Annotated in this window: 40 protein-coding genes (2 of these 40 running past the window's edge); 19 read left to right on the plus strand and 21 right to left on the minus strand. The window is 69.5% G+C overall.

The features are described from left to right. The 5 genes from ACW5EG_RS06045 to ACW5EG_RS06065 form a co-directional block, all read left to right on the plus strand. Positions 1-335, plus strand: partial view of a sugar ABC transporter substrate-binding protein gene (locus ACW5EG_RS06045; RefSeq protein ID WP_457017846.1) — the end only. Its footprint begins 937 nt before the window's first position; the window shows 335 of its 1272 coding nt (coding positions 938-1272); its start codon lies off the left edge, out of view; it ends in the stop codon at positions 333-335. After that, positions 335-1222: a carbohydrate ABC transporter permease gene (locus ACW5EG_RS06050; protein WP_457017847.1), complete on the plus strand. Its 888-nt coding sequence runs from the start codon at positions 335-337 to the stop codon at positions 1220-1222. The genes ACW5EG_RS06045 and ACW5EG_RS06050 overlap by 1 nt, the downstream gene beginning before the upstream one ends. Next, positions 1219-2052 (plus strand): carbohydrate ABC transporter permease, encoded by an 834-nt coding sequence (locus ACW5EG_RS06055; RefSeq protein WP_457017849.1) that lies wholly within the window; start codon positions 1219-1221, stop codon positions 2050-2052. The genes ACW5EG_RS06050 and ACW5EG_RS06055 overlap by 4 nt, the downstream gene beginning before the upstream one ends. Before the next feature lie 83 nt (positions 2053-2135). Next, the gene (locus ACW5EG_RS06060) at positions 2136-5228 is read left to right on the plus strand and encodes a discoidin domain-containing protein (RefSeq protein WP_457021410.1); all 3093 of its coding nucleotides are present in this window, start codon (positions 2136-2138) and stop codon (positions 5226-5228) included. 261 nt (positions 5229-5489) lie between these two features. Further along, a complete protein-coding gene (locus tag ACW5EG_RS06065) occupies positions 5490-6155 on the plus strand; it encodes a hypothetical protein (RefSeq protein ID WP_457017850.1) in 666 nt (221 codons plus the stop codon). A 26-nt stretch (positions 6156-6181) separates the two neighbouring features. Here ACW5EG_RS06065 and ACW5EG_RS06070 read toward each other — a convergent pair whose 3' ends face one another. From ACW5EG_RS06070 to ACW5EG_RS06095, 6 genes are all read right to left on the minus strand, one after another. Continuing rightward, positions 6182-6838 carry a bifunctional 4-hydroxy-2-oxoglutarate aldolase/2-dehydro-3-deoxy-phosphogluconate aldolase gene (locus ACW5EG_RS06070; protein WP_457017851.1) on the minus strand — a complete coding sequence of 219 codons (657 nt, stop codon included), beginning with the start codon at positions 6836-6838 and terminating at the stop codon, positions 6182-6184. A gap of 189 nt (positions 6839-7027) precedes the next feature. Further along, positions 7028-8944: a phosphogluconate dehydratase gene (edd, locus tag ACW5EG_RS06075; protein WP_457017852.1), complete on the minus strand. Its 1917-nt coding sequence runs from the start codon at positions 8942-8944 to the stop codon at positions 7028-7030. Between the two features lie 42 nt (positions 8945-8986). Beyond that, the gene (gene pgl / locus ACW5EG_RS06080; protein ID WP_457021411.1) at positions 8987-9673 is read right to left on the minus strand and encodes a 6-phosphogluconolactonase; all 687 of its coding nucleotides are present in this window, start codon (positions 9671-9673) and stop codon (positions 8987-8989) included. Positions 9674-9729: 56 nt separating this feature from the next. After that, entirely contained in the window at positions 9730-10737 is a 1008-nt protein-coding gene (gene glk / locus ACW5EG_RS06085; protein ID WP_457017853.1) for a glucokinase, read from the minus strand. Further along, positions 10734-12149 carry a glucose-6-phosphate dehydrogenase gene (zwf, locus tag ACW5EG_RS06090; protein ID WP_457017854.1) on the minus strand — a complete coding sequence of 472 codons (1416 nt, stop codon included), beginning with the start codon at positions 12147-12149 and terminating at the stop codon, positions 10734-10736. Before zwf ends, glk begins: the two co-directional genes overlap by 4 nt. Before the next feature lie 17 nt (positions 12150-12166). Beyond that, entirely contained in the window at positions 12167-13540 is a 1374-nt protein-coding gene (locus ACW5EG_RS06095) for a GH1 family beta-glucosidase (protein ID WP_457017855.1), read from the minus strand. A gap of 174 nt (positions 13541-13714) precedes the next feature. Between ACW5EG_RS06095 and ACW5EG_RS06100 the strand changes: the two genes are divergently transcribed. The 10 genes from ACW5EG_RS06100 (at position 13715) to gyrA (ending at position 31417) form a co-directional block, all read left to right on the plus strand. Continuing rightward, positions 13715-14803, plus strand: a complete 1089-nt coding sequence (locus ACW5EG_RS06100) for an ABC transporter ATP-binding protein (protein WP_457017856.1) — start codon at positions 13715-13717, stop codon at positions 14801-14803. A 49-nt stretch (positions 14804-14852) separates the two neighbouring features. Next, positions 14853-15599 (plus strand): trehalose-phosphatase, encoded by a 747-nt coding sequence (gene otsB, locus ACW5EG_RS06105; protein WP_457021071.1) that lies wholly within the window; start codon positions 14853-14855, stop codon positions 15597-15599. A 14-nt stretch (positions 15600-15613) separates the two neighbouring features. After that, positions 15614-17392 carry a glycoside hydrolase family 15 protein gene (locus ACW5EG_RS06110; RefSeq protein WP_457021072.1) on the plus strand — a complete coding sequence of 593 codons (1779 nt, stop codon included), beginning with the start codon at positions 15614-15616 and terminating at the stop codon, positions 17390-17392. Continuing rightward, complete coding sequence (otsA, locus tag ACW5EG_RS06115) at positions 17389-18762, plus strand: alpha,alpha-trehalose-phosphate synthase (UDP-forming) (RefSeq protein WP_457017859.1); 1374 nt, start codon at positions 17389-17391, stop codon at positions 18760-18762. Before ACW5EG_RS06110 ends, otsA begins: the two co-directional genes overlap by 4 nt. Before the next feature lie 182 nt (positions 18763-18944). Next, positions 18945-22448: a chromosome segregation protein SMC gene (gene smc, locus ACW5EG_RS06120; RefSeq protein WP_457017860.1), complete on the plus strand. Its 3504-nt coding sequence runs from the start codon at positions 18945-18947 to the stop codon at positions 22446-22448. A gap of 28 nt (positions 22449-22476) precedes the next feature. Continuing rightward, complete coding sequence (gene zipA / locus ACW5EG_RS06125) at positions 22477-23220, plus strand: cell division protein ZipA (RefSeq protein ID WP_457017861.1); 744 nt, start codon at positions 22477-22479, stop codon at positions 23218-23220. Positions 23221-23846: 626 nt separating this feature from the next. Next, positions 23847-26354: an NAD-dependent DNA ligase LigA gene (gene ligA, locus ACW5EG_RS06130; protein WP_457021073.1), complete on the plus strand. Its 2508-nt coding sequence runs from the start codon at positions 23847-23849 to the stop codon at positions 26352-26354. Then, a complete protein-coding gene (gene epmA, locus ACW5EG_RS06135) occupies positions 26351-27322 on the plus strand; it encodes an EF-P lysine aminoacylase EpmA (RefSeq protein WP_457021074.1) in 972 nt (323 codons plus the stop codon). The genes ligA and epmA overlap by 4 nt, the downstream gene beginning before the upstream one ends. A gap of 24 nt (positions 27323-27346) precedes the next feature. Then, entirely contained in the window at positions 27347-28426 is a 1080-nt protein-coding gene (gene mtnA, locus ACW5EG_RS06140) for an S-methyl-5-thioribose-1-phosphate isomerase (protein ID WP_457017864.1), read from the plus strand. Between the two features lie 381 nt (positions 28427-28807). Further along, positions 28808-31417, plus strand: coding sequence for a DNA gyrase subunit A (gene gyrA, locus ACW5EG_RS06145; protein ID WP_457021075.1), 2610 nt, complete (start codon positions 28808-28810; stop codon positions 31415-31417). Positions 31418-31481: 64 nt separating this feature from the next. On the opposite strand, the gene ACW5EG_RS06150 is transcribed toward gyrA, so the two are convergent. Then, positions 31482-32165 (minus strand): HEAT repeat domain-containing protein, encoded by a 684-nt coding sequence (locus ACW5EG_RS06150; RefSeq protein WP_457021076.1) that lies wholly within the window; start codon positions 32163-32165, stop codon positions 31482-31484. A 185-nt stretch (positions 32166-32350) separates the two neighbouring features. Between ACW5EG_RS06150 and ACW5EG_RS06155 the strand changes: the two genes are divergently transcribed. Continuing rightward, entirely contained in the window at positions 32351-37276 is a 4926-nt protein-coding gene (locus ACW5EG_RS06155; RefSeq protein WP_457021077.1) for an alpha-2-macroglobulin family protein, read from the plus strand. A 269-nt stretch (positions 37277-37545) separates the two neighbouring features. Further along, positions 37546-39945, plus strand: a complete 2400-nt coding sequence (pbpC, locus tag ACW5EG_RS06160; protein ID WP_457021078.1) for a penicillin-binding protein 1C — start codon at positions 37546-37548, stop codon at positions 39943-39945. Between the two features lie 51 nt (positions 39946-39996). Here the strand turns inward: pbpC and ACW5EG_RS06165 are convergent, their stop codons facing one another. Beyond that, complete coding sequence (locus ACW5EG_RS06165; protein ID WP_457021079.1) at positions 39997-40479, minus strand: redoxin family protein; 483 nt, start codon at positions 40477-40479, stop codon at positions 39997-39999. 161 nt (positions 40480-40640) lie between these two features. Between ACW5EG_RS06165 and ACW5EG_RS06170 the strand changes: the two genes are divergently transcribed. Continuing rightward, positions 40641-41546, plus strand: coding sequence for a DnaJ C-terminal domain-containing protein (locus ACW5EG_RS06170; protein WP_457021080.1), 906 nt, complete (start codon positions 40641-40643; stop codon positions 41544-41546). A gap of 25 nt (positions 41547-41571) precedes the next feature. Here the strand turns inward: ACW5EG_RS06170 and pilH are convergent, their stop codons facing one another. From pilH to purB, 12 genes are all read right to left on the minus strand, one after another. Continuing rightward, positions 41572-41970 (minus strand): twitching motility response regulator PilH, encoded by a 399-nt coding sequence (pilH, locus tag ACW5EG_RS06175; RefSeq protein WP_457017871.1) that lies wholly within the window; start codon positions 41968-41970, stop codon positions 41572-41574. A gap of 61 nt (positions 41971-42031) precedes the next feature. Further along, positions 42032-43027, minus strand: a complete 996-nt coding sequence (locus ACW5EG_RS06180; protein WP_457021081.1) for a YhdH/YhfP family quinone oxidoreductase — start codon at positions 43025-43027, stop codon at positions 42032-42034. A 68-nt stretch (positions 43028-43095) separates the two neighbouring features. Further along, positions 43096-43392 carry a GIY-YIG nuclease family protein gene (locus ACW5EG_RS06185; protein WP_457021082.1) on the minus strand — a complete coding sequence of 99 codons (297 nt, stop codon included), beginning with the start codon at positions 43390-43392 and terminating at the stop codon, positions 43096-43098. Between the two features lie 565 nt (positions 43393-43957). Beyond that, a complete protein-coding gene (locus tag ACW5EG_RS06190; protein WP_457021083.1) occupies positions 43958-44551 on the minus strand; it encodes an LOG family protein in 594 nt (197 codons plus the stop codon). Positions 44552-44554: 3 nt separating this feature from the next. Next, the gene (locus ACW5EG_RS06195) at positions 44555-44956 is read right to left on the minus strand and encodes a hypothetical protein (RefSeq protein ID WP_457017874.1); all 402 of its coding nucleotides are present in this window, start codon (positions 44954-44956) and stop codon (positions 44555-44557) included. A 66-nt stretch (positions 44957-45022) separates the two neighbouring features. Further along, complete coding sequence (gene lpdA / locus ACW5EG_RS06200) at positions 45023-46459, minus strand: dihydrolipoyl dehydrogenase (RefSeq protein WP_457021084.1); 1437 nt, start codon at positions 46457-46459, stop codon at positions 45023-45025. Between the two features lie 124 nt (positions 46460-46583). Further along, positions 46584-47810 carry a dihydrolipoyllysine-residue succinyltransferase gene (gene sucB / locus ACW5EG_RS06205; RefSeq protein WP_457017876.1) on the minus strand — a complete coding sequence of 409 codons (1227 nt, stop codon included), beginning with the start codon at positions 47808-47810 and terminating at the stop codon, positions 46584-46586. A gap of 37 nt (positions 47811-47847) precedes the next feature. After that, a complete protein-coding gene (locus ACW5EG_RS06210) occupies positions 47848-50679 on the minus strand; it encodes a 2-oxoglutarate dehydrogenase E1 component (RefSeq protein ID WP_457021085.1) in 2832 nt (943 codons plus the stop codon). A 288-nt stretch (positions 50680-50967) separates the two neighbouring features. Beyond that, the gene (locus ACW5EG_RS06215) at positions 50968-51879 is read right to left on the minus strand and encodes a GNAT family N-acetyltransferase (protein ID WP_457021086.1); all 912 of its coding nucleotides are present in this window, start codon (positions 51877-51879) and stop codon (positions 50968-50970) included. Next, positions 51876-53018 (minus strand): JmjC domain-containing protein, encoded by a 1143-nt coding sequence (locus tag ACW5EG_RS06220; protein ID WP_457021412.1) that lies wholly within the window; start codon positions 53016-53018, stop codon positions 51876-51878. The genes ACW5EG_RS06215 and ACW5EG_RS06220 overlap by 4 nt, the downstream gene beginning before the upstream one ends. Positions 53019-53068: 50 nt before the next feature. Then, positions 53069-53995, minus strand: a complete 927-nt coding sequence (gene bla / locus ACW5EG_RS06225; RefSeq protein ID WP_457021087.1) for a subclass B3 metallo-beta-lactamase — start codon at positions 53993-53995, stop codon at positions 53069-53071. A 103-nt stretch (positions 53996-54098) separates the two neighbouring features. Further along, complete coding sequence (purB, locus tag ACW5EG_RS06230; protein ID WP_457017880.1) at positions 54099-55505, minus strand: adenylosuccinate lyase; 1407 nt, start codon at positions 55503-55505, stop codon at positions 54099-54101. Positions 55506-55812: 307 nt separating this feature from the next. Between purB and ACW5EG_RS06235 the strand changes: the two genes are divergently transcribed. Further along, positions 55813-57237 carry a class II fumarate hydratase gene (locus ACW5EG_RS06235; protein WP_457017881.1) on the plus strand — a complete coding sequence of 475 codons (1425 nt, stop codon included), beginning with the start codon at positions 55813-55815 and terminating at the stop codon, positions 57235-57237. 69 nt (positions 57238-57306) lie between these two features. Here the strand turns inward: ACW5EG_RS06235 and ACW5EG_RS06240 are convergent, their stop codons facing one another. Next, positions 57307-57671, minus strand: the 3' portion of a protein-coding gene (locus tag ACW5EG_RS06240; protein WP_457017882.1) for a hypothetical protein. The gene runs 313 nt beyond the window's last position; the window shows 365 of its 678 coding nt (coding positions 314-678); its start codon lies off the right edge, out of view — the gene reads right to left on this strand; it ends in the stop codon at positions 57307-57309.

A 57671-nucleotide genomic window follows, 5' to 3' on the forward strand; every position in this document is an offset into this window, starting at 1 on the left:
CCGCCTGGAAGCTGGTCGAGTTCCTGTCGCGCCCGGACATCCAGCAGCGCTTCCACGGCATGATCGGCGACCTGCCGCCGCGTCGCAGCACCTGGGAGCATCCGGCGCTGGCCGAGGACGAGTTGTCGCGTGCATTCCGCGAACAGCTCGAGCGGGTGCGCCCGACCCCGCAGGTGCTGGAGTGGGAGCGCATTGCGCAGGAGATGCGGCTGGCGACCGAGCGCGTGGTGCGCGGCGGACAGTCGCAGGACGCGGCGGTGACGGAACTAGATGCGCGTGTGGATGCGATCCTGGAGAAGCGGCGCTGGGTGCGCGACCAGGAGCGCATGGAATGATGTCCGGTCCGAACGCGCGGCTGGCGGCCTGGACGTTCGTGACGCCGGCGCTGATCGTGCTCGGCGTGTTCTTCGGACTGCCGGTGGTCGCCGCGCTGCTGCTCAGCCTCACCGACTTCGATCTCTATGCGCTGGCCGACCCGGCCAATCTGCGCTTCGTCGCGCTGGGCAACTATCTCGACCTGTTGCGCACGCCGATGTTCTGGAAGGCGCTGGGCAACACCACCTACTTCGTCGCGGTGGGCGTGCCGCTGTCGATCGCCGTCTCGCTGGGTGCGGCGCTGCTGCTCAACTCGCCGCTGGCGCGCATGCGCGCGCTGTTCCGCACCGCGCTGTTCGCGCCGGTGGTGACGACGCTGGTCGCGGTGGCGGTGATCTGGCGCTACCTGTTCCACACCGGCTACGGGCTGGTGAACTGGGCGCTGGGGCACGTCGGCATCGCGCCGGTCGACTGGCTGGGAGACCCGCGCTGGGCGATGCCGACGATCATGCTGTTCGCGGTGTGGAAGAACTTCGGCTACAACATGGTGATCTTCCTGGCCGGGTTGCAGGCGATCCCGCAGGACCTGTACGAGGCTGCGCGCATGGATGGTGCCTCGCGCTGGCGCCAGTTCCTGCACATCACCCTGCCGCAGCTGGGGCCGGTGCTGCTGGTGGTAGGCGTGATCACGGTCTCCGGCTACTTCCAGCTGTTTGCCGAGCCCTATGTCATGACCCGCGGCGATCCGCTGCAGAGCACGGTCAGCGTGCTGTACTACATGTTCGAGGAAGGCTTCAAATGGTGGAACCTGGGCCGCGCCTCGGCGGTGGCCTTCCTGCTCTTCCTGGTCATCCTGGGCGTGACCGCGCTGCTGCTGCGCGCCGGGCGCAAGCGAGGCCTGGTATGAGCCGGATCGGCCATTCCCGCTGGCGGGCGCTGCAGGTCAACGGCGCGCTGCTCGTGCTGGCCGTGCTCAGCCTGGCGCCGCTGCTGTGGATGCTGTCGGTTTCGTTCATGCCGCGCGGCGGGGCCAGCCATTTCCCGCCGCCGTTGCTGCCATCGGCAGCCACGCTCGACAGCTATCGCGCGCTGTTCGCGACGACCGGCATCGGCCGCAACTTCGCCAACAGCCTGCTGATCTCGGCCGCGATCACCGCGCTGTCTCTGCTGGTCAACACCATGGCCGGCTACGCCTTCGCCAAGCTGCGCTTCGCCGGCCGCGAGCGCATCTTCCAGCTGCTGCTGGCGGCGCTGGTGGTGCCGGCGCAGGTGGCGATGCTGCCGCTGTTCCTGCTGATGAAGCAGCTGGGGCTGGTCAACAGCTACTGGGGCGTCATCCTTCCCGGCATGGCGACGGTGTTCGGCATCTTCCTGGTGCGCCAGTACGCGCGCAGCATCCCCGACGCGCTGATCGAGGCCGCGCGCATCGATGGCGCCGGCGAGCTGCGCATCTTCTTCCAGATCGTGCTGCCGATGCTCAAGCCGGTGCTGGCGACGCTGGCGATCTTCACGTTCATGGCCGCGTGGAACGATTTCATGTGGCCGCTGATCGTGTTGACCGACCAGCAGCACTACACGCTCCCGGTCGCGCTCGCGTCGCTGTCGCGCGAACACATCATGGACGTGGAGATGATGATGGCCGGCGCAGTGGTGACCGTGCTGCCGGTGCTGCTGCTGTTCCTGCTGCTGCAGCGCTACTACATCCAGGGGTTGCTGCTGGGGAGTGTAAAAGGCTGATGAGAAGTCCCTGCAAGTGGAGCGCTGCCGGGGCGCTGGCGATGGTGCTGGCCTTGCCGATCTCCGCAGGCGCGCAGCCAGCCATGCACGTCGAGCCGTTCGCAGAACCCCCGCGCCTGCTCGACGGTTTCGAGGATGCCTCGGCCTGGCGCGTGGTGACCTCCGACCAGGTCAGCGGCAGCCTGCGCATGGTCGCGGGCGAGCAGGGCAGCGCGCTGTGCCTGGACTACGACTTCAACGGCGTGTCGGGCCACGCCGGCATCCAGCGCGACCTGGCGATGGAGTACCCGGGCAACTACCGCTATTCGTTCCAGCTGCGTGGGGATTCGCCGGACAACGACCTGCAGTTCAAGCTGGTCGACGCGAGCGGCGACAACGTCTGGTGGGTGAACCGGCCGCGCTACGACTTCCCGCGGCAGTGGACTCCCGTGCAGTACCGGCGCCGCCATATCGACAAGGCCTGGGGCCCCGGTCCCGACCCCGTCCTGCGCAGCAGCGCGAAGCTCGAGTTCACGATCTACAACAACGCCGGCGGGCGCGGCAGCGTGTGCTTCGACACGCTGACGTTCGAGGCGCTGGCGCCAGAGGACCACAGCCCGCTGGCGGCCACGGCAGTGGCGACGGCCGGTGACGCGGCGCTTGCCGTCGACGGCAGGATCGCCAGCGCATGGAGCGCCGATGTCTTGGCGTTGCCGCAGCGGCTGGTGCTTGACCTGGGTAGCGTGCGCGAGTTCGGCGGGCTGCGTTTGCGCTGGGACAGCGGCGCGCATGCATCGCGTTACCGGGTCGGGCTGTCGGATGACGGCCTGGCCTGGCGCGACGTGCGCCGCGTGGAGCAGGGTAATGGCGGCGATGACTGGATCGCGTTGCCGGAGTCGGAAGCGCGCTACATCGCGTTTGATTTCATCGACGGTCCCGGCCGCCGCTTCGCGCTGGCCGAGGTGACCGTCGAGCCGCTGGCGTTCGCGGCCACGCCCAACGACTTCATCGGCTCGATCGCCGCGCAGGCGCGCAAGGGGCTGTTTCCGCGCGGCTTCAGCGGCGAGCAGCCGTACTGGACCATTCTCGGCCTCGATGGCGGCACCCAGCAGGGCTTGATCGGCGAGGACGGCGCGATCGAGGTCGCGCGCGGTGGCTTCAGCATCGAGCCCTTCGTGCTCGTCGACGGCGCGTTGGCGACCTGGAACGACGTGCGCACGCGCCAGTCGCTGCAGGACGGCTACCTGCCGATCCCATCGGTGCACTGGGCGCGCGAGGATCTGCAGCTCGACATCACCGCGTTTGCGCACGGCGAACCCGCCGACTCGCGCCTGGTCGCGCGCTATCGCCTGACCAACCCGGGTGGCACCGCGCGCGATTACACGCTGGCGCTGGCGGTGCAGCCATTCCAGGTGAATCCGCCGAGCCAGTTCCTCAATACCCGCGGCGGCGTCAGCCCGATCCGCGCGCTGTCCGTCGACGGCGGCACGGTGTCGGTGGAGGGACGGCCCAGGGTGTTCGCCAAGCAGCTGCCCGGCGCCGCGTTCGTCTCCGGCTTCGACGCGGGCATGGCGGTCACGCACCTGGTCGCGCGCCGCGCGCCTGCGGCAAAGAGCGTCGTGGACGACACGGGACTGGCCAGCGGCGCGCTGCTGTACCGGATGCGGCTGGCGCCGTGGGAGACGCGCACCATCGACATCATGGTGCCGATGACCGGCACCGCGGCGCTCGCGCGCCGCTGGTGGGATGCGGGGCAACTGCAGGACGAGACCGCGGCGCTGTGGCGCGAGCGGCTCGATCGCGTGGTGCTGCAGGTACCGCCGCAGGGACAGGCGCTGGCCGATACGCTGCGCACCTCGCTGGCGCACATGCTGATCTCGCGCGTCGGCCCGCGCCTGCAGCCGGGGACGCGTTCGTATTCGCGCAGCTGGATCCGCGACGGCGCGATGATCTCCGAGGGCCTGTTGCGCATGGGCCGGCCCGAGGTGGTGCGCGAGTACGTCGAGTGGTACGCGCCGTTCCAGTTCGAGAGCGGCAAGGTGCCGTGTTGCGTCGACGACCGCGGCAGCGATCCGGTGCCGGAGAACGACAGCCACGGCCAGCTGATCTTCAATATTGCCGAATACTGGCGCTACAGCGGTGACCAGGTGTTCCTGGAGAAGATGTGGCCGCATGTCGAAGCCGCCTGGCGCTACATGGAGCAGCTGCGCCTGTCCGAGCGCACCGCCGCCAACCGCCGCCTCAACCGAGCCTTCTACGGGATGATGCCGGCCTCGATCAGCCACGAGGGCTACTCGGCCAAGCCGATGCATTCGTACTGGGACAATTTCTGGGCGCTGCGCGGGTACAAGGATGCGGTGCAGATCGCCGAAGCACTGGGCCGCGATGAGGACGCGCGACGGATGGCAGCCTCCCGCGACCAGTTCCATGGCGACCTGATGGATTCGCTGCGCGCCGCGGCCAGGCTCCACGACATCGACTTCCTGCCCGGCGCGGCCGAGCTGGGCGACTTCGACCCGACTTCGACCACGATCGCGCTGGCGCCCGGCGGCGAGCTGGACCGGCTGCCGCAGGACCTGCTGCACAACACCTTCGAGCAGTACTGGGAGCGCTTCGTGGCGCGGCGCGACGGGACGCTGAAGTGGAAGGACTACACCCCCTACGAATGGCGCAACGTCGGCGCGTTCGTGCGCCTGGGCTGGCGCGGGCGGGCGCAGGAGGCGGTTGACTGGTTCTTCGCCGACCGCGCGCCGCCGGCCTGGAACCAGTGGGGCGAGGTGGTCTCGCGCACGCCGCGCAAGCCGTTCTTCCTCGGCGACCTGCCGCATGCCTGGGTGGCCTCGGACTTCGTGCGCTCGGCGCTGGACATGTTCGCCTACGCCCGCGAGCGCGACGACAGCCTGGTACTCGCCGCTGGCGTGCCCGCCGAATGGCTCGATGGCGCTGGCGTGGGGATCTCCGGCCTGCGTACCGCGTCGGGCACGCTGGCCTATCGCCTGCGGCGCGACGGCGAGGGACTGTTGCTGGAAGTGGATGACACCGGCCTGCAGCTGCCGGCAGGCGGGCTGGTACTTCCCTGGCCGCTGGCGGGGGAACCGGCCGGGGTGACGGTCGAATCAGGCGAGGCCGGCCTCGATGGATCCGAGCTGAGGGTGAGGGCGCTGCCTGCGCGCGTGCGTGTCGAGGCACGGCGGTAGAGGGCTTGGCACCCGGACGCAGGAGGTATGCCTGTGCCCTGTGCGCGGCATGCGGCGGACTCGCTGCCGCTTCGAAAGATCCCTCGCTGCGCTCGGGATGACAGGCGCAACACTCGGAGTGTCAGGCGCAACACTCGGAGTGGCAGGACAGCGACCTCGCGGCGCCGACACGCTTGCCATCCCGAACGCAGTGAGGGATCTGACGGTCGCTTCGCGTCAAGGTGTGTAGCCTGCCGTGCGAAGCTTGCCCACCTCGAGCGCATGCCCACTTCACCCGCACAACCGTTTCCGATCTGGCCGCTGCCAGTCGCAATCGCGGTCCTGTTCACCGGCGCCGCGCACCTGGGTCTGTGGCTGTCGATCCGTGACGGCTACATCGAAGCCTGCGTGCCGGTGCTGGAAGGCTGCACGTCGATCAGCCGCGCGGCGCGCCATGGTCTTGCCAACCACATATTCCGGCTGCTGGTGCTGCCCTGTGCGCTGCTGGTGGGCGTGCACTGGTGGATGGTGGCGCGCTGGCTCGGACGTGGCTGGCGCGACGTGGCCTGGCTTGGTGCCATCGCCGCGCTCGCGCTGGCGGTATATGCGACCTTCCTCGGCACCGATGGCGAGGCCTACCGCTTCCTGCGCCGCTACGGCGTGGTGTGCTTCTTCGGCTTCGGCTTTCTCGCGCAGCTGCGGTTCCTGCACGGTGCGGTTCGCGGCACGGAGACTCGCCGGATCATCCGCGCGATGACGGTGGTCAGCGCGCTGATGCTGCTGCTCGGCGTGGGCAACGTCGCGGCGACGGCCGTGGTCGACGATGCCTGGCTGAAGGACCGGATCGAGAACGCGCTGGAATGGCAGCTGGGCTGGCTGCTGGCCGCCTGGTACCTGCTGCACGCGGCCTGGTGGCGGCGCGTGCGCGCGAAACTGGTACTCGAGTAACGAGGCAGCGGTTCCGGCGCGCCGCGTTATGCGCGCGCCTGGGCGATGATCGCGGCTGCCTTCGCCGCGCTTTCGCGCACCTTGTTCCACTCGCCGGCGGCCAGCCAGTCCTTCGGCACCATCCACGAGCCGCCGATGCAGAGCACGTTGGGCTGCGCCAGGAACTCGCCGGCGTTGGCTTCGCTGATGCCGCCGGTGGGGCAGAGCTTCAGTCCGGCGAGCGGACCGGCCAGGCCCTTGAGCATCGCCAGTCCACCGACCGCGTTGGCCGGGAACAGCTTGCAGCAGCGAAAGCCGTGCGCCATCAGCTGCAGGAACTCGGTCGGCGTGGCGCCGCCGGGTACCGCCGGGATCGATGCTCGAGCCAGCGCTTCGGCCAGCGGCGCAGGCGTACCCGGCGTGACCAGGAAGTCGGCGCCGGCGTCGACCGACTGGCGGATGTGCTCTTCGGTCAGCACGGTGCCAGCGCCGATCACGATGTGCGGCAGTTCCTTCTTCAGCGTCGCCAGCGTTTCCAGCGCGGCGGGCGTGCGCAGGGTCAGCTCGAGCGAGGTCAGTCCGCCTTCCAGCAGGGCCTCGGCGATGCGGCGGCCCTGGTCGACGCTGTCGACGGTGATGACGGGCAGGATGCCGGCCTCACGCAGGAACTGTTCGGCGCGGTTCTGGAGGGATTCGATGGTCATGGGCGGATGGCTGTCCGGATGGCGGGGACGGGCGATGGGTGTTTTCGGTGGAGCGGGCATCGGGACTCGTCGCTGAAGGGCAGATCCCTCGCTGCGCTCGGGATGACAGTCATTGTCAGGATGAGAATCCGTTATCGCGATGGAACCCGGCACCGGGATAATTGCTTCGGTGTTCGGGGTCCCGGCCTCTCAAGCGTCGCGATGCTCGTGAGGCGCCAGCGCGGCCGCCTTCGGGTCGTCGCCCAGCTGGTATTCCTGGTCGTACTCCCACTGGCCGCCGTCGCGCGCAGGCGGGCCGCAGGAGATCGAGAGCGCGCCCTGGTCGGCAGGCGAGACCATCGCGCGGTTGAAGGCGAACAGGTTGCGGCCGATGTCCCAGGCGCAGTGCGAGGTGTCGGGCGCGATGTCGCGCTCGGCCCATTCGCCGGCGTCGACCAGCGCCTCGAGGGTGCCGGCCTCGCCGTCCAGGCGCAGCATGTCGCCCTCGCGCAGGCGCGCGATCGGGCCGCCGCGCGCGGCTTCGGGGGTGAGATGGATGGCCGCGGGAATCTTGCCCGAGGCGCCCGACAGGCGTCCGTCGGTCACCAGCGCCACGCGCCGGCCCTGGTTCTGCAGCATGCCCAGCAGCGGCGCCAGCGAGTGCAACTCCGGCATGCCCTTGGCCTTGGGTCCCTGGTAGCGGACCACGGCGATGAAATCGCGCGGCAGCGCGCCGGCCGCGTGCAGGCGATTGAGCGCGCGCGGGTCGTCGACCACGACGGCGGGCGCCTCGATGGTGCGGAACTCGGGCTTCACCGCCGAGAGCTTGATCAGCGAACGGCCCAGGTTGCCGCGCAGCAGCCGCAGGCCGCCTTGTGCCTCGAACGGCGCGGATGCCGGACGCACCACGTCCTCGTCGCCGCTTGCGGCCGGGGCCGGAACGAAACCGAGCGTGCCGCCTGCGAGCGTGGGTTCCTCGCACCAGGCGCGCATGCCGCCAGGCAGGACGGTTTCGACGTCGCCATGCATCAGGCCGGCGTCGAGCAGTTCGCGGAACACGAAGCCGATCCCGCCCGCGGCCTGGAAGCGGTTCACGTCGGCGTCGCCGTTGGGGTACACGCGGGCCAGCAGCGGCACCACCTGCGACAGCGCATCCAGATCGTCCCAGGTGAGCAGGATGCCGGCCGCGCGGGCGACCGCCGGCCAGTGGATGGTGTGGTTGGTCGAACCGGCGGTCGCCATCAGTGCGACCATCGCGTTGACGATGGCGCGCTCGTCGATCAGGCGCCCGAGCGGACGGTAGTCGTCGCCCAGCCCGGAAATCTCGAGCGCGCGTTCGGTGGCCGCCAGGGTCAGCGCCTCGCGCACCGCGGTTTCGGGATTGGCGAACGACCCCGGCAGCTGCACGCCCATGGCCTCGAGCAGCACCTGGTTGGAGTTGGCGGTGCCGTAGAAGGTGCAGGTGCCAGGCGAGTGGTAGGACGAGGACTCGGCTTCCAGCAGTTCCTCGCGCGTGGCCTCGCCGGCGGCGTAGCGCTCGCGCACTTCGGCCTTCTTCTTGTTCGGGATGCCCGGCGTCATCGGCCCGGCCGGGATGAACACCGCCGGCAGGTGGCCGAAGGCCAGCGCGCCGATCAGCAGGCCGGGCACGATCTTGTCGCAGATGCCCAGGTGCACGGTGCTGTCGAACATGTCGTGCGAGAGCGCGATCGCCGTGCCCTGCGCGATCACGTCGCGCGAGAACAACGACAGTTCCATGCCTGCGCGGCCCTGGGTGACGCCGTCGCACATCGCCGGCACGCCGCCGGCGACCTGCGCGGTTGCGCCCAGGCGGCTTGCGTGGGCGCGGATCAGGCCGGGGTAAGGCTCGTAGGGCTGGTGCGCCGAGAGCATGTCGTTGTAGGCGGTGACGATGCCGAGGTTGGGCGAAACCCCGCCGCGCAGGCGCGACTTGTCCGAGGGGCCGCAGGCGGCGAAGGCGTGGGCGAGGTTGCCGCAGCTCAGGCGCGAGCGGCTGGGGCCGGCCGCCCGCATCGCCTCGATGCCGGCCAGATAGGCCGCGCGCGAGGCGCTGCTGCGCTGGCGGATGCGTTCGGTGACGTCGTGCAGTACGGGATGCAGGTTCATGGGCTCATTGCTGTGCGTGTCTGTGGGGTCGCGACCGCGGGGTCACGGGCACCAGTGGATGTGCAGGGGCGCGCCCGGGGTCAGGAACGCGATGCGCGCGGGGTATTCGAGCGGATCGTCGCCGCCAAGCACGCGCTCGAGCAGCTTGCGCTTGCTCTCGCCGCGGATCAGCAGCAGGCGGGTGTGCGCCGGCGCCAGGCCGGCCGGCGTCAGGCTGATCCGGCGCAGGAACTTGCCCGCACCCGCGCAGCCGGTCGCGTCGACCGACACGTAGGGCGCACGCGCCTGCAGCGCCGCTTCCAGGTGCTGCATGCGCGGGAACAGCGAGGCGGTATGGCCGTCCTCGCCCATGCCCAGCACGACCACGCTGGGTGGCGCCTGCGCGTGCAGGTTGGCGGCGCTGACCGCTTCCTCGATGCTGCGCCCGGGGCGGGTGATGTTTTCGAAACGTGCATTGGCGGCGCGGTCGTGCAGCAGCGATTCGCGGATCAGGCGGGAATTGCTGTCGGGGTCGTCGGGCAGCAGCCAGCGCTCGTCGACCAGAGCGACATCCACTCGCTCCCAGTCCAGCGGCGCCTTGGCCAGCGCCTCGTACACCGGCGCCGGAGTGCTGCCGCCCGACAGCAGCAGGCGCGTCCGTGGCTTGGCCTGCAGTTCGCGCGACAGGACCGATGAGATCGCGACGGCTGCCCCCCAGGTCCACTGGGTGGCCGATTCGTAGGCGTGCATATGCACGTTTGGCGCCGGCGCGGACTCGGTGGCTTCGGGGCGGGTGTCGTGGGTGCTCATGTCGTCTGCGTCTCCAGGGCCTCGCGGCGCGCGATGGCGGCGGCGCCGAGCAGGCCGGCATTGGGATGCAGCACCGCCAGCGAGGGCACGCTCGCCATCGCGGGCGAGAACCGCCCCTTGTGCTCGAAGCGCTGGCGGAAGCCCGAATGCTGGAGTGCGTCCAGCATCTTCGGCACCACGCCGCCGGTGAGGAACACGCCGTCCCAGGCGCCAAGGGTGAGGACCAGGTCGCCGGAGACCGCACCGAACACCGCGCAGAACACGTCGACCGCGCGCATGCAGCGCGGATCGCCGGCTGCAGCGCGCGCGGTCACGTCCGCCGGCTGCAGCGGGCCGGGATCCTCGCCGGCGATCTCGCTGAGCGCGCGGTGGATGTTGACCAGGCCCGGGCCGCAGATCAGGCGCTCATTGGATACGCGCCCGAACTGCGCCGACAGCCGTTCGAGGATCGCGAGTTCTTCCGGCGTGCCGGGCGGGAAGCTGGCGTGCCCACCCTCGGTCTCGAGCGGGAAATGGCGGCCTTCGCGGATCATCAGCGCGCCCACGCCCAGGCCCGTGCCGGGGCCGAGGATGGCGTAGGTGCGATTGTGCGGATTGCGCTCCGGCGTCCAGCTCGCGCCGCCGATCGCCACCACGTCGCTGGCCTGCAGCAGCGGGATCGCCATCGCCTGCGCTGCGAAATCGTTGACCAGGCTGACCCGGTCGAACTCCAGCTGCGCCAGCGTACGGCGCCGGCAGATCACCCATGGATGGTTGGTGATGCGTGCTTCGTCGCCGTCGACCCGGCCGGCCACGGCGAACACGCCGTGGCGGATGCCCGCATCGATCTGTCCGGTCTCGACCAGATAGTGGCGCGCGGTATCGGCCAGCGAGGGAAAGTCGGCGACGGCGAAGCGCTGCACGCTGTCGGTCAGCAGCGGCGCGTCCGCCGACGGGTCGGCCAGGGCGAAGCGGGCGTTGGTGCCGCCGATGTCCGCCAGCAGGATCCGGGCCTGGGCGCTCATCCGCGGCTGCCGGCCTTGCCGACGGTGCGCGGCAGGAAGCCCGCGGCGCCGGCGGGGCCCCAGGAGCCGGCCGGATAGTCCTGCACCGGCGTGCCGGCTTCCTTCCAGGCGGCGCTGATGCTGTCGATCCAGCGCCACTGCGCCTCGACTTCGTCGTCGCGCACGAACAGGGTCTGGTCGCCCTTGAGCGCGTCGATCATCAGGCGCTCGTAGGCGATGCGGCGCTTGGGCGGCAGCAAGGCCAGGTCCAGCGACATCGGCAGCAGCTCGGTCGCGCCCCATTCGGGCGCGGCCAGCGAGCCCATCAGGCCCAGCTCGATGGTTTCCTCCGGCTGCAGGCGCATGCGCAGGCTGTTGGGGCGCGCCTGCTCGCGGTCAGGGCGGTCGAACACCCAGTGCGTGACGGGCTTGAAGTTCACCAGCACCTCGGTGGTCCGCGACGGCATGCGCTTGCCCGTCACCAGCCGGAACGGCACGCCGGCCCAGCGCCAGTTGTCGATCCAGGCGCGCAGCCCGACAAAGGTTTCGACAGCGCTGTCAGCCAAAAAACCTTTCGCAGCCGAGCCGTCCACCACGCCCGCCGTGTAGCGGCCGCGGATGCTGTCGGTGGCGGCATCGGTGGCGGTCATCGGGCGCAGCGCACGCAGCACCTTGCGCTTCTCGTCGCGGATGCTGTCGGCATCGAGCGCGGCCGGCGGCTCCATCGCGATCAGTGCCAGCAACTGCAGCATGTGGTTCTGCACCATGTCGCGCAGCGCGCCGTAGTCGGCGTAGTAGCCCTCGCGCCCGTCCACGCCGGCGGTCTCGGCAACCAGGATGTCGACCGACTCGATGCAGCGGTTGTCCCACACCGCCTCGAGCAGGGTGTTGCCGAAGCGCAGCGCCAGCAGGTTCTGCACCGGCGCCTTGCCCAGGTAATGGTCGATGCGGAAGATCCGCGATTCGTCCAGCGCCGACTTGAGCGTGGCATCGATCTCGCGTGCCGAGGCCAGGTCGTGGCCGATCGGCTTCTCAAGCACCAGGCGCGAAGGCGGCTCGAGCAGGCCTGCGGCCTTCAGGCCAAGGCAGGCGGACTCGAACAGGTTCGGCGGCGTCGACAGGTAGCTCACCGCGGGACGGTCGGCATAGCGCGACAGCGTCGCCGCCATGCCCTCGACGTCGTTGAGGTTGAGCGGGTGGTAGTGGATGCGGCCAAGCAGGTTGTCGAGCGCGCCGTTGCTGCGCGCGTCGCCGCCGATGCGTTCGCGCAGCCAGGCGCGGAAGCCGTCGTCATCGTGCGGCGTGCGGCCGATGGCGACCACGCGGAAATCATCCGGCAGCAGCCGGTCGCGCAGCAGGTGCAGCAGGGAGGGGAACAGGTAGCGCTGGGCCAGGTCGCCGGTGGCGCCGAACAACAGGAGTGAGTCGTGCATTGACGCCCGCATTGCGATCAGTAGGGAAGGGGTTCGGACAGGCCACGCCCGTGGCTCCGAATGATGCCAGAGTACCAGCGGGCGCTGTCCTTCGGGGTGCGCTCGAGCGTCCCGTAGTCCACGTGGATGATACCGAACCGCTTCGAATAGCCCAGCGACCACTCCAGATTGTCCAGCAGCGACCACGCCATGTAGCCGCGGATATCCACGCCGGCTGCGATCGCGTCGTGGATCGCGGTCAGATGCTTTCGCAAGTAATCAATTCGCAGCGGGTCGCGCACGCGTCCTGCGTCGGCCACGGGCGGGTCGAAGAACGCGGCGCCGTTCTCGGTGATGTAGACGGGCAGGTCGCCGTAGGTCTGCTTGAACCACAGCAGCAGGTCGGTCAGGCCCTGCGGGAATACTTCCCAGCCGGTTTCGGTATAGGTGCCGCGCGGCTGGCGCACCGCACCGGCCTTGAGCGGGTAGCTGTCGTTGGCCTCGGTGACGCTGCGCGTGTAGTAGTTGATGCCGACGAAATCGAGCGGCTGGGTGATCAGCCTGAAATCGTCCTGCGGAAACTCGGGCCAGGCCTCGCCGAAGATCTCCTTGAGTTCGGGCGGGTAGCGGCCAAGCAGGGCCGGATGCAGGAACTGCTCGTTCATGTACGCATGCGCACGGCGGGCGGCTGCGACGTCCTCGGCCGAATCGCTGGCCGGGTACTTGGGCTCGATGTTCACCACCAGCCCGATCTCGTGCGCGCCCTCGGCGCGATAGGCCTGCACCGCGGCGCCGTGCGCGCGCATCAGGTTGTGCGCGGCGATCGGCGCCTCGAAGCGGCTGCGGTGTCCCGGCGCAAGCGCGCCATGCAGATAGCCGCCGTCGGTGACCACCCAGGGCTCGTTGATCGTCGCCCACTTCTTGACCCGGCCGTCGAGCGCGCGATACAGCGTGGTTCCGTATTCGGCGAACCAGTCCGCGCTGTCGCGGTTGAGCCAGCCGCCGCGATCGTCGAGCGCGGCCGGCAGGTCCCAGTGGAAGAGGGTGAGCAGCGGTTCGATGCCGTTTTCCAGCAGCTCGTCGACCAGGCGCGAGTAGAAGTCGAGGCCGGCCTGGTTCACCCGGCCGGTGCCCTCGGGCAGGATCCGCGACCAGGACACGCTGAAGCGGTATGCCTGCAGGCCCAGTTCGCGCATCAGGCACACGTCGTCCTTCCAGCGATGGTAGTGGTCGCAGGCGACGTCGCCGGTATCGCCATTGAGGGTCATGCCGGGCGTATGCGCGAAGCGGGTCCAGATGCTGGGGCCGGCACCGTCGGCCAGGGGCGAGCCTTCGATCTGGTGGGCGGCGGTGGCGGCGCCCCAGAGGAAGCCGGGCGGGAAGCGGAAATCCTGGGCGGGGCTGGAACTCATCGGGGTGCGGCGTCCTGCGGTTGTGGCCTGCGCGGCGTGAAAACGCTTACATTGCGAGAGTAGCGCAATCGCCCGATCGCGGTGTCGAAGTGGCCCTGCGAAGCGGACGAAAACACTGCGGCGTGTCGACGCGCATGACGCAGCGGGCAATGGACATCAGGCCGGGAGGAACGAGTGGCGCAGGTGCAACTGGACAAGCTGCGCAAGCAGTACCCGAACGGCCACGTCGGTGTGGCCGGTGCCAGCTTCGATGTCGCCGACGGCGAACTGCTGGTGCTGGTCGGGCCGTCGGGCTGCGGCAAGAGCACCCTGTTGCGCATGGTGGCCGGGCTGGAGGAGATCAGCGCCGGCACGCTGCGCATCGGCGGAAGGGTGGTGAACGATCTCGCGCCGGGCGAACGCGATATCGCGATGGTGTTCCAGAGCTACGCGCTGTATCCGCACATGACCGTGGCCGAGAACCTCGGCTTCGCGCTGAAGCTGCGCCGGATGCCGGCGGATGCGGTCGCGGCCCGGGTCGGCGATGCAGCGCGGATGCTCGAACTCGACGGGCTGCTGTCGCGGCGGCCGGCGCAGCTGTCGGGCGGCCAGCGCCAGCGCGTTGCACTCGGCCGCGCGCTGGTGCGGCAGCCGAAGGTGTTCCTGCTCGACGAGCCACTGTCCAACCTCGATGCCCGGCTGCGTGCCGACATGCGGGTTCAGATCGCCAGGCTGCACCGACAGCTGGGCACGACCATGCTCTATGTCACGCACGACCAGGTCGAGGCGATGACGCTGGGCCAGCGCATCGTGGTGATGAAGGACGGGCTGGTCCAGCAGATCGACACGCCGATGGCGCTGTACCGGCAGCCGGCCAACCTGTTCGTCGCCACCTTCCTCGGCAGCCCGGCGATGAACATCCTGCGCGGGACGCTGCTGCGCGAGGATGGCTGGCGACTGCTGCTGGCCGACGGCACGCGCCTGGCCTTGCCCGGGGATGCGGACATCGAGCCAGACCTGGAAGGGCGCGAGCTGCAGCTCGGCGTGCGTCCCGAGCACCTGCTGCGCGCCGATGCGGACCAGGGATTCGCCGCGATCGTCGACGTGGTCGAACCGGTGGGCAGCGACGTGCATGCGTATCTTCGCCTCGGTGCCCAGGCGCTGGTCGCGCGCCTGCTGCCCGAGGAACTGCCGGCGCCGGGGAGCACCCTGTGGTTGCGCTTCGCATCAACGCAATTGCACTGGTTCGATCCCGTCGACGGCGTCGCCCTGGCGCCCCGGTGACGGCACCTTCATGCCGCGGTTGCGCGATCCGGGCCATGATATGGGAATGATGTCCGACGGCCCCCCCATCTTGCCGCCGCCACCTCCCCTGTGCGACCGCTGGGCGTTGTTCCTCGACGTCGACGGCACCCTGGTGCCGTTCGCGGACGATCCGGAGCAGGTGTACGTGTCCCCGTACCTTGTCCCGCGCCTGCAGGCGCTGTCGACGGCGATGGATGGCGCGATCGCGCTGGTCAGCGGGCGTCGCGTGGAAATGCTCGACCGCATGTTCGCGCCGCTGCGTCTGGCGGCGGCCGGGCTGCACGGGCTGCAGCGGCGGCGCGCCGGCGAAGTGCTGGCCGACATGCCGGGTCCGCCTGGTGAGCTGGAGGCGATCAAGCTGCAGGCGCTCGAGTTCGTGACGCGCTGGCCGGGCGCCCTGGTCGAGGACAAGGGCGAGGCGATGGCGCTGCACTGGCGCGCCGCGCCCGATGCCGCGCTCGCGCTGCAGGCGTTTGCCGCGCGCGCCGTGGAGCGACTGCCCGGCTACCACCTGCAGCCGGGCAACATGGTGGTTGAACTGCGCCCGCGCCACGCCGACAAGGGCGGCGCCATCGACGCGTTCCTGGACGAGGCGCCGTTCCGCGGGCGCCAGCCGGTGTTCGTCGGCGACGACCTGACCGACGAACATGGCTTCCGCGCGGTCAACGCGCACGGCGGCCTGGGCGTGCTGGTCGGCGAACGCGGCGGCACCGACGCACGCTGCGGGCTGCCCGACATCGCAGCGGTGCACGCATGGCTGGGAGCAGTCGCTTGAGCGGAGGAGGAACGATGCAGCAGACGCTGGACCTGGGCGTGATTGGCAACGGCAGCTTCGGCGCCCTGGTCGACCGCGAAGCCCGCGTGGTGTGGAGCTGCCTGCCGGCATTCGATGGCGACCCCGCATTCTGCGCGCTGCTGTCGCCACGCGACCACGAGGGCGGCGACCTTGCGGTCGAGCTGGAGGATTACGAGCGCAACGAACAGCACTACATCACCAATACCGCGGTGCTGCGCACCGTGCTTTACGACCGCCACGGCGGCGCGGTGGAGGTGCTGGACTTCGCCCCGCGCTGGAAGCAGAGCGGCCGCATCTACCGGCCGGTCTCGATCATCCGCAGGATCACGCCGCTGGCCGGGAGTCCGCGGGTGCGGGTGCGGGTGCGGCCGCTTGCCGACTGGGGCGCGCGCGTGCCCGAGTCGACCTGGGGCAGCAACCACATGCGCTGGCTGCTGCCGGGCTTCACCCTGCGGATGACCACGGACGTGCCAATCCGGTTCGTGCGCGAGCAGACCGTCTTCGTGCTCAACCAGACCATGCACCTGGTGTTCGGTCCGGACGAGCCGCTGCAGCGTTCGATCTCCGGCTACGTGGAAGAGGCCATCGGCCGCACCGAATCGTACTGGCGCGAATGGGTGCGCTACCTGTCGATCCCGCTGGACTGGCAGCAGGCGGTGATCCGCAGCGCGATCACGCTCAAGCTGTGCCAGTACGAGGACAGCGGCGCGATCATCGCAGCGATGACCACGTCCATCCCGGAAGCCCCCGGCAGCACGCGCAACTGGGACTACCGCTACTGCTGGCTGCGCGACGCGGCCTTCGTGGTACGCGCGCTCAACCGGCTGGGCGCGACGCGCAGCATGGAAGAGTTCCTGCGCTACATCTACAACATCGCCACCCACGACGGCACCCTGCAGCCGCTGTATGGCATCGACTTCACAGAAGAACTCGAAGAGGCCGAGGTCGAGAGCCTGGCCGGCTATCGCGGCATGGGGCCGGTGCGGCGCGGCAACCTGGCCTGGGTGCAGAAGCAGCACGACGTCTACGGCAGCGTGGTGCTGGCCTCGACCCAGCTGTTCTTCGACCAGCGCCTGTCGCATCCGGGCGACGCCTCGGCATTCGAACGGCTCGAACCGCTGGGCGAGCGTGCCTGGGCGCTGCACGACCACCCGGACGCCGGCCTGTGGGAGTTCCGCGGCCGCGCCGAGGTGCATACCTACACGGCCGCGATGTGCTGGGCCGCCTGCGACCGCCTTGGCAAGATTGCCGACCAGCTGGGACTGGCCGAGCGCGCGGCCTATTGGCGGCAGCGCGCGGACGCCATCCACGCCACGGTGATCGAGCGCGCGTGGCGGCCCGCGGCCAACCACTTCAGCGCCTCGTTCGACAGCGACTACCTCGACGCATCCCTGCTGCTGCTGGCCGACATCGGGTTCCTGGCGCCGGAGGACCCGCGCTACGTCGCCACGGTCGATGCCATCGGCCGCGACCTGCGCCGCGGCGACGTGCTGTTCCGCTATGTCGCGCCGGACGATTTCGGCGAACCCGAAACCAGCTTCACCATCTGCACCTTCTGGTACATCGACGCGCTGGCCGCGACCGGGCGCGCCGACGAGGCGCGTGCGATGTTCGAGCGGCTGCTGGCGCGGCGCAACCACCTCGGGCTGCTGTCGGAAGACCTGGCCATCGATGACGGCCAGGCCTGGGGCAACTTCCCGCAGACCTACTCGCACGTGGGCCTGATCATCGCCGCGATGCGGCTGTCACGGAGCTGGCAGGAGGCCTCATGAGTCGTCTGGTCGTGGTGTCCAACCGGGTGGCCCTGCCGGGCGAGAACCGCGCCGGCGGCCTCGCGGTCGGGCTGGAAGCGGCGCTGGGCACGCACGGCGGGCTCTGGTTCGGCTGGAGCGGAAAGGTGGTGCGCGAGGACAGCGGGCGCCTGCACGAGCAGGTGGCCGGCGACGTGCGCTACGTCACCATGGACCTCAACCGCGCCGACCACGACGCCTACTACAACGGCTTCGCCAACCGCACCCTGTGGCCGCTGCTGCACTCGCGCCTGGACCTGGTCGACTACGCCCGCGAAACCCGCGCCGGCTACCGCCGCGTCAACCTCCTGTTCGCGGACAAACTGGCCCCGCAGCTGAAAGACGACGACGTGCTGTGGATCCACGACTACCACCTGATCCCGCTGGCGGCGATGCTGCGCGAGCGCGGGGTGCGCTGCCGGATCGGCTTCTTCCTGCACGTGCCGATGCCCTCGGCCGACCTGGTCTCGGCGCTGCCCGAACACGGGCGCCTGTTCGGCACGTTCTACGCGTACGACCTGGTCGGGTTCCAGACCGCACGCGATGCCGACCGTTTCCGCACCTATGCGCGCATCTTCGGCGGCGCCACGATCGAGGCCGACGGCGCGGTGACGCTGCCCGGCGGCGGCAGGGTGGCGGTCGGCGCGTTCCCGATCGGCATCGACGCCAGGCGCATCGCCCAGCAGTCCGCTTCCGCGGTCAACAAGGCCGCGGTGCGCGCGCTGCGCGACAGCCTGAGCGGGCGCAAGCTCGCCATCGGCGTCGACCGGCTCGACTACTCCAAGGGCCTGCCCGAACGATTCCGTGCGTTCGGCCGCTTCATCGAGCGCCATCCGGCCCAACGCGGCCAGCTGACCTTCCTGCAGATCGCACCGGTCTCGCGCGGCGAAGTCGCCGAGTACCAGCACCTGCGCGACCAGCTCGAGGGCATTTCCGGCCACATCAACGGCACCCATGCCGCGCCCGACTGGACCCCGCTGCGCTACGTCAACCGCAACTTCCCGCACGCCACCCTGACCGGCTTCTACCGCCTGGCCTCGATGGGTCTGGTGACGCCGCTGCGCGACGGCATGAACCTGGTCGCCAAGGAGTACGTCGCCGCCCAGGACCCGGACGACCCGGGCGTGCTGGTGCTGTCGATGCTGGCCGGTGCCGCGGCCGAACTCGACGCCGCCCTGCTGGTGAACCCCTACGACCTGGACGGCGTGGCCGATGCCATCGCCAGGGCCGCCGCGATGCCGCTGGCCGAGCGCCGCGAGCGCTGGGAATCGATGATGCGACCGATTACCGGCTACGACATCCACGCCTGGTGCCGGGGCTTCCTCGAGCGCCTGGCCGAAGCCGCGGCCTGAGCGGCGGGGCCGGTCCGCGAGCCGCGACGGGGGGCGGTGCCGGTCGTTATACTCACCGGTCGGAATGTGACGCGGGGTCGGCTTGACTCCAGTCCATTCAATGACTTGAGCGTCATTCCTAATCTCTTGCAAGACTCACAGGGCCGCGCCCAGCGGGGGCGGCCGGGGCCACCGAACGCCGCATGCGCCTGTCCACGATCAAGCTCGCCGGTTTCAAATCCTTCGTCGATCCCACCACGCTGCACCTGCCGACCAACATGACGGGGGTGGTGGGCCCGAACGGCTGCGGCAAGTCCAACATCATCGACGCGGTGCGCTGGGTGATGGGCGAAAGCTCGGCCAGCCGCCTGCGCGGCGACTCGCTGACCGACGTGATCTTCGCCGGGTCCACCTCGCGCAAGCCCGTCTCGCAGGCGATGGTCGAGCTGGTGTTCGACAACTCCGACCACGCGATTGGCGGGGAATACGCCGCGTTCAACGAGATCTCGGTCAAGCGCACGGTCAGCCGCGATGGCCAGAGCAGCTACTACCTCAACGGCGCCCGCTGCCGCCGCCGCGACATCACCGACCTGTTCCTGGGCACGGGGCTTGGGCCGCGCAGTTACTCGATCATCGAGCAGGGCATGATCTCGCAGGTGATCGACGCCAAGCCCGAAGAGCTGCGCGTCTACCTCGAGGAGGCGGCCGGCATCTCCAAGTACAAGGAGCGGCGCAAGGAAACCGAAACCCGCATCCGCCACACGCGCGAGAATCTCGACCGCCTCAGCGACCTGCGCGAGGAGGTGGGCAAGCAGTTGCAGCACCTGGCGCGGCAGGCGAAGCAGGCCGAGCAGTACACCGCGATCCAGGCCGAACGCAAGATCCGCGATGCGCAGTGGAAGGCGCTCGAGTTCCGTGCCCTGGATGCCGAGCTGCAGGCCCTGCGCGAGGGACTGTCGCAGGAGGAAACGCGCCTGCAGCAGCTGATCGCCGAGCAGCGCGAGGCCGAGCGCGAACTGGAAACCGGCCGCGTCCGCCGCGACGAGGCCAGCACCGCGCTCAGCCGCGCCCAGGCCGCGAACTACGAGGTTGGCGGCACCCTGGCGCGGGTCGAACAGCAGATCGCGCACCAGCACGAAATGGCCCAGCGCCTGCACAAGGCGCGCGAGGAAACCCGCCTGGCGCTGGAAGAGATCGGCGTCCACATCGGCGGCGACGAGTCGCGCCTGGAGGTGCTGCAGTCGGCAATCGCCGACGCCGAACCGCAGCTGGAGGCCCTGCGCGAAGGTGACGAGGTCCGCCAGGAGGCGCTGCGCACCGCCGAGGACGCGCTGGCCGACTGGCAGCAGCGCTGGGACGCGCACAACCGCGAACAGAGCGAGGCCTCGCGCAGCGGCGATGTCGAGCGCACCCGCGTGGACTATCTGGACCGGCAGGCGCTGGAAGCCGACCGCCGCCGCAGCCAGCTGCTCGCCGAGCGCGGCGCGCTTGACCTGGGCGCACTGTCGGAAGCTTTCGAAACCATCGCCCTGCGCCACGAGGAACAGAAGGCGGCGCTCGACGGCCTCAACGAAGGGCTCGAGGCCCGCAAGCAGGCCGCGCTGGACCTGCAGGACCAGCAGCGCGCCAGCCAGGACGAGCTGTCGGGCCTGCGCAAGCAGGCGCAGGAAGCGCGTGGTCGCCTGTCCTCGCTGGAGACGCTGCAGCACGCCGCACTCGGCCAGGAGCAGGGCGCGGCGGTGGAATGGCTGCGTCGCCACGGGCTGGATTCGGCCACGCGCGTGGGCGAGCAGCTCAGCGTCGAACCGGGCTGGGAGAACGCGGTCGAGGGCGCGCTCGGGCAACTGATCGAGGGCGTGCTGGTCGAGGCGCCGGAGGCGCTGGTGGAAGCGCTGTCGGACCTGGGCGACGGGCGCCTGGCGCTGGTCGCATCGCAGCCCGGCGATGCCGATTTCGCCCCGACTTCCCTGGCCGCGAAGGTGCAGGGCCCGCTCGCGATCCGGCGCATGCTCGGCCGCCTGCACGTGGCCGAGACGCTGGCCGAGGGCGTCGCACTGCAGGCGCGGCTGGACCCGGGCGACTCGGTGATCACCCGCGGCGGCGAGCGGCTGGGCAGCGGCTGGGTGCGCGTGGTGCGCTCCGGCGCGGCCAAGCAGGGCGCGCTGCTGCGCGAGCGCGAGATCAAGCAGTTGCGCGCGACGATCGAACAACTGCAGGCGCGCGAACACGAGCTGGAAGCCGCGCTGGCTGCCGGGCGCGAGCGCCTGCTGCAGGCCGAGCAGCAGCGCGAGGATGCGCAGCGCCAGCTGTACGCGGCGCACCGCAGCGCATCCGAGCTCGCCGGCCAGCTGCAGGGCCAGCAGGGCCGGGTCGACAACGCACGTGCGCGCATCGACAAGATCGAGGCCGAGCTCGAGCAACTGGTCGAAACCAGCGACGGCAACGCGCAGCAGACGCGCGAGGCGCGCTCAAGGCTCGAGGATGCAGTCGGCCTGATGGCCGAACTCGAAGGCGCGCGCAACGCCCTGGAGGCCGAGCGCCGCAGCCTGGGCGAAGCGCGCGACGCCGCCCGTGCCGCCGCCCGCGAGACCCGCGACAGCGCGCACGCGCTGGCGCTCACCCTGGAGTCGCAGCGCGCCCAGGTGCTGGCCCTGACCCAGGCGCTGCAACGCATGGGTGGCCAGCGCGGCCAGCTCGACGCGCGCCTGGGCGAACTGGCCGCGCAGCTGTCGCAGGGCGATGCCCCAGTGGTCGAGCTGGAAGCGCAGCGGCAGGGGGCACTGGAGCAGCGCGTGGTCGCGGACAGGGACCTGGGCGCCGCACGCTCGGCGCTGGAGGGCGTCGACAACGACCTGCGCAGCTTCGAGCGTACCCGCCACGAGCGCGAGCAACAGGCGCTGGCCCAGCGCGAGGCGATTGCCCAGCGTCGCCTCGACCAGCAGGCGCTGGACATCCGGGCCGGGCAGTTGGCCGCCGCCGTGTCCGAGGCCGGTTTCGTGATGGACGAGACCATCGCCGGCCTGCCGGAGGAGGCGACCGCGCCCGCCTGGGAAAAGATGGTCACCGACTTCGACGGCAAGCTGCGCCGGCTCGAGCCGGTCAACCTCGCCGCGATCCAGGAACACGCCGAGGCCGCGCAGCGCAAGGACTACCTCGACGCGCAGGACGCCGACCTGACCACCGCGCTGGACACGCTGGAAGAGGCGATCCGCAAGATCGACCGCGAGACCCGCGGTCGCTTCAAGGACACCTTCGACCGCGTCAACTCCGGCGTGCAGGAGATTTATCCGCGCCTGTTCGGCGGTGGCCATGCCTATCTCGAACTCACCGGCGAGGACCTGCTCGATACCGGCGTGGCGATCATGGCGCGCCCGCCGGGCAAGCGCGTGAGCAACATCTCGCTGCTGTCGGGCGGCGAGAAGGCGATGACGGCAGTGGCGCTGGTGTTCGCGATCTTCCAGCTCAACCCGGCGCCGTTCTGCCTGCTCGACGAGGTCGACGCACCGCTGGACGAGGCCAACGTCGGGCGCTTCACCGCCCTGGTTTCGGAAATGAGCGAGCAGGTGCAGTTCCTGTTCGTGACCCACAACAAGGCCACCATGGAAGCCGCGCAGCAGCTCAGCGGCGTTACCATGCGCGAGCCCGGCGTCAGCCGGCTGGTGTCGGTCGACCTGGCCGAGGCCGCACGCCTGGTTGGCGCCGCGTGAGGCCCCGCACGAGTCCCGGAGGACATGCATGACCGAACTGCGTATTGGCATCCTGGTCGCAGGCCTGATCCTGCTGGTCGCGATCTGGTACTTCGGCACCCGCCCGCGCAAGGGCCAGGGGCAGGGTCGCCGCCTGCCGCGCGGGGAGCGTGACGCCGACGGCGCACGGATGGAGCCCACGCTGGGCGCGCAGATCGAGCGCGAGCTCGCCGCCACCGATGGCGCCGGCGAGGACGTGGTGCAGACGGAGATGGAGCTGCTCGACGACAGCGTCGGCGCAGCCTCGCCCAACAGCGAGCTGGGCAAGCGCGTCAGCGAGGACTTCGACAAGATCGTGACCCTCTATGTCGCCGCGCGCACCGAGCAGGTGCTGCGCGGTCCGGACATCGTGGTCGCCGCGGAAAAGGCCGGCCTCACCTATGGCCACATGAACGTGTTCCACCGGCTGGTGGAGAGCCACCCGGAGCGCGGCCCGATCTTCAGCGTGGCCAACATCCGCAAGCCGGGCAGTTTCGAGATGTCGGGGATCCAGTCGCTGGAAACCCCGGCGATCGCCTTCTTCCTGACCCTGCCGGCACCGGTGAGCGCACTCGATGCCTGGGACGCGATGCTGCCGGCCGCGCAGCGCATGGCCGAACTGCTCGACGGCGTGCTGCTGGACGAGTCGCGCAACGCGCTGGGCCGCCAGCGCATCGCCGGCCTGCGCGATGAGCTGCGCGCCTGGGACCGCGAACACGAGGCACCGCCGGTGACGCGCAGCCCGCGCTGGTAGGCCGCTGTCGGGCGCCTGCCACACTTGCATTGGCCTTCGTCGGCTTGCAGCGCGGCGTAAGGGCCCCGCCGCAACCGGCGGGCCTTCTCCGCAAATGTCCCCCGGAATCCGCCTGCCGGCGGATTCCCTCCTCCTTGATTTTGCTGCGAAGGCCCACCGGTCGCGGCGGGGCTCGCCTTCGGAGTCGCCAGGCGGTCGCCTGATCTTGGGGTCGCCATCTGATAGACGGTGGTGGGCGAATCGGGCGCGGAACCGGCGGGTGCCGTAGCCAGTCCTTGCAGCAGACATGTGTGGTGGCCCGCACCCAACGCAGACCCGCAGGGACGTGGCGGTACCGCGTTGCAGGCACCCACGCCCGACAAAGCATCCGCAAGCCGAGCCTCGTCGCGGCCGGCAGGCTTCCGCAGCGAAATCAAGGAGGAGGCGTCCGCCGCCAGGCGGACGCCGGGGGACATTCGCGGAGGAAGCCTGCCGGTTGCGGCGAGGCCCATCAGGTCGCATCGCCGCCGCACACCCGTCAGGTCGCCTCGCCGGCAAACCCGTCAGTTCGCTGTGCGGTCAGCGGAGAAGCTTCCAATACCGCCTTATCGCCAGCCAAACCGGACGCAGCGTCCTACAATTCCCACATGCCCGATCCCGCCGCCATCGCCCGTGCCGCCGAGCTGCGCGCCCGCATCGAAGACGCCAACCATCGCTATTACGTGCTCGACGATCCGTCGATCCCGGACGCCGAATACGACGCGCTGATGCGCGAACTCGAAGCGCTCGAACTGGCGCATCCCGAACTCGCCGCCGCCGACTCGCCGACCCGCACCGTCGGCACGCGCCCGGACGGCGGCTTCCCCGAGGTCGCGCACGCAATCCCGATGCTCTCGCTGGCCAACGCCTTCGAGTCCGCCGGCGTTGCCGATGACGCCGACGACCGCACGCGCTATGCCGAGGTCGCCGATTTCGAGCGTCGCATCGAGCAGCGCCTGGGCATCAGTGCGCCGGTGTTTTCGGTCGAACCCAAGCTGGACGGGCTTGCGATCAGCTTGCGCTACGAGGACGGCGTGTTCGTGCAGGGCGCCACGCGCGGCGACGGGGCGACCGGCGAGAACGTCACCGCGAACCTGCGCCAGGTGCGCGCCGTGCCGCTGCGGCTGCGGCCGGGCAAGGCGCCGTCGCCGGCTGTGCTGGAAGTGCGCGGCGAGATCTACATGCCGCGCAAGGCCTTCGAGGCCTGGAACGCGCAGGCGCTGGAGCGCAACGAGAAGCTGCTGGCCAATCCGCGCAACGGTGCGGCGGGGTCGCTGCGCCAGCTCGATCCGGCGGTCACGCGGCGTCGCCCGCTGGCGTTCTTCGCCTATGGCGTGGGCGAAGTGCGTGGGCTGGAACTGCCGGAGACCCATTCGCAGACCTTGGCGGCGTTGCGCCAGTTCGGTTTCCCGGTGGCGGCCGAAGTGGACACCGCGACGGGATTCGACGGCCTGATCGCGTACTTCCGCCGGATCGGCGAGCTGCGCGACACGCTGGCCTACGACATCGACGGCGTGGTCTACAAGCTCGATGACTACGACCAGCAGCGCGAGATGGGTTTCGTCTCGCGCGCGCCGCGCTGGGCGCTGGCGCACAAGTATCCGGCGCAGGAACAGTCCACCGTGCTGCGCGCGATCGAGGTCCAGGTCGGCCGCACCGGCGCGATCACGCCGGTCGCGCGGCTCGAGCCGGTGCAGGTGGCAGGCGTCACCGTCACCAACGCCACCCTGCACAACGCAGACCAGATCGCGCGGCTGGACGTGCGCGAGGGCGATACCGTCATCGTGCGCCGCGCCGGCGACGTGATCCCGGAAATCGTGCGCGTGATCGAGGAACACCGCCCCGCCGGTGCAGTGCCATGGACGATGCCGCCCGACTGCCCGGTCTGCGGATCGGAGCTGGTCCGCGAAGAGGGCGCAGCCGCATGGCGCTGCAGCGGCGGGCTGTCCTGCCCGGCGCAGCGCAAGGAGGCGGTGCGCCACTTCGCCTCGCGCCGTGCAATGGATATCGAAGGGCTCGGCGATCGCCAGGCCGAGGCGCTGGTCGAATTCGGTTTCGTGCATTCGCCGGCGGAGATCTACGCGCTGACCGTCGAGGACCTGGTGCGGATGAAGGCCGCGCTCGATGCCGCCACCGCCGCCGACCTGGTCCAGACGGTCGCCGACAGTCGCGGCGCGCTGAGCCTCGACGCCGAGGGTCTTGCCGTGCTCGCCGACGAGGCGCGCGAGTGGAAGCACGCGGCCTTCCTGCGTGCGCATCTGGCGGTCGACACGTCGGGCAAGCTCGCCACGCGCTGGGCCGAGAACCTGGTTGCCGGCATCGCGGCCAGCAAGGCGACCACGCTGCCGCGCTTCCTGTTCGCGCTCGGCATCCCGCACCTGGGCGAAACGACGGCCAAGTCGTTGGCGCAGTGGCTGGGGTCGCTGGCTTTCGTGCGCAGCACCCCGGCGGTGCTGCTGCAGGCGCTGCCCGACATCGGTGGCGAAGTGGCGCGGTCGATCGCCACGTTTTTCGAACAGCCCGGCAATGTCGATGCGGTCGATGCGCTGCTCGCGGCCGGTATCAGCTTCAGCGACGAGGCGCCGCCGTCGGCGGCGCTGCCCGAGCGCCTCGATCTTGCCCATCTGCTCGGGGCGCTGGCGGTCGACAAGCTCGGTGGCAAGAGTGCGACGCGGCTGGCCGAAACCTACGGCACGCTCGACGCGCTGCTGCGCGCCAACGCCAGCGGCTGGACCGGTGCCGGCCTGTCGGCAGCGGGCGCGGAAAATCTCGCCGCATACCTGGTTGACGATGCCGCGCTGGCGGCGCTGCGCGCAGCAGACGCGTCGATGCGGCGACTGCTTGAGGCGGCGCCGGTCCGGATCGAGCAGTCCGCCGGTCCGCTCGACGGCAAGACCGTGGTGTTGACCGGCAGCCTGTCCGCGATGAGCCGCGACGAAGCCGGCGCCAGGCTCGAGGCGCTGGGCGCCAAGGTCGCCGGTAGCGTCTCGAAAAAGACCCATCTGGTCGTGGCCGGCGAGGCGGCCGGCTCCAAACTGGCCAAGGCACAGGAGCTGGGCATCGAGGTCTGGGATGAAGCGGAACTGCTCGGGTTCCTGTCGCAGCACCGCGCATGAACTGGTCGCCCTCTGCCTCGCGCAGTTCTTTGCTGCTGCGCGCGCGCGTCAACGCCCTGGTCCGCGAGTTCTTCGCGCGCCGCGGCGTGCTCGAGGTGGAAACACCGATCCTCTCGCGCGCCGGCAACACCGATCCGAACATTGCGTCGTTCTGTCTCGAGTTTTCCGGGCGCACCGATGGCGCGCCGCGCACGCGTTGGCTGCGCACGTCCGCCGAGTTCCCGATGAAGCGCCTGCTCGCGGCCGGCATCGGCGACTGCTATGAGCTGGGCCGCGTGTTCCGCGACGGCGAGGCGGGTGGCCGCCACAACCCCGAGTTCACGATGCTCGAGTGGTACCGGATCGGTTGGGACCACATGCGGCTCGCGGACGAAACGGCGGAGCTTGTGCAGGCGGCGCTGGCCCTGGTCGGGCGCGAGGCTTCGGTCGCCAGCACCAGCTTCCGCGCGCTGTACCGCGACACGCTCGGCATCGACCCGATGACGGCCGGCATCGAGGAACTGCGCGCGGCCTCGGGCGGCATCGACATCGACCCGGACGGGCTGGGCCGCGACGACTGGCTCGACCTGCTGATGACCCACCGCATCCAGCCGGGGTTCCCGCCCAACCAGTTGCTGGTGCTGCACGACTACCCGGCCGCGCAGTGCGCGCTTGCGAAGGTGGTGGCGCGCGACGATGTCGACGTGGCCGAGCGTTTCGAGCTGTACCTGGGATCGCTGGAGCTGGCCAACGGCTATCACGAGCTGCTGGGCGGCAGCGAGCAGCGCGAGCGCTTCGTGCGCGACGTGGCGGTCCGCCACGGACGCGGCACCGGCGCGCCGCCGATCGACGAAGCCCTGATCGAGGCGATGCACTCGGGCCTGCCTGCCTGTGCGGGGGTGGCGCTGGGTATCGACCGCCTGTTGATGGCGATGCTGGGCACGCCGCGCATCGCAGATGTGCTGGCCTTCGATTTCGGCCGGGCTTGATCACGCGCCAGCTACAATCCGCCGATGACCGACGCCATCGATTACGCCCGCTACGACCGCATCCGGCCGATCCGCTGGACCGGGGAGACACTGGAACTGCTCGACCAGCGCCGCCTGCCGTTCGAGGTGGAATACCTGGTGTGCGGCAGCAGCGATGATGTTGCCGCGGCGATCCACTCGCTGGCGGTGCGCGGCGCGCCGGCGATCGGAATTTCCGCGGCCTGGGGCGTGGTGCTGGCTGCGCGCGCTGTCGACGCCGCCGATGCCGTCGATGCCACCGGGGCCGCGCACGTGCTGGAGCCCGCGATGCAGCACCTCAACGCCGCACGACCCACCGCGGTCAACCTGGCCTGGGCGCTGGCGCGCATGCGCGCGGCACTGGTGCGCGCGCAGGCGGGCGAGGGCATGGACTGGCGCGATGCGCTGGAAGCCGAAGCCCGCGCGATCGAGACCGAGGATCTCGCGGCCAACCACGCCATGGGTACGCTGGGCGCCTCGCTGATCGCGACGGGCAGCGGTGTGCTGACCCACTGCAACACCGGGTCGCTGGCGACCGCCGGCTTCGGCACCGCGCTGGGCGTGATCCGCGCCGGCGTGGCGGAGGGGAGGATCGGCAAGGTTTTCGCCGGCGAGACCCGGCCGTGGCAGCAGGGCGCACGCCTGACCGCATGGGAGCTGATGCAGGACGGCATCCCGGCGACGCTGATCGCCGACTCGGCCGCCGCGCACCTGATGAAGACCGGTGCGGTGCAGTGGGTGATCGTCGGCGCCGACCGCATCTGCGCCAATGGCGACACCGCCAACAAGATCGGCACCTACCAGCTGGCGATCTCCGCGCGCCACCACGGCGCGAAGTTCATGGTGGTCGCGCCGTCCTCGACGGTGGACATGGACACCGCCTCGGGCGATTTGATCGAGATCGAGGAGCGCGACCCGGCCGAGCTCTACGGCATCGGCGGCACCCGCACGGTGGCCGAGGGCGTGCCAGCCTGGAACCCGGTGTTCGACGTGACGCCTGCGGCGCTGATCGATGCGATCGTGACCGAGAGGGGCATCGTCGCGCATCCCGATACGGCCTCGATGCGGGCACTGTTCGGCGCCTGAGTACTGGCGGCAGGGTCGCGGCACCACGGTGCATCGCGAGGCCGCCAAGGCGGGTGAGGGCGGCCGTCGCGGAGTGTCTCGTGCCCCATGGAAAACGGACCGGCTGAGCGTTTGTATTGCCCTGCGCCGGACATGATCGGCCGCCAGATCAGCAGCGTCTCACCGCGACGCCTGCGGCAGCCTGCCTACTGCACCCGAAATCGACCCCCGAGACTCACGCAAGTGATTGTTTCTCCGGCCTATCTGCTGGAAAAAAAGTGCCCATCGTGGTAGCATTCCGGCACTGATTCCGGCGGAGCCAAACGGCTCCGCCGCCACGTTTCCGGGCCGCTGCTTCTGCAGCCACGGGGAACCCCGGCACCACAGGACGCAAGCAACCCGATGACCGATCTCGCGCAGGAAATCATTCCGGTCAACCTCGAAGACGAAATGCGGCGCAGCTACCTGGATTACGCGATGAGCGTGATCGTGGGGCGCGCGCTGCCGGACGTCCGAGATGGCCTGAAGCCGGTGCACCGGCGCGTGCTGCACGCCATGAACGAACTTGGCGCGCACAGCAACAAGCCCTACTACAAGTCGGCGCGTATCGTCGGTGACGTCATCGGCAAGTACCATCCGCACGGCGACCAGTCGGTGTACGACACGCTGGTGCGCATGGCCCAGCCGTTCTCGCTGCGCTACCTGCTGGTCGATGGCCAGGGCAACTTCGGTTCGGTCGACGGCGACTCCGCCGCGGCGATGCGTTACACCGAGGCGCGCATGTCGCGCCTGACCCACGAGCTGATGGCCGACATCGACAAGGAAACCGTCGATTTCACCCCCAACTACGACGAGAAGGAACTGGAACCGTCGGTGATGCCGACGCGCTTCCCCAACCTGCTGGTCAACGGCTCGGCCGGTATTGCGGTTGGCATGGCCACCAACATCCCGCCGCACAACCTGGGCGAAGTGGTCGACGCACTGATCGCGATGATCGACAACCCCGAGATCGACATCGACGGGTTGATGGAATACATCCCCGGCCCCGATTTCCCCACCGCCGGCATCATCAACGGCGTCGGCGGCATCCATCTGGCCTATCGCACCGGCCGTGGCCGCGTGCGCATCCGCGCCAAGGCGGACGTGGAAGTGGCCGACAACGGCCGCGAGTCGATCATCGTCACCGAGATCCCCTACCAGGTGAACAAGGCGCGGCTGATCGAGAAGATCGCCGAGCTGGTGAAGGAAAAGAAGCTCGAGGGCATCAGCGAGCTGCGCGACGAGTCCGACAAGGACGGCATGCGCATCTACATCGAGATCAAGCGCGGCGATTCTGCCGAGGTCGTGCTCAACAACCTCTACCAGCAGACCCAGATGGAGTCGGTGTTCGGCATCAACATGGTGGCGATCGTCGCAGGGCGCCCGCAGCTGCTCAACCTCAGGCAGATCCTCGAGGCCTTCGTCCGCCACCGCCGCGAGGTGGTCACGCGCAGGACGATCTTCGAGCTGCGCAAGGCGCGCAGCCGCGCCCATATCCTCGAAGGCCTGACGGTCGCGCTCGCCAACATCGACGAGATGATCGAGCTGATCAAGACATCGGACAACCCGCAGGTCGCGCGCGAACGCATGCTCGCCCGCGTGTGGCAGCCGGGCCTGGTCGGCGCGCTGCTGGGCGCCGCCGGTGCCGAGGCCTCGCGTCCAGAAGACCTGCCCAAGGGCGTGGGCCTGCTGGCCCATGCCGATGGAAGCGGGGGCTACCAGCTCACCGAGACCCAGGCGCAGCAGATCCTGGAGATGCGCCTGCATCGCCTGACCGGGCTGGAGCAGGAGAAGCTGACCGAGGAATACAAGCTGCTGCTGGGCACCATCCGCGGCCTGATCGAGATCCTGGAGGATCCCGAAGTGCTGCTGGAGGTGATCCGCACCGAACTGCGCAACGTCAAGGAAGAGTTCAACGACGCGCGCCGCAGCGAGATCCGCGCCAGCGAGGAGGACCTCGACATCCTCGACCTGATCGCGCCGGAAGATGTCGTGGTCACGCTCTCGCATTCGGGCTATGCCAAGCGCCAGCCGGTGACCGCCTACCGCGCGCAGAAGCGCGGCGGCCGTGGCCGCAACGCCGCGACGATCAAGGACGAGGATTTCATCGACCAGCTGTGGCTGGTCAACACGCACGACACGTTGCTCACCTTCACCAGCGCCGGCCGTGTGTTCTGGCTGCCGGTGTACCAGCTGCCCGATGCCGGCCCGAACGCACGCGGTCGCCCGATCATCAACTGGATCGCGCTGGAGGAAGGAGAGAAGGTGCAGGCGGTGGTGCCGGTGCGCGAATACGACGGCGGCAGGTTCGTGTTTTTCGCCACCCGCAACGGCACGGTCAAGAAGACCCCGCTCACCGAGTTCGCCTACCGCCTGGCGCGCGGCAAGATCGCGATCAACCTCGACGAGGGCGATGCGCTGGTGAACGCCGCGCTGACCGACGGCAACCGCGACATCATGCTGTTCGCCAGCAACGGCAAGGCGGTGCGTTTTGACGAAGCTGCGGTGCGCGGCATGGGCCGCACCGCCACCGGCGTGCGCGGTATCCGCCTGGCCCAGGGCGAGTCGGTGTGCAGCCTGGTGGTGGTCGAGGGCGACGGCGACATCCTCACCGCCAGCGAACGCGGCTACGGCAAGCGCACGCCGCTGGGCGAATATCCGAAGAAGGGGCGCGGCACCCAGGGCGTGATCGCGCTGCAGACCACGGCGCGCAACGGCAAGCTGGTCGGCGCGATCCAGCTGTCGGACCAGCACGAGGTGCTGCTGATCTCCGATGGCGGCACCCTGGTGCGCACGCGCGCCTCCGAGATCTCGCAGGTCGGCCGCAACACACAGGGCGTGACCCTCATCCGCCTGGGCGAGGGCGAGACCCTGCAGGCGATCGAGCGCGTCGATGCCTCGCTGGAGCAATCGGACGAGACGGTCCCGGCGGCAATCGCCGTGGACGGCGGGGAAGCCCACCCCGAGGCCTGATCGATCCAGGCGGGCGCAAGCCCGTTCCTCCGGGAACGGGTCGGGGCAGCCGGGTCGCGGCGGTTCAGTCGGCCAGGGTGGTCCGCGCCAGTTCGCGCACCAGCCGATCGGGATCCTCGCGCAGCGCCAGTGCGCGGCTGCGCGCGTTGCTCCCGGGCTGCAGATGGCCGGAGGCATGCAAACCCTGCAGGGCATGGAAGCGCACCGTAGATGAAGCGTCGGACAGGCGTTCGAGCATGGCGTCGCGAATCGCATCGTCGCGCAGTGGCGCGGCGGCGCGGGTCGCCTCCAGGCGCACATGCTCCTCGTCATCGCCCATCGCATCCACCAGCGCGTCGCGCGCCGCTTGCGGCAGGGTGGCGCCACCGTCGGCCGCCGCCAGCTCGCCGATCAGCGCAACCGCGGTCGCCCGGATCGCGGAGCGCGAATGCCGCGCCAGCCCGGCGAGAGGCTTGGCCAGTGCGAGGTCTCCCGGTCGAACCTGGCCCTGCAGCCGCGACAGCGCAGCCGTGGCGCGCAGGCCGTTGAGTTCGGCATCGGGCGGCAGCGCGGCCAGGGTGTCGTAGGCGGTCCGGAAGGGAGACGCGTCGCTGGCCACGGGAGATTGGGCCTGCTGCGGGGCGGGGTCGGCGCTGGTCTCGCGCGGGCGCTCATCGCAGGCCGCCACGGCCAGGCTGGCGGCGATCGCCAGCCCCGCTGCGCAGCCGCGCCATGCAGGGCCACGTGGAGCGGGCCGGTCAGGAGACATGGGCCGATTGTGCAGCAGGTCGCATGGGGGCGTCGTCACGCGCGGGAGCGCAGCGGTGCTGCGGGCGTAAGCCATTGAGCGGGCGGACATGGGAACAAGCGCACTCCCGAGCTGCATGGCAGCGCGTCGCGTGAAGCGACGCTGACTATACTGAACGGACAAACGGAGGAGGCGGTATGGGGCGGATGGCGCGTGTCGAAAGGCGTGTAGTGGACAGGGCCGGTCGCGGCCTGTTGCTGATCGGGCTGCTGCTCCTGGCGCTGGCAGGCTGCCAGCGCAACGAATCCGGGCAGTTGCCGGGCGTCAGTGGCGAGGCGATCCAGGCCGAGCGCGAGCAGGTCGAGGGCTTTGCGCTTGTGCGCGCCTGGCCCGACCAGACCGGCGAGGGCCTGTCGATCGCGCTGGAGTTCTCGCAGCCCCTGGTCGGCACGCAGGACTTCGACAAGCTGGTCACCTTCGCCGAACCGGTCGCCGAGCCCAGCAGTTGGACGCTCGACGATGCCGGCACCGTGCTGCGCTACCCGCACGTCAAGGCCGACCAGCACTACACGCTGCGCATTTCCGGCGAGCTGACCGCTGCCGACGGCAGCCGGCTTCCGGCGGCGCTGGAGGAAAAGGTCTACACCGGCGAACTCGATCCGGTGGTTGGCTTCGCCTCGCAGGGCAGCGTGCTGCCGGCGAAGGAGTCGCGCGGCCTGCCGGTGGTGTCGGTCAACGTGACCGAGGTCGACGTCGAGTTCCTGCGCGTGCGCGAAGGCTCGCTGCCGAAGTTCTTCGCCGAATTCCAGCGCGGCGGACGCCGCGGCAGCTGGGAGCTCGACAATCGCTGGAACGACCGCACCCCGATGTCGCAGCTGGCCGAGCCGGTGTACGTCAACCGCTTCGTGCTGGGCGGCGAGCGCAACGAACGCGTGCTGACCTACCTGCCGCTGCAGGACATCGCCGAACTGCAGCAGCCGGGCCTGTATTTCGCGGTGATGAAGCGCGCCGGGTCGTTCCAGGACGAGTTCGAGACCGCGTACTTCACCGTCAGCGACATCGGCCTGCATGCGCGCGCCTACAAGGACAAGCTGTTCGTGCACACCGCCTCGCTGCGGGACGGCGCGGCGGTCGGCAGCGCCGAGCTGCGCGTGCTCGATGCGCGCGGCGAGACGATCTACCGCGCCAGCACCGACGCCAACGGCAACGCCCTGGCCGACTACACCATCGACGCCAGCCATGTGCTGGTCGCCAGCCGCGGCAACGACGTGGCGATGCTGCCGTTCAACCAGCCGGCGCTGGACCTGTCGGAATTCGCGGTGTCCGGGCGCGAGGCAAGCTGGTTCGACGTGTTCGCCTGGTCCGGCCGCGACCTGTATCGCCCGGGTGAAACCGTGCGCGTCTCGGCGCTGCTGCGCGACAACGACGGCCGCCCCGTGGCGGCCAAGGACGGCAAGGCGCAGACGCTGTTCGTCCGGCTCAAGCAGCCCGACGGCAAGCCGTTCTTCGAGACCCGGCTGCAGCCCGGCGCGCTGGGCTACTACAGCTTCGAGAAGGAAGTGCCCACCGACGCGCCCACCGGCCGCTGGCAGGTCGAGTTCCGCACCGACCCGTCCAGCCGCGAGGCGGTGCAGGGCATGACCCTGCGCATCGAGGAGTTCCTGCCCGAGCGCATGAAGCTCGAGCTGGACGCCGCCGAGGCCATCCTCCGGCCCGGCCAGCCGCTGAAGCTGCAGGCCACCGGTGCGTATCTCTACGGCGCGCCGGCCGCGGGCAACCGCTTCACCGCCAGGCTGGCGGTCATGGTCGAGCAGCATCCGCTCGAAGGCATGCCCGGCTGGTTCTTCGGCGATCCCACCGTGCAGCTGCCGAAGGAAGCGAAAGACATCGTCGACGCCACCCTCGACGCGCAGGGCCGGCTGCAGCAGGACATTGCGCTGCCCGAGGAAGCCAAGCCGACCACGCCGATCGCGGCGGTGGTGTCGGGCAGCCTGTACGAGACCGGCGGGCGCAGCGTGAACCGCACGCTGCGTCGCGTGCTGTGGCCGGCGCAGGCGCTGGTCGGCGTGCGTCCGCTGTTCGACGATGCCGAAGGCGCCGACGCCAACAGCAGCCCCGGCTTCGAGCTGTTGCGCGTGGGCAGTGATGGCAAGCCGCGCCCGGCCAAGGGCCTGCAGGTCACCCTGGTGCGCGAGCATCGCGACTACCACTGGCGCCACGACGAAGATGGCGGTTGGGGCTACGAGCACACCAGCCGCTTCGAGAACGTGGAGACGCGCAGCGTCGATGCAGCTGCGACTGCGACGCGCGTGGACTTCCCGGTGGAGTGGGGCGAGTACCGCATCGACGTGCTCGATCCGGAAACCAAGCTGGTCACCCGCTATCCGTTCCGCGCCGGCTGGAGCTGGGGCAACGACAACCGCGGCCTCGACGCGCGCCCGGACAAGGTCAAGCTGGCGTTCGACAAGACGGCTTACCGCGCCGGCGACCGGATGAAGGTGACGGTGACGCCGCCGCATCCGGGCAAGGGCCTGCTGATGGTCGAAAGCGATCGCATGCTCTACGTGCAGGAGATCGATGCAAAGGCGGGCAGCAGCTTCGAGATCCCCGTCACCGAAGACTGGGAGCGCCACGACGTCTACGTCACCGCACTGGTGTTCCGTGGCGGCAGCGCGGCCAGCAAAATCACGCCGGCGCGAGCCGTGGGCGTGGCGCACGTGCCGATGGACCGGCGCGAGCGGCGTGTCGCGGTCGGGCTGAAGGTGCCCGAACGGATCCTCCCCGAAGGACCGGTGCAGGTGGTGCTGAGCGCGCCGCAGCTGGCCGGCAAGGAGGCGTATGCGACGGTGTCGGCGGTCGACGTCGGCATCCTCAACATCACCCGCTACCCGGTGCCGGATGCGCGTGCGCACTTCTTCGCCCAGCGCCGCCTCGGCGTGGATGCCTGGGACGTGTACGGCCGGGTGATCGAGAGTTTCGAGGGTGGCACCGCGCGGATGCGCTTCGGCGGTGACATGCCGCTGGCGGCGATGCCGCAGGCGCGCCGGCCGACTGCGCGGGTGCAGACGGTGGACCTGTTCGCGGGTCCGGTGAAGCTCGACGCCAGCGGCAACGCGCGCATCACCCTGCAGGTGCCGGACTTCAACGGCACCCTGCGCGTGTCGACCCTGGTGTACTCGGCCGACGCCTACGGCAGCCGCGACGTGGAGACCGTTGCGCGCGCGCCGATCGTGGCCGAGGCCAGCATGCCGCGCGTACTGGCGCCGGGCGACCGCGCCACGGTGACCCTGGACCTGACCAACTTCACCGGCAAGGCCGGTCGCTTCGAGGTGCGCGTGGACGGCATCGGCCCGCTCGACGTGGGCGAGGGCACGCGCAGCGCGGAGCTGGCGGTGGACGGCAAGACCACGCTCAGCTTCCCGCTGGCGGCGCGGACCGGTTACGAAGTGGCCAAGGTGCGCGTGCGCGTGGACGGCAATGGCTCGCGCGTCGACCGCCGCTACGACCTGCCGGTGCGTCCTGCATGGCCGGCGGTGCTGCGATCGCGCACACAGGTACTGCAGTCGCCGGCGCCGGTGACGCTGGATGGATCGCTGGCGCAGGGGCTGATGGCGGGCTCGGTACTGGCACAGTTCACGGTCAGCGCGCTGCCGCCGATCCCGTTCGCCAGCGCCATCCGTGGCGCGCTGGACTATCCCTACGGCTGCGCGGAGCAGACCACCAGCAAGGGCTATGCGGCGCTGCAGCTGGACGAGGCCACCGCGAAGATGCTCGGCATCCGCGACGTGGACGCGGCCAAGCGGCGACAGTACGTGGAAGGCGCGTTCGGACGGCTGGCCTCGATGCAGGTCCGTTCGGGGCACTTCTCGATGTGGGGCAGTGATGGCTACGTCAATCCGGCGTTGACCCCGTACATCGTCGAGTTCCTGCTCGACGCGCGCGAGGCCGGCTTCAACGTGCCCGAGCAGGTGCTGCAGAAGGCGCTCGAGCGCCTCGGCGAGGACCTGCTCTCGGGCGGCGAGCAGTTCTACGGCCAGGACCACCGCGACCACCTGCGATTCGCCTACCAGGCGCACGCGGGCTACGTGCTGGCGCGGGTCAACCGCGCGCCGCTGGGCACGCTGCGCGCGATGTACGACAACGATCGCGACAAGTCGCTGACCGCGCTGTCGCTGGCGCACCTGGGCCTGGCGCTGTCGCTGCAGGGCGACAAGGCACGCGGCGAGAAGGCGATCGTGCAGGCGTTCGACAAGCCCGGCGAGCGTCCGCGCTACCTGTGGGATTACGGCAGTGAGCTGCGCGACCGGTCGCTGATGATCGCGCTCACCCACGAGCGCGACATGGTCCGGCCTGCGTGGGATGCGAAGGCGGTCGACATCGGCCGCGAACTCGACGCGCGCCGCTCCGGCGGCCGGCTGTATCTGAGCACGCAGGAGCAGATCGCGCTGGCGCGGCTGGGCCGGGCGCTCTCGTCGTCACAGGGCAAGCAGGTATCGGGCACGCTCACCGAGGGCGGCGTAAGCCAGCCGGTGGCGGCCGCGCGCATCGTCGGGCGCAGCTACGACGCTTCAACCCTGGACAAGGGCGTGCGCTTCGATCCGGTGGGCGAACCGCCGCTGTTCGTGAGCATCGATGTCGCCGGCGTGCCGGTGACCGCGCCCGAGGTGGACGAGAGCCGGGTGCGGATCGCGCGCACGTTGTTCACCACCGATGGCAAGCCATGGACGCCGGCGCCGCTCAAGGAGGGCGAAGCGTTGATCGTGGCGCTGACGCTGACCTCCGACGTGGCGATGCGCGACGCGCTGGTGACCGACCTGCTGCCCGCAGGCCTGGAGATCGAGAACTTCAACCTGGGCGATGCGAAGCAGTGGGCGGACGTGGTGGTCAACGGCATCGAGATCAGCGACCGCGACAGTGCTGCGACCGTACGCCACGAAGAATTCCGCGACGACCGCTACGTGGCCGCGCTGGATCTGCGCCGCGGCGACAGCGCCCGCGTGTTCTACCTGGTGCGCGCAGTCACGCCGGGCATCTATACGGTGCCGCCGCCGCTGGTCGAGGACATGTACCGCCCCGACATCCGCGGCGTGGGCCGCGCGGTGCCCGCAACGATCACGGTGGTACAGCCGTGATCGTGGCGTACGCCTGACCGGGTGGCCGCGTGCACGAGGGGGACGCGCCCGGGGCGGCATCTCTGCCGTCTCGGGGTGCGATATCCCGAGCCGCAGCTACGACTTGCCTGAAGCCTGTCATTCGACTGCAGCCTGAAGCCTGTCATTTCGACCGCAGGGAGAAATCCGGTGTCTGACGCGAGGAAAGCAGATTTCTCCCTGCGGTCGAAATGACAGGCGGGGGCTCAAGTGTCCGTCGCCCAAGCACGCCGGATTCCCGGGGCCGTGACATGCGAACGCAGCGATCCAGTTCGCCGCACCAGGAACGCCACCCCCACGGGCGCTGGCGCCGCGTCCTACCCTGGCTGCGCTGGGGCACCGTTGTGCTGCTGCTTTCGCTGCTGGTGCTGGACCTGGCGTTCCCGCCGAAGCTCCCGCGCGTGCGCGATACCAGCACGCTGGTGGTTGCGGCCGATGGCACTCCGCTGCGTGCCTTCGCCGACGCCGAAGGCGTGTGGCGATATCCGGCCACGCCGGCGACCGTGTCGCCGCTGTACGTGCAGGCGCTGCTGAACTACGAGGACCGCTGGTTCCGCCGGCATCCGGGCGTGAACCCGTTTGCGCTGCTGCGCGCGGCGGCGCAGTGGGGATCCGGTGGGCGCATCGTGTCCGGCGGGTCGACGCTGAGCATGCAGGTGGCGCGCATCCTCGACCGCGATGACGGGCTGTCCACCCGCACGCTGCACGGCAAGCTGGTGCAGATGCTGCGTGCACTGCAGCTCGAGGCGCATCTGGACAAGGACCAGATCCTCTCGCTGTACTTCGAGCGCGCCCCGTTCGGCGGCACCATCGAAGGCGTGGAGGCGGCCAGCTGGGCCTATCTCGGGAAGCCGTCGTCGCGCCTGTCGCATGCCGAGGCCGCGCTGCTGGCGGTGTTGCCGCAGGCGCCGAGTCGACTGCGCCCGGACCGCCATCCCGAAGCGGCGCAGCAGGCACGCGACAAGGTGCTCCAACGGTTGGCGCGCCTCGGCGTGTGGTCGCGCGACGACGTCGACGATGCGCGGATGGAGACGGTGGTCGCGCGCAGCCTGCGCGCGCCGATGTCCGCGGCGCTGCTGGCCCAGCGCCTGCGCGCAGCGCATCCGCAGCAGGCGCGCATCGTTTCCACGCTCGACGCGGACCTGCAGCGCACCCTCGAAGAGCGCGTCGGCGCGTACTTTTCCGACCTGCCCGAACGCACCTCCGCGGCCCTGCTGGTGGTCGACAACGCGACCATGGAGGCGCGCGCCTACGTCGGTTCGCTGGACATGCTTGATCGCACGCGGCTGGGCCATGTCGACATGGTGCGCGCCTGGCGCTCGCCCGGCTCCACGCTCAAGCCGTTCCTGTACGGCATGGCGCTCGACGACGGACTGATCCATTCGGAAAGCCTGCTGGTCGATGCGCCGCAGTCGTTCGGCGGCTATCGACCCGGCAACTTCGACGCGGCATTCAACGGTCCGGTCGGCGCGGCGAGTGCGCTGCGGCTTTCACTGAATGTGCCGGCAGTGGACCTGCTCGACCGCGTCGGGCCGGCGCGCTTCGCCGCGCGCCTGGACAATGCCGGCATCTCGTTGCGGTTCCCGCGCGGCGCAACGCCGAACCTGTCGCTGATCCTCGGCGGCACCGGCGCGCGGCTGGAGGACCTGGTCGGCGCGCATGCGGCGCTGCATCGCGACGGCATCGCCGGCCGCGTGCGCTACACACCCGATGACGACGTGATCAAGCGGCGCCTGCTGTCGCCCGGCGCGGCCTGGATCGTGCGCGAGATCCTGCAGTCCAATCCGCGGCCGGGCGAGCAGGCGGGCATGTTCGATGGCGCGCAGCGTCCGCGCGTGTCGTGGAAGACCGGCACCAGCTACGGGTTCCGTGACGCCTGGGCGATCGGCGGCACCGCTCGCCACACCGTCGGCGTCTGGGTCGGCCGCCCGGACGGCACCCCGCTGCCCGGCCAGTACGGTGCGATCACCGCGCTGCCGCTGCTGTTCGAAGTGGTCGACAGCCTGCCCCGTGCGCGCGGTGAAGGCGCCGCCCCTGCGATGCCGCCGAGCGTGGAGCAACGCGCGATCTGCTGGCCGCTGGGGACTGCGGCCGACGCGCAGGACGAGGCGCTGTGCCAGCGCCGCTTCGATGCCTGGGTGCTCGACGGCGCGATCCCCCCGACCTTCGCCGAACGCGATGCGCGTCTGTGGAGCGCGGGCCTGGAGCGCTTCGACGTCGACGCGGACACGGGGCTGCGCCTGTCGGCCGACTGCGCGCGCCCGCATGCGCGCAAGGCGATGGCGGTGGCGCGCTGGCCTGCACTGGCTTCGCCCTGGCTGCCGTCCGGCGTTCGTCGTGCATCGCGGCCGCCTGCGCTGTCTGCCGACTGCGTCGATGACGGCCGCGACATGGCCGAGCTGCGCATCGAAGGCCTGGCCAACGGCGCTTCGCTCGCGCGACCGCCCGGCAGCAGCCGCGGCATCCGTGTGTCGCTGCGCGCGCTGGGCTCGGATGCCCCGGTGCAGTGGCTGCTCAATGGTCGCTGGATCGCCACCACCCGCGGCGGCAACGCATTCCAGCACAGCTTCGATGACGCAGGCACGCACCGGCTTACCGCGCTGGCGGACACCGGCGCCTGGGCCTCGGTGGAGTTCCGGATACTGGAATAGCGGTGACGCGGTGAGCGATGTCGGTGATGACCACCGCCAGCAGCCTGCGCGTCACCCCGACAGCTGCGCCAACATGTGCTCCGCGCTCGACACCCGGAACTCGCCCGGGGCCTCGATAAACAGGTGCTTCACGATCCCGTCCTCGGCATACAGCGCGAAGCGCTTGCAGCGCAGCCCCATGCCGTAGCCGGTGGCATCCATCTCCAGGCCGAGCGCGCGGGTGAGGTCGGCATTGCCGTCCGAAAGCATGTGCAGCCCCTTGGGGACATCCAGCGACGCGCCCCAGGCCTGCATCACGAACGGGTCGTTGACCGCCATGCAGGCGACGTCGATGCCGCGCTCGCGAAATTGTGCGAAGGCAGCCACAAAGCCAGGCAGGTGCCGCTCCGAACAGGTCGGCGTGAACGCGCCGGGGACTGCGAACAGCACCACCTTGCGGTCCTCGAACAGGGTGGGGGTGTCCACCGCCTGCACGCCGTCGTCGATGTACTTGAGTACCACTTCGGGGATGCGGTCGCCGATCTGGATGGTCATGGAGAACCTGTTCGTGGAGGAGATGCCGCCTATCCTCGCATGGGCTGTGGGCAGGGCTTCAAGGCCGCGCGTCGCTTCCCCGGATCCAGCGTAGCCCCGGGCACGCGCACGCACCGGTAAACTTCCACTGCCCGCACGCGGGCCGTCGTCGTGGAGCGAGCATGCAGTTCAAGGATTACTACAGTGTTCTGGGCGTCGAGCCCAACGCGGGCGAGGCGGAGATCAAGTCCGCCTATCGCCGGCTTGCGCGCAAATATCATCCCGATGTCAGCAAGGAGGCCGGCGCCGAGGACAAGTTCAAGGCCGTCAACGAGGCCTACGAGGCGCTGCGCGATCCCGCCCGGCGCAAGGCCTACGACCAGCTGCGCGCCGGTGGCTACCGTCCCGGCGACGAGGTGCCGCCGGCAGGGTTCGGTGGCGGCGGCCCGGCAGGCTTCGATTACGAGGACGTGTTTTCCGGCGACGGCGCGGGCGGCGGGTTCAGCGACTTCTTTGAAAGCCTGTTCCGTCGCCAGGGCGGCGTTGGCGGGCGCGGTCCGGGACCGGGCGGGCCGGGCATGGGCGTGCGCGATACGCGGGCCCGGCTGGCGGTGTCGCTGGAAAACGTCCATCGCGGCGACAGCGTGCGCATCGGCGTGGATGGCCGCTCTTTCGACGTGCGCGTGCCGCCCGGGGTGCGCCCGGGCCAGGTGATCCGGCTTGCACGGCAGGGCCGCGAGGGCGGCGACCTGCTGCTCGAGATCGAGTACGCGGCGCATCCGCAGTTCGAGGTCGACGGCCGCAACATCATCCACGTCCTGCAGGTGGCGCCGTGGGAAGCGGCACTGGGCGCGAGGGTGAGCGTGCCGACGCTGGGTGGACGTGTCGAACTGAAGATCCCAGCCGGCTCCGAGGTCGGGCGCAAGCTGCGCCTGCGCGGACGCGGCTTGCCCGGATCCGGTGCTGGTGCGGCCGGTGATCAGTTGGTGGAGATCGAGATCCAGGCGCCGGCGCCGCGCGACGACGACCAGCGTGAAGCCTACGAGCGGCTTCGCGACGCGTTCGGCGGGGAATGGCGCCGGAGCTGACCCGGGCTGTCGCGACCGGCGGCGCTCAGGCCGCCGTGTCGCCCGGAGGTGGCGCGTTGCCGTGGCCGATCGTCGAGACGATGGTCTCGGTGAGTTCGGCCTCGCTGAAGGGCTTGGTGAGATAGCCCTGCGCGCCCTGGCGGACGCCCCAGATGCGGTCGGTTTCCTGGTCCTTGGTGGTCACCAGGATCACCGGGATGTGGCCGGTGGCGGCGTCGCGCTTGATCGTGCGCGTGGCCTGGAAGCCGTTGAGGTTGGGCATGACCACGTCCATCAGAATCAGGTCGGGCAGATGGTCCTTCGCCGCGCGCACGCCGGCGGCGCCGTCCTCGGCCGTGATCGCTTCGTGCCCGAGCTTCTCGACGATGCGGCGGATGCCCATCAGCTGCGAGGGCGAGTCGTCGACGATGAGGATGCGCGCCATTCGGATTCCCCTTTTGGACAGGCGATTGTAGCGGTGGGACCGGACCTGCGAACGGGCCGGGCTACGGGAATGTGACCAGGGTCCTGCCGACCGAACCGCCCTGGAGCATGCCAGCGAACACTTCAGGCAGGCCTTCGAGCGTGGTTTCGCGGGTGCAGATCGTGTCCAGGTAGCGCGGCTTCCAGTCCCCTGCGAGCAACTGCCAGACCTCGTCGCGGATCCCGCGCGCGGTGCCCGCCGAGGCGACGCCAAGCAGCGACACGCCGCGGATGATGAAGGGCATCACCGAGGCCGGCAGTTCGGCGCTCGCGGCAAGCCCGGCGCTGGCGACGTTGCCGTAGGGCCGGGTTTGTGCCAGCAGGCTGGCCAGCATCGGCCCGCCGACGCTGTCCAGGCCGCCGCCGAAGCGCACCGATTCCATTGCGCGCGTGGTGGCCAGCGCATCGCGGCCAAGCACCTCGCTGGCGCCGATCGCGCGCAGGTAGTCGGCGTGTTCGGGCTTGCCGCTGATCGCGTGCACGGTGTATCCGGCGCGGCTGAAGATGTCGACGGCCAGCGAGCCGACGCCGCCGGTGGCGCCGGTCACCGCCAGCGGGCCGAGCTCGGGCGACTGGCGGTTGTCGCGCATGCGCAGCAGCGCCAGGGCGGCGGTGAAGCCTGCAGTGCCGAGCACCATGGCGTGGCGCAACGACAGTCCCAGCGGCAGCGGCACGGCCCACTTCGCTTCGATCCGCGCGTACTCCGAATAGCCGCCGTCGCGGGTTTCGCTCAGGCCCGCGCCGGTGACCAGCACCTGGTCGCCTTCGCGGAACTTCGGATCGGTGGATGCGACCACATGGCCTGCCAGGTCGATTCCGCCCACCAGCGGGAAATGGCGCAGGATCTTGCCCTGTCCGGTGCCCGCAAGCGCGTCCTTGTAGTTGACCGAGGAGAACGCCACCTTGACCAGGATCTCGCCGCGCGACAGGTCTTCCAGCGCCACCTGTTCGATGCCGCTGCGATAGCCGGCGTCGTCGCTGTGGATGCGGAAGGCGCTGAAAGTGCGGGGGATGGTCATGTGCTTTCTGTCGTTCCAGCGGGGGCTGGCGGGATTCCGACAGCGCAGGGCGCTGATCGTCGGCATTGTCACAGGATATCCGCAGACAAGTCACGCCAATGCGGATTCGATGATTCGACGAGTTCGATCTTCCAGAGCCGCTTCCATGCCTTCAGTGCCTTCTCGCGCAGGATGGCCGAGTCCATGGTGATGTGCACTTCCCACCACGCGAGGGTGTGGAGACTGTACCTGTTGGTGAAACCATCGACCGCGTCGTTCCGGTGCTGCCAGATGCGAACGGGAAGGTCGGAGGTCACGCCGATGTACAGCGTGCCGCGCGGACGGTTGCAGAGCAGATAAACGCAGGGAATCCGTTCCCGTGACATTGCGGCGTTCCTCGCCGGCGTGATGACGACAGTAGATGCGCGATCACGTGCCCATGCAAGCAGCCGGCCGGATCCGCATATCGTCGATCGACGAAGCGTCGCTCTGCGCGGCCGCGCCCTTCCACGTGGCGCCGTCACGCATTCCAATGGATCCCAGCGTTCGCTGGGATGACGACATTGGGTATTGACCCTGACCGCCGCCTTGGCATGCCCCTGCCGCTATTGATCCTGACCGCCGTGGCATGTCCCTGCCGTCATGCCAGCGAACGCTGGCATCCATTTTGACGTGATGATTTCGGGCGCGCCAGACTGATCCACGGGCGCTCCGATAACGAACACGTCGCCACACGACGCGCTTACCGCATGATCTTGCGGTACTTCTCGTCCAGCTCGAATGGATCCCAGCGTTCGCTGGGATGACGACATTGGTATCGATCCGGACCCGCCGCGGCATGTCCCCGCCGTCATGCCAGCGAACGCTGGCATCTATTTTGACGTGATGCTTCTGGCGCGCCAGAGCGACTTGTGGGCGCCCGGTTGACGAACACGTCGCCACACGACGCGCTTACCGCATCGTCTTGCGGTGCTTCTCGTCCAACCACTTGCTCGCGCTTGCCGGCGAATAGTCCTTCATCCACGCCAGCATCGCGTCGATGTCGTCGCCGTGCCACAGGTCCTCGCGCTGTGCGGGGTGCAGGAAGCGTTCTTCGACCATGCGGTCGACCATGCCGATCAGTGGCCCGTAGAAGCCGTCGACGTCGAGGAAGGCGCAGGGCTTGTTGCCGATGCCGAGCTGGCGCCAGGTCAGCATCTCGAACATCTCGTCGAGCGTGCCGAAGCCGCCGGGCAGGGCGACGAAACCATCGGACAGATCGAACATGCGCATCTTGCGCTCATGCATCGAGCCGACGACTTCCAGCCGGGTCACGCCCTTGTGCGCGACCTCCCAGTTGACCAACTGTTCCGGTATGACGCCGACCACTTCGCCGCCGCCCTGCAGCACCGCGTCGGCGACGATGCCCATCAGGCCGACGTTGCCGCCGCCGTAGACCAGCTGCAGGCCCTCGCGAGCGATGCGGTCGCCCATGGCCATGGCACGTTCGGTGTAGACCGGCTTGCTGCCGGCATTGGAGCCGCAATAGACGCAGATCGAGCGCATGGGTCAGGTTCCGGGGGAGTGGGACGGGAGCGGGGAAGCGGGATCGTCCACTGGACGTCCGCAGTCGACCGAGTCGACCACGCCGCCGCTGTAATGCAGGCTGGAAACGCGTTGGAGTCCCTGCGCATCGATGTCGTTCCAGAAGTCGATCGCGTAGCTGCCGGCAGGTGGATTGCCGTCGGGTCCGGCCGCGGTATGGCCGGACAGCGTGCTGTCGGGCGTGCGTCCCATCAGCGCCAGCGCCTCGCGGTAGTTCATGCCGGGTTGGACCTGCGCGCAGCCGACGTGGACAGAGGTGCCATTGATGGCGGGCGTGGCGGCAGGCGTTGGCGGGTGCATTGGCGTGGAAACGGCGCAGGCGGCAAGGGTGGCGAGCAACAGCGGCGACAGGTGCGGCAGGGACATGCTGCGGCTCTCCAAAAGGCAAAGGCCCGGGCAGTGCCCGGGCCTTCGTGTATCCAGATCCGGCGCTCAGTTGGCCTTGTGGATCGCGCGCTTGTCGACCGCCATCGCAGCGTCGTGGATGGCTTCCGACAGGCTGGGATGGGCGTGGCAGATGCGGGCGAGATCGTCGGCGGAGCCCTTGAACTCCATCGTCAGCACGCCCTCGTGCACCAGTTCCGAGACGTTCGCGCCGACCAGATGCATGCCCAGTACACGATCGGTCTCGGCATGCGCCAGCACCTTCACGAAGCCCACCGGTTCGATCATCGCCACGGCACGCCCGTTTGCGGCGAACGGGAAGCTGCCGGTCTTGTAGGGCACGCCTTCTTCCTTGAGCTGCTGCTCGGTCTTGCCGACCCAGGCCAGCTCGGGCTCGGTGTAGATCACCCAGGGAATGGTGTCGAGGTTGACGTGGCCAGGCAGGCCCGCGATCAGCTCGGCCACCGCGATGCCTTCCTCGAAGCCCTTGTGCGCCAGCATCGGCCCGCGCACGCAGTCGCCCACGGCCCAGACGCCGTCGACGCCGGTGTGGCAGTGCTCGTCGACCTCGATCTGGCCACGCTCGCTCAGCTTCACGCCGCTGCCTTCAGCCAGCAGGCCCTTCGAAGCGGCGCGCCGGCCCACGGCAACCAGCAGCTTGTCGACGGTGATGGTCTGCTCGCCGGCCTTGTCGGCGAAGGTGACCTGGACTTCCTTCTTCTTGCCCTTGCCGGTGACTTCGGCTTTGCTGACCTTGGCGCCGAGCCTGATGTCGAGACCCTGCTTCTTGAACTCGCGCGCGGCGACCTTCGAGACCTCCGCGTCTGCCGCGGCCAGGAAATCGGGCAGCGCTTCGAGGATCACGACATCGGCGCCCAGGCGCTTCCACACGCTGCCCAGCTCCAGGCCGATCACGCCGGCGCCGATGACGGCCATACGCTTGGGCACTTCGGTGAAGTCCAGCCCGCCGACGTTGTCGACGATGGCCTCGCCGTCGAACCTGGCGAACGGCAGCTCGATCGAATCCGAGCCGGCGGCGATGATGACGTTGGTACCGGTGAGCTCGACCTCGGTGTCGTCGTGCTGCTTCACCTTGACCACGCGATCGGCGTGCAGGGTGGCGAAGCCGTAGTAGGGCTTGACCTTGTTGGCCTTGAACAGCTGCGCGATGCCGCCGGTGAACTGCTTCACGATGGCGTCCTTGCGGCCGACCATGGTGCCGACGTCGATCTTCGGATCCTTGGCGCTGATGCCGTGCTGCGCGAACACGTGCTGCAGGTTGTGGAACTGGCGCGAGGAATCCAGCAGCGCCTTGGACGGGATGCAGCCCACGCGCAGGCAGGTGCCGCCCAGCGCGGGCTTGCCGTCCTTGCCCAGGCCGGCGTCGATGCAGGCCACCTTCATGCCCAGCTGCGCGGCGCGGATCGCGGCGTGGTAGCCGGCGGGACCGGCTCCGATGACGACGACGTCGAATTGTTCTGCCATGTCGATTCCTTGCTGATTCCTTCCCCCGCGCGCGGGGGAAGGTGCCCGAAGGGCGGATGGGGGCGGGGCGGCGGACCGGCCCCCACCCCAGCCCTCCCCCGCAGGCGGGGGAAGGGGAGTTTGCTTACAGCCCCAGCACCATCCGGCCCGGGTTCTCGAGCTGGTTCTTGATGTCGACCAAGAACAGCACCGCGTCCTTGCCGTCGATGATGCGGTGGTCATAGCTCAGCGCGATGTACATCATCGGCGCGGCGATGACCTGGCCGTTCTCGACAATCGCGCGTTCCTTGATGGCGTGCATGCCCAGGATCGCCGACTGCGGCGGGTTGACGATCGGCGTGGACAGCAGCGAACCGAAGGTGCCGCCGTTGGTGATGGTGAAAGTGCCGCCCTGCAGGTCCTCGAGCTTGAGCCCGCCCTCGCGCGCGGCCTTGGCGTAGTCGCCGATGCTCTTCTCGACGTCGGCGAAGGACATGCGCTCGACGTTGCGCAGCACCGGCGTGACCAGGCCGCGCTCGGTGGAGATGGCCACCGAGATGTCGGCGTAGCCGTGGTAGATGATGTCGTCGCCATCGGCCGAGGCATTGACCACCGGATAGCGCTGCAGCGCGTTGGCGGCGGCCTTGGCGAAGAAGCTCATGAAGCCGAGCTTGACGCCGGTGTCCTTCAGGAACTGCTCGCCCAGCTCCTTGCGCATTGCCATCACCTTGCCCAGGTTGACCTCGTTGAACGAGGTCAGCATCGCGGTCGACTCCTTCGACTGCATCAGGCGCTCGGCGATGCGCTTGCGGATGCGGGTCATCGGCACGCGCTCTTCGGGCCGCGCGCCGCCGGAAACGCCGGGGGTCTTGCCGGACGCATAGTTGACCAGGTCTTCCTTGGTCACCGCGCCGCGGCGGCCGGTGCCGTCGACCTGGGACGGGTCGATGCCCTTGCTCTCAGCGGTGAAGCGCGCGCCGGGGGGCAGATCGCCGGTCTTGCCGGACGACACCGGCGCGGGATGAGTGGACGCGGGCGCGGCGGCCTCGGCCTTGGCGGCACCCTTGCGCTCCTGCACTTCCTCGTCGCCAGCGGCGGGCCGGCTGCCCTTGCCGGCGTCGGCGGCGGGCGCGGCGCCTTCCTCGATGATCGCCAGCAGCTGCTGGCTGGTCACCGTGTCGCCTTCCTTGAACTTGATCTCCTTCAGCACGCCATCGACCGGCGAGGGCACCTCGAGCACGACCTTGTCGGTCTCCAGGTCGACGAGGTTCTCGTCGCGGCTGACGGCGTCGCCGGCCTTCTTGTGCCAGCCGGCGATGGTGGCGTCGGACACGGATTCGGGAAGGACTGGAACTTTGACTTCGGTGGCCATGGGATGGCGTCCTTGATGCGTTGGATGCGGGGCGGTGTTATTCGGCGACGATCTGGTCGCCGGGCGTATTGACCAGTGCGTCGGCGACCAGGCGCAGCTGTTCCTCGACGTGGTCGGCGAAGTGCCCGACCGCCGGCGACGGCGAGCGGCTGCGGCCGGCGTAGCTCAGCGCCTGGCCCTTGGCCATGCAGGCCTGCACGTGGTGCTTGATCTGGTACCAGGCGCCCTGGTTCTGCGGCTCTTCCTGGCACCAGACCACCTCGGTGGCCTTGCCGTACTTCTGCAGTTCGGCCACCAGCTGTTCGCGCGGGAACGGGTACAGCTGCTCGATGCGGAGCAGGGCCACGTCGTCCTGGCCGCGCTTGCGGGCGTCTTCGAGCAGGTCGTAGTAGACCTTGCCCGAGCACAGCACCACGCGCTTCACCTTCTTCGCATCGGCAGAGGCGTCCGGGATCAGGTGCTGGAAGTGGCCCTCGGCCAGTTCCTCCAGGGTCGACACCGCCGCCTTGTGGCGCAGCAGCGACTTGGGGCTCATCACGATCAGCGGCTTGCGCGTGGCCATCTTCATCTGCCGACGCAGCATGTGGAAGCACTGCGCGGGCGTGGTCGGCACGCAGACCAGCATGTTGTCCAGCGCGCACAGCTGCAGGAAACGCTCCAGGCGCGCCGAGCTGTGTTCGGGACCCTGGCCCTCGTAGCCATGCGGCAGCAGCAGGGTCAGGCCCGAGATGCGGCCCCACTTGGCTTCGCCCGAGGCGATGAACTGGTCGATCACCACCTGCGCGCCGTTGGCGAAGTCGCCAAACTGGCCTTCCCAGATGTCGAGCGTGTTCGGGTCGGTGGTCGAGAAGCCGTACTCGAACGCCATCACCGCTTCCTCGCTCAGCAGCGAGTCGATGACGGTGGCCTGCTCCGGCCGGTCGACCAGCTGCCGCAGCGGCATGTAGTAGCTGTCGGTCTTCTGGTCGTGGAGGATGGCGTGGCGATGGAAGAAGGTGCCGCGACCGGCATCCTGCCCCACCAGGCGCAGGCCATAGCCCTCGGCCAGCAGGGTGGCGTAGGCCAGGTTCTCGGCGAAGCCCCAGTCAGCGGGGACCTCGCCGATGCTCATCCTGCGCCGGTCCTCGTAGATCTTGGCCACGCGCGAATGCAGCTCGAGGCCGTCGGGGATGGCATTGATGGCCTGGGCGAGGTGGTCCAGCGTGGCCTTCCTGACGCGGGTGTCGACCTCGTCGGCCAGCGTGCCCGACAGGTACTGCGACCAGTCGATGGTCAGCTCGTAGTCCTCGGGCTTGGAGCCGGCCAGCTCGGTGGTGACCTCGCCGGCGTCGAGCCTGTCGCGCAGTGCGTCGACCAGTGCCTTGCCGGCGTCGGCGGCGATCACGCCGGCCTTCTCCAGCTGCGCGGCATAGAGCTCGCGCGTGGTCGGGTGCTTGCGAATGGCCCGGTACATCATCGGCTGGGTCGCGGCCGGCTCGTCGGCCTCGTTGTGGCCGTGGCGGCGGTAGCAGACCAGGTCGATGACCACGTCCTTCTTGAACTGCTGGCGGAACTCGTAGGCCAGCCTGGCCACGAACACCACCGCTTCGGGATCGTCGCCGTTCACGTGGAAGATCGGCGCGCCGACCATCTTGGCCACGTCGGTGCAGTACAACGTGGAGCGCGCGTCTTCCTTGTTGCTGGTGGTGAAGCCGACCTGGTTGTTGACCACCACGTGCAGGGTGCCGCCGACCGCGAAGCCGCGCGCCTGCGACATCTGCAACAGCTCCATCACCACGCCCTGGCCGGCGAACGCGGCGTCGCCGTGGATCAGTACCGGCAATACCTGCGTGCGTTCCTCGTCGAGGCGGCGCTCCTGGCGCGAGCGCACGCTGCCGGCGACCACCGGGTTGACGATCTCCAGGTGCGAGGGGTTGAAGGCCAGCGCCAGGTGCACCGGCGCGCCGGGCGTGGCGATGTCGGCGGAGAAGCCCATGTGGTACTTCACGTCGCCGGCGTGGGCCAGTTCGTTGAGCTCGAACTTGCCCTCGAACTCGTCGAACAGCTTGCGCGGACTCTTGCCCAGGGTGTTGACCAGGACGTTGAGGCGGCCGCGGTGGGCCATGCCGATCACGATGTCCTTGACCTTCTCCGTGCCGGCCTGGCGGATCACGGTGTCCAGCAGCGGGATCAGCGAATCGCCGCCTTCCAGCGAGAAGCGCTTCTGGCCGACGTACTTGGTGTGCAGGTAGCGCTCCAGCCCCTCGGCCGCGGTCAGGCGCTCGAGCACGCGCTTGCGCGTCTCGGTGCTGAGGTTGTAGTCGCCGCCGGCTGATTCCAGGCGCTGGTACAGCCACTGGCGCTGCTGCACCTCGGGGATGTGCATGAACTCGGCGCCGATCGGGCCGGTGTAGGTGGCCTTGAGGCGGGCCAGCAGGTCGCGCAGCTTCATGCGCGGCTGGCCGGCGACGCCGCCGGTGCTGAACTCGCCGTCCAGGTCGCCTTCGGACAGGCTGTGGAAGTCCAGGCCCAGGTCCGGCGGGTTCATCGGCGGCGCCAGCGCCAGCGGGTCGAGCTTCGCGCCGAGATGGCCGCGCGAGCGATAGGCGGTGATCAGGCGGCCGACATTGCGCTCGCGCTCGTCACTGGCGCCGCTGCCGCCGCTGACGATGCCGCGCGCGGCAAGGCGTCCGGCCTGGGCGACTGCGGCGATGACCGGCGAATGCGGGACATCGCCCGCTTCCCGCCCCTGGAAGCCGTCGAACCAGGCCTTCCACTTGGGTCCGACGCTGTCGGGAGAGACGAGGTACTCCTCGTAGAGGTCCTCGATGTAGGCGGCATTGGCGCCGAGCTGGGAGGACTGCGCAAACTGCTTGAGAAGACTGTCCACGTCGGGCGTCTGGGGCTCTAGTTGGGGAGGCAAATGGCTGATCCGGAAAGCTTTTTCGGCTTCCGGACACGGCTGGATATGGAGCGCGCCATTATAGCCATTGCCCTTGTCGCGTTGCATCATGCTTTGGGTGGAGTGAGATCCGCGTTCGGGTCGCGGACAGGGGGCCTGTGCACTGCCTGCGCCGTGATGGATGTAAATCGTCGCGAACCATGCCGTGTTCGGCCGAAACGCGGTGTGCCCGATCAGAACCATCTCGGTGCTTCGGTTTTTTCTGCGGGAGCGGCTTCAGATTCCCAGTGCACGCAGCTCGCTGCAGGGCCGCGCACGCTCCCAGGCTTCGTCGAAGCCGCCCGTGAGCTGTCGGGTACGCGCACGGGCGTCATGCTCCGTTTCACCATCGAAACGATGGCCCAGCGGACGGAAGTAGTAGCAGCCGGTGTCGCTGGCGATCAGCGCCGAGGGCCAGCTGCGGTCCACCGGGTCCTCCACCTCGCGCAGGGCGATCACGCTGGGCAGGCGCTGCGCCAGCGCGATCAGCGGAGCGTGCGCGCGCTGTGCGGACAGCGCGTCCTGCAGCAACACGCGCAGCTGCGGCCCGTTTCCGGCGACCGCGAACTGGCGCAGCGCCTCGAGCACGCGCGGATGGTCGTACAGGCCCGGGTCGAGCGCGCGGCTGTAGATCCACAGGCGCTGGCGCGCGCCCTGGACGACGGCGAGGGTCGTGGCCACCGCGCCCGCACGGTCCTCGACCGCTACGGCACGATCCAGCCGGCGCTGCATCGCCACGTGGCCGATGCCGGCCTCCACGAAACGCTCGCCCACCGGTGAGAAGCCGTGGCGACGGTAGAAGTCGATCGCGCCTTCCTGCGCGTGCAGGGTCACGCGATCGAGCCCGTCCTCGCGCGCGATCCGCAGCAGCGCGTGCAGCAGGGCGCTGCCGACGCCATGCGCGCGCCAATCGCGCAGGACCGCCATCCGCCCGATCCTGCCTTCGGGGCTCAGCCTTGCCGTGCCGATCGCCATCCCGCTGCCGTCGCGCGCAAGCACATGGCGGCAGCGCGGGTCGAGATCGTCGATCTCGAGTTCGGGCGGCACGCCCTGTTCCTGGATGAAGACGGCCTCGCGCACGGCGCGCAGCTGCGCCAGCGCCGCATCGTGGTCGACAACGAGGACCTGGAACGGGCCCGACACGCTCACCCGGCGTCGTCCTCCGTCAGCCACTGGTAGCAGCCGATGCGCAGCAGTTCGTGCACCGCGTCGCGGCCGGCTGCGGACAGCGAGGCGTAGAGTCCGCCATCGATCTGCTCACTGCCCGCGATGCGCTGTGCGTCGCGGACCGGCATCGCCAGGTCCTGGCCGGACACGTACAGCCGGCCGCCATCGGCGGCGCGCCGCCAGGCCATGCGCGCATAGGGGTGGCGCTGCAGGACGCCGCCATCGTGGTCGAGCGACCACTCGATCTCGATGCGCGAACGCGCCTCGGCGTGCGGCGCGGCGACCTCCGCACTGCGGTACTGGGTGATGAAGCGGCCGAACCAGTCGCCGAGCAGGTCGGGATCGCGGAAGCGCAGCGCGTTCAGGGCCTCGACCACCCGTCCCATCGCCTCGGCGTCGATCTCCCAGGGATCCTTCGCCGGCGCCAGGTCGGCATCGCCGTAGCGCAGCGCATCGTCGGCCGCGGCGGCGAGGGTGTCGATGTAGTCGCCCATCAGTTCGGCCGCCGACGGCGCGCGCATGCCCACCGAAAGGGTCAGGCAGGGATCCTCGGCCACGCCGTGGTGCGGCACGCCCGGCGGCAGGTAGAGCATGTCGCCCGGCCCCAGCACCCAGTCGTGGGTCGGGGAGAACTCGCGCAGCAGCTTGAGCTCGACGTCGTCGCGGAAGCCCAGCGGCGGGTTCTCGCCGGCATCGATCTGCCAGCGGCGGTGTCCCTTGGCCTGCAGCAGGAACACGTCGTACTGGTCGATGTGCGCGCCGACCGAGCCGCCGGTGGCGGCGAAGCTGACCATGATGTCGTCGATGCGCCAGCGCGGGATGAAGCTGAAATGTTCCAGCAGCTCGGCCACGTCGGCATCCCACTTGTCGACGTCCTGGACCAGCAGGGTCCAGTCGCGCTCGCCCAGGGTCGGGAACAGCTCTTCCGGGAACGGGCCGGTCTGTACCTGCCAGGCGTCCTTGGCGCGGTCGTGGCGGATCAGGCGCGACAGCGCCATTTCCTCGCAGGCCAGGCCGGCGAGGTCTTCGGGTTCGATCGGCGAGACGAAGTCGGGGAATGCGCCGCGGATCAGCAGCGGACGCTTCTGCCAGTAGTCGCGCAGGAAGCGCGCCGGCGACATGCCGAGGAGGTTGCCCCGGCCGGCCTGGACTTCGACTGGGAGCGTGCGGCTCACGGCGCGGCTCCGGTGGCGGCCTCTTTCGCCAGGCGTTGTTCAAGACGCGTGGCGCCGGCTTCGGCATAGGCGCGACAGGCGCCTTCGTCGGCCAGCGGTTGTGTCGCGTCCGGGCCCAGGCGCGTCCACAGTGCGCTGGCGGATGGATGCGGGGTCACCAGGATGTCGCAGGTCAACGCCGCCACGTCCGCGAAGCTCTGGCGCAGGCGCGCGATCGCGTCGGGATGATCGCTGAAACGGTAGCCGTCGGCGGATACGGCGGTCAGGCTGTCGCCATAGACGATCTGGCGGCACTCCTGGCCCTCGCAGGAACGCCAGGTCCAACTGGTGCCGCCGACCGAGTGGCCGGGAGTGGCGACTGCCTGCAACTCGAGGCCGCCGGCGCGCACCACGCCATCGTCGGCAAGCAGGCGCACGTCCGCCACCGGATCGAAGTCATCGAGCTCGCCGAACTGCGGATCGCTTTCGTCGCTGGCGCCGCGCTCGAGCGTGGCAACGGCCGGCGCGCGCGCGAACACCGGCGCGCCGGTCGCGGCCTGCAGCGCTGCCAGCCCGCCGGCGTGGTCGAAATGCTCGTGCGAGAACACGATGGCGCGCACGTCCTTCGGGTCGAAGCCGAGCGTGCGGATGTTGTCGATGATCTGCGGGCCGCCCTTCGGGGTGGCGCCGTCGATCAGGACGTGGCCGGCCGGCGAGGTCACCAGCAGCGCGGCGATGCCGCAGGTGCCCACGTACCAGGTGTCGCCGTGGACGCGCAGCGGCGTGGCCGGATCGTCCCAGCCCGACGCATTGCTGCAGGCAGTTGGCGCCTGGACTGCCGCGGCCGCAGGAGCCGGCGCGCCGTCGGTCTCGGCGACGTTGTCACTTGAGGAGCAGGCCGCGAGCAGGAGCAGGGCGGCAGGGAAGAGCGGGGTGCGGCGCATTGTCATGTCGTGATCTCGTCGTAACCGTTGACGTCCGCTTTGACGTTGAACCGCTCGGCCGGGGCCAGGTCGGGCACGTCGATGTTCAGCAGCAGGCGCGTGCTCAGATGCCGGCGGCCAGCTCCGCGGCCAGGCCGGTGTAGTCGCCTGGGGTCATGGCCAGCAGGCGCTCGCGGTCCGCCTCGGGCAGGTCCAGCGACTGGATGAACTCGCGCATCGATGCCGCGTTGATGCCCTGGCCGCGGGTCAGCGCCTTGAGCTGCTCGTAGGGGTTGGGCAGCCCGTGCCGGCGCATCACCGTCTGCACCGCTTCGGCCAGCACTTCCCAGGACGCGTCGAGGTCGGCGGCCAGGCGCTCGGGGTTGGTGCCGAGCTTGCCCAGGCCGCGCAGCAGCGCGTCATGACCGATCAGCGCATGGCCGAAGGCGGTGCCGAGCGCGCGCAGCACAGTCGAGTCGGTGAGGTCGCGCTGCCAGCGGCTGACCGGCAGCTTGGCCGCGAAATGCTCCAGCAGCGCGTTGGCGATGCCGAAGTTGCCTTCCGCGTTCTCGAAGTCGATCGGGTTGACCTTGTGCGGCATGGTCGAGCTGCCGACCTCGCCGGCCACCACCGCCTGCTTGAAGTAGCCCAGCGAGATGTAGCCCCAGATGTCGCGGCACAGGTCGATGGCGATGGTGTCGATGCGCTTGTGCGCGTCGCACAGTTCGGCGATGTAGTCGTGTGGCTCGATCTGGGTGGTGTAGGCATTGAACTCGATGCCCAGCGATTCCACGAAGCGCTGCGCGAACGCGGGCCAATCGACGTCGGGGTAGCTGGCGACGTGGGCGTTGTAGTTGCCGACCGCACCGTTGACCTTGCCGCAGATCGCCACCGCGGCCAGTTGCTCGCCCTGCCGCTGCAGGCGCGCGACCACGTTGGCGATCTCCTTGCCGACGGTGGTCGGGGAGGCGCTCTGGCCGTGCGTGCGCGAGAGCATCGGCAGCGCGGCGTGCGCGTGCGCCAGTTGGCGCAGCTTCGCGATGACCTCGTTGAGCCTGGGCAGCAGCACCTCCCGGCGCGCCCGGTCGAGCATCAGCGCGTAGGCGAGGTTGTTGATGTCCTCGCTGGTGCAGGCGAAATGCACGAACTCCAGCGCCTGCGCCAGCGAGGGTTCGCCGCCCGATCCAGTCGGGGGCAGGCTCTGCAGCCGCTCCTTGAGGAAGTACTCGACCGCCTTGACGTCGTGGTTGGTGGTGCGTTCGATCTGCTTGATCCGCGCCGCGTCGGCAGGCGTGAAGTCCTGCCACAGCGCCTGCAGCTGCGACACCTGGCCAACGTCGAACGCCGGCAGCTCGACGATGCCCGGCTCGGCGGCGAGCGCGATCAACCACTCGATCTCGACCCGCACGCGGGCGTGGATCAGCCCGAACTCGGAGAAGATCGGACGCAGCGCATCGACCTTGGCGGCGTAGCGGCCGTCGAGCGGCGAAAGGGCGAGCAGGGCGGCGTCTTGCGGGCTGGTGGCGGGCATTCGCTTCAGTCGGGCGCGGGCGGGGGCCATATTCTAGTGTCCTTCGGGTTCTGGCGTCCTTCGCGGATTCCCAGCTGCGCATGACGAGCGGCGCGGGGAGTCGGCGCATTCCGGCCACGGATTTGCGCGGATGAACGCGGATCGGCAAGAGCCGCAGGTGTCTTCGATCTACACCCACTCCATCCGTGTTCATCTCGCGGCATCCGTGGCCAAAAGCTCTCCTGGCTCAACCGCTTCCGGCCCTGGCGTATCCTTGCGCGGGCAGCCAGCGCGGCCGCAGCCCCCCTTTTTCAAGGAGACATGGACCATGGCTCGCCCCAGGAAAGCTGCAACTGCGGAAGCCGGCTTCCGCACCGAGCACGACAGCATGGGCGAGCTGCAGGTCCCCGCCGATGCGCTCTGGGGCGCGCAGACGCAGCGGGCAGTGCTGAATTTCCCGGTCTCGGGCCAGCCGATGCCGCGCGGCTTCATCCGCGCGCTGGGGCTGGTCAAGGCGGCCGCCGCCGCGGTCAACGCCGGCCTCGAACTGCTGCCGGAAGACGTGGGCAAGGCAATCCACGCCGCCGCGCTGGAGGTCGCCGAAGGGCGTCACGACGCACACTTCCCGATAGACGTCTACCAGACCGGATCGGGCACCTCGTCGAACATGAACGCCAACGAGGTCATCGCCACGCTGGCCTCGGGCGCGCGCCGCAAGGTGCATCCCAATGACCACGTCAACCTCGGCCAGAGCTCGAACGACGTCATCCCCACCGCGATCCGCGTCTCCGCGCAGCTGGCGGTGGTCGAGGACCTGCTGCCGGCGCTGCGCCACCTGCGCAAGACCATCGATGGCCGCGGCCGCGCGTTCGGCAAGGTGGTCAAGACCGGTCGCACCCACCTGATGGACGCGATGCCGCTGACATTCGCGCAGGAGTTCGGCGCCTGGTCCTCGCAGCTGTCCTCGGCGGAGGCGCGCATCTCCGATTCGCTGGCGCGGCTGCGGCGGCTGCCGATCGGCGGCACCGCGATCGGGACCGGCATCAACGCGCATCCGAAATTCGGCGACAGGGTCGTGCGCGAGCTGTCGAAGCTGGCGGGCACGAAGTTCGAGGCGGCTGCGGACCGCTTCGAAGGCATCGCCGCGCAGGACGACGCGGTGGAGATGTCAGGCCAGCTCAACGCGCTGGCGGTGGCGCTGATCAAGATTGCCAACGATCTGCGCTGGATGAACTCCGGGCCGTTGGCGGGCCTGGGCGAGGTCGAGCTGCCGGCGCTGCAGCCGGGCAGTTCGATCATGCCGGGCAAGGTCAACCCGGTGGTGCCCGAGGCGATGGTGATGGTCTGCGCGCAGGTGATCGGGCACCACACCGCCATCACCGTGGCCGGGCAAACCGGCAACTTCCAGCTCAATGTCGCGCTGCCGCTGATCGCGGCCAACCTGCTCGATTCGATCGGCCTGCTGTCCAGCATGAGCCGGCTGCTGGCCGACAGCACCATCGCGGGCATGAAGCTGCGCCGGGACAATATCGATATCGCGCTGCATCGCAATCCGATCCTGGTCACCGCGCTCAATCCGGTGATCGGCTACGAGAAGGCGGCGGCGATCGCCAAACGCGCCTATCGCGAGAACCGCCCGGTGCTGGACATCGCGCTGGAAGACAGTGGCCTGCCCGCCGACCAGCTGCGGCGCCTGCTCGACCCGGCCGCGCTGACCCGCGGCGGCATCCACGGCAAGGCCGGCGGCGGCTGAAGCCGTGCCAGCGCTGCGACCACGCTCGTCCCGGCGCTGGTCGACTACGCGGGGCGCGTCACCCCGAAGCTAGTTCCGCGCGAATTCCTGGTGCACCTGCTGCATGCAGTCGTCGATGTCGTCCGCCCGCAGCGTGGCGTAGGGGCGGAACTGCGGCAGGGCATCACCCAGCCGCTGCTGCGAGTCGTATAGGTCCGGCAGGCGCTGGCAGATCTGCCGTACGCCCGGCTCGACCGTCTGCCGGATCGTCTTCTCCATGCGCCGCTCCAGGCTGCCGGTCATGGCGCTGAACATCAGCCGGAACAGGCCCTGGTCGACCGCGTCCAGCGCTGCATTCGCGCTGCGCTCGCCGATGTCGATGCCTGCCCTGGCGATATCGATGACCTGTTCTCGGTAGACGAGCAGTTCGCGCCGCTGCCGCGCGTCGATCGCCA

Source organism: Luteimonas sp. A611, assembly GCF_054072715.1.

Excerpts from the sequence above, each read along its gene's own strand:
- ACW5EG_RS06185 (WP_457021082.1), bottom strand. The coding sequence starts at position 43,392 with ATGTCACGGGAACGGATTCCCTGCGTTTATCTGCTCTGCAACCGTCCG.
- ACW5EG_RS06190 (WP_457021083.1), bottom strand. The coding sequence starts at position 44,551 with ATGCGCTCGATCTGCGTCTATTGCGGCTCCAATGCCGGCAGCAAGCCG.
- bla (WP_457021087.1), bottom strand. The coding sequence starts at position 53,995 with ATGCGCCGCACCCCGCTCTTCCCTGCCGCCCTGCTCCTGCTCGCGGCC.
- sucB (WP_457017876.1), bottom strand. The coding sequence starts at position 47,810 with ATGGCCACCGAAGTCAAAGTTCCAGTCCTTCCCGAATCCGTGTCCGAC.
- otsB (WP_457021071.1), top strand. The coding sequence starts at position 14,853 with ATGTCCGACGGCCCCCCCATCTTGCCGCCGCCACCTCCCCTGTGCGAC.
- glk (WP_457017853.1), bottom strand. The coding sequence starts at position 10,737 with ATGAGCGCCCAGGCCCGGATCCTGCTGGCGGACATCGGCGGCACCAAC.
- otsA (WP_457017859.1), top strand. The coding sequence starts at position 17,389 with ATGAGTCGTCTGGTCGTGGTGTCCAACCGGGTGGCCCTGCCGGGCGAG.
- ACW5EG_RS06150 (WP_457021076.1), bottom strand. The coding sequence starts at position 32,165 with ATGTCTCCTGACCGGCCCGCTCCACGTGGCCCTGCATGGCGCGGCTGC.
- mtnA (WP_457017864.1), top strand. The coding sequence starts at position 27,347 with ATGACCGACGCCATCGATTACGCCCGCTACGACCGCATCCGGCCGATC.
- lpdA (WP_457021084.1), bottom strand. The coding sequence starts at position 46,459 with ATGGCAGAACAATTCGACGTCGTCGTCATCGGAGCCGGTCCCGCCGGC.
- ACW5EG_RS06070 (WP_457017851.1), bottom strand. The coding sequence starts at position 6,838 with ATGACCATCGAATCCCTCCAGAACCGCGCCGAACAGTTCCTGCGTGAG.
- smc (WP_457017860.1), top strand. The coding sequence starts at position 18,945 with ATGCGCCTGTCCACGATCAAGCTCGCCGGTTTCAAATCCTTCGTCGAT.
- ACW5EG_RS06065 (WP_457017850.1), top strand. The coding sequence starts at position 5,490 with ATGCCCACTTCACCCGCACAACCGTTTCCGATCTGGCCGCTGCCAGTC.
- ACW5EG_RS06155 (WP_457021077.1), top strand. The coding sequence starts at position 32,351 with ATGGCGCGTGTCGAAAGGCGTGTAGTGGACAGGGCCGGTCGCGGCCTG.
- ACW5EG_RS06220 (WP_457021412.1), bottom strand. The coding sequence starts at position 53,018 with ATGTCGCCGGCGCGCTTCCTGCGCGACTACTGGCAGAAGCGTCCGCTG.
- ACW5EG_RS06170 (WP_457021080.1), top strand. The coding sequence starts at position 40,641 with ATGCAGTTCAAGGATTACTACAGTGTTCTGGGCGTCGAGCCCAACGCG.
- ACW5EG_RS06055 (WP_457017849.1), top strand. The coding sequence starts at position 1,219 with ATGAGCCGGATCGGCCATTCCCGCTGGCGGGCGCTGCAGGTCAACGGC.
- ACW5EG_RS06060 (WP_457021410.1), top strand. The coding sequence starts at position 2,136 with ATGCACGTCGAGCCGTTCGCAGAACCCCCGCGCCTGCTCGACGGTTTC.
- zwf (WP_457017854.1), bottom strand. The coding sequence starts at position 12,149 with ATGCACGACTCACTCCTGTTGTTCGGCGCCACCGGCGACCTGGCCCAG.
- epmA (WP_457021074.1), top strand. The coding sequence starts at position 26,351 with ATGAACTGGTCGCCCTCTGCCTCGCGCAGTTCTTTGCTGCTGCGCGCG.
- purB (WP_457017880.1), bottom strand. The coding sequence starts at position 55,505 with ATGCCCGCCACCAGCCCGCAAGACGCCGCCCTGCTCGCCCTTTCGCCG.
- ACW5EG_RS06180 (WP_457021081.1), bottom strand. The coding sequence starts at position 43,027 with ATGACCATCCCCCGCACTTTCAGCGCCTTCCGCATCCACAGCGACGAC.
- ACW5EG_RS06110 (WP_457021072.1), top strand. The coding sequence starts at position 15,614 with ATGCAGCAGACGCTGGACCTGGGCGTGATTGGCAACGGCAGCTTCGGC.
- ACW5EG_RS06095 (WP_457017855.1), bottom strand. The coding sequence starts at position 13,540 with ATGAGTTCCAGCCCCGCCCAGGATTTCCGCTTCCCGCCCGGCTTCCTC.
- gyrA (WP_457021075.1), top strand. The coding sequence starts at position 28,808 with ATGACCGATCTCGCGCAGGAAATCATTCCGGTCAACCTCGAAGACGAA.
- ACW5EG_RS06195 (WP_457017874.1), bottom strand. The coding sequence starts at position 44,956 with ATGTCCCTGCCGCACCTGTCGCCGCTGTTGCTCGCCACCCTTGCCGCC.
- pbpC (WP_457021078.1), top strand. The coding sequence starts at position 37,546 with ATGCGAACGCAGCGATCCAGTTCGCCGCACCAGGAACGCCACCCCCAC.
- zipA (WP_457017861.1), top strand. The coding sequence starts at position 22,477 with ATGACCGAACTGCGTATTGGCATCCTGGTCGCAGGCCTGATCCTGCTG.
- ACW5EG_RS06050 (WP_457017847.1), top strand. The coding sequence starts at position 335 with ATGTCCGGTCCGAACGCGCGGCTGGCGGCCTGGACGTTCGTGACGCCG.
- edd (WP_457017852.1), bottom strand. The coding sequence starts at position 8,944 with ATGAACCTGCATCCCGTACTGCACGACGTCACCGAACGCATCCGCCAG.
- ACW5EG_RS06165 (WP_457021079.1), bottom strand. The coding sequence starts at position 40,479 with ATGACCATCCAGATCGGCGACCGCATCCCCGAAGTGGTACTCAAGTAC.
- pgl (WP_457021411.1), bottom strand. The coding sequence starts at position 9,673 with ATGCACGCCTACGAATCGGCCACCCAGTGGACCTGGGGGGCAGCCGTC.
- ACW5EG_RS06235 (WP_457017881.1), top strand. The coding sequence starts at position 55,813 with ATGGCTCGCCCCAGGAAAGCTGCAACTGCGGAAGCCGGCTTCCGCACC.
- ligA (WP_457021073.1), top strand. The coding sequence starts at position 23,847 with ATGCCCGATCCCGCCGCCATCGCCCGTGCCGCCGAGCTGCGCGCCCGC.
- pilH (WP_457017871.1), bottom strand. The coding sequence starts at position 41,970 with ATGGCGCGCATCCTCATCGTCGACGACTCGCCCTCGCAGCTGATGGGC.